Below are 57,671 nucleotides of genomic sequence, written 5' to 3' on the forward strand. Positions count from 1 at the left end.
AGCTAACTCCTGATCGTTATGGCGTTCACTACGCAAGTGATGAAAATTATTTTCCTGATGGTGATGCGAATGCAAAAGCAACACTCGGATTGCAAGGTATATTGGGAAATAACGATGTGAGGTATACTGGTAATACCTATGGTGGTAACCCAGGCAATAATAAATATTGGGATATTGCCCGATGTAATGATGCCATTGCCAATCTTCCTGGGAGTACAATGCTTACTCAAAAGAAAAATGAACTGCTTGGGCAATATTATGCGCTAAGAGCCATAACATATTTCGAATTGGTTAAAGTTTATGGAGGTGTTCCACTACCGTTAACACCGCAAGGAGCTGATTCTATTTATGACGAAGGTAGAAGACCAGCTAAAGAATGTTTTGCGGCGATATTAAGTGATTTAAATAACGCAATAATCCTTTTAGAAGGCTTTAATCCAGGTGACGCCGACGGAAGAGGTAAAATAACTAAACTGATTGCTACATGTTTAAAAGCAAAAGTGTTATTCTACTGGGCTAGCCCTCAATTTAATCCTACTAACGATGCTAAACATCCTTATCAAGCATCGAGATGGACTGATGCCTTAACTGCCAATAAGGAAGCTTATGATATGTGTGTTTCGGCGGGAAAAAAATTAATGCCAAATTATTTGGATATTTTCCGCGTAGAAAGTGGAAACACTGAGGCAATTCTGGTAAGAACCTATTCAAATACAGTACCTAATAGAGGGAATGGAACTGAACAGCGGGTTAGACCAGCCTCCGAAGGTGGAAGCACCGGCTTTCCAAATACTTATTTTATGCCTACTACAAAAATGTTGGATGCCTATCCAATGAGAGATGGAAAACCATTAAATACATCTACAGCTTTTCCATATGATGCAACGATGTTCTGGCAAAATAGAGATCCAAGATTTGAAGCTACTTTTGCGACAAATGGATCTGTATATCCATTGAGTGGAAATGCGAATAGAAAACAGTGGACTTACAACCTTGCCGTGGGGGAGAGCAGTGGAGTTGCTGTATATGTAAAGCGTTTTTCTACGCCAACTCTAACAGCAAGTGCTTCTGCTTACAATAGTTCTGTTGGTGGTGGAAGTGGTATGGATTGGATTGAGCTTAGATTCGCAGAGGTGATGTTGAATTATGCCGATTGTATGAATGAAACAGGAAATATCGCAGGCGCAAAAGATTTAGTGAAACAAATTCGCATGAGAGCAGGAGTAGTAGCGGGTGATTCTGATTACGGACTAGCATTAGCTGGAAGCACTGCTCAACTGCGTAACTTAATTCTTAACGAAAGACAAATTGAATTCGCTTTTGAAAATAAACGCAATTCAGATTTGAGAAGATCTCGCACCATGCACTTGTTAACTGGAAGTATGTCTAAATTGGAAATCCAATTGGTAAACCCTCCAGTAGGATCAGATCAAAAAGATAAAAAAGTATTAGAAGATCCAACAGTTCCTGGAGGTACAACATCATTCAGAGAAACGTTAAACATTAATGATAAAGCAACTTACACCAAGTATTTTAAAAATGTTGTCCTGACAAACACAACATATTTACCATACAACGTACCTGAATTTCATTACTTCTACACCTTCCATAATGATTTTGTGAGTTTTGGTAACAAAATTCTTCCAACAGTTGGATGGGCCGGTGGTACGTTTGACCCACTTGATTAGTATTTAAAGAATAAATGTTTCAGTTGATCTGATTAAAAATTAAAATAATGAAAACTAGATATATTAATAAGTTACTCATCGGGTTATGCTTGATTCTTTTCGCTTCATGTAAAAAAGAGTCGGCCAACATATTTAACATGTTCGAAGATGTTACAGTAACCTTCAACAATAGCGATCCTCGCTGTGTTACCGATTATAAAGTAATTAACGACAAAGAGGAGGTATGGATTGATTTCACCATTAACTCTGCTAAAGAAGATATGTATTCTTACGTATTTGAGGTTTCTGCAGGTACACAACAGTCTACCCGTTACACGATTGCAATTACCGATCCTACTAAACGCAGAAGTTTTTCAGCAATTATTAAACTTCCAAATACCACCGCCTTTCCAGCAGCCGCACTTCGTGATGGCAAACAAAGCTATCGTATTTGTGCGTTGAATGAAAAGGGGACATTCATTGGTGATGGATACAAAAAAGTAACAGTTGATGTAAATCCAAGTTTTATGATTTATGCCAACAGAGATATTTATTTACCAGATACCGTTGCGAAATCTTTACCAAGCTTTTTTTCACTTACCGATGCTACAGGTTTTAGTTACACAAATGCATCGGCTAATGCTGGGAAGATAGATTTTGGTATATATCGAAAGCCAGGTTCCAATTCAACAGTTCAGACGCCAACTTGGGTAGTTAATTTATATTCACCAAGTGTTGCTACTAATCCATTAACTGTTTATGATATTAGCGGCTTTAGTCCTAAAAGAACTACTAAATTTAGTCAGCCAGTTACCGGACAAGCCAATGCATTTCTTACTACGGCAATTTCTGGCTCTTCCATAGAGACTTTGGCTAAAGCAAGGGCCATTACTTTTAACGAAACTACTCAAACTGTTCCGGCTAATGGTTTGGCGGCAGGTAATGCTGTGTTTTTTCTAACTCCAGAAGGCAAGTATGGCATGTTGTATGTTAATGCAGCTACTTCCGATTTACAGAAAAGACCTTTTATTAACGTTAGTATAAAAATTCAAAGATAAATGCTTTTCTAGGCGGCTAACACCGCCATATATTTGGTTTGAAGAGAAAGGGAGCAGCGATTGCTTCCTTTTTTTATTTAATGCCATTAAATTAAGAGACAGGTTATGGAATTCTGATTATTGTTTCTGCTGCCCGTTTGCGTAAAAGAATTGATATTTAATGTTATCGAATAACACATAGATTCTTGTATGAGAGGCAATCAAAAATATATAAGCAGCATAATTTTTAAGATCAAATTTATAGGGGCATTTATTTTGCCCTTTTCTTTTGTAAATATTCTTTTACCAAAGCATGAAAATAAGCGTTGAAACGACGTTTTTATGTTTAAAATAGGTTAAAACCAAAAAATCAAATACTTTTTATTTAAATATTAAATTTATATATGAATTTAATATCTACCTTGTATATGCGTTATCGTAATCAATTTAATTTGTTACAAAGGTTTTTGTCAAATGATAATATGCTACAATAGCTGGAGAAAATTATACATAAAATAGTCATATTTTGCGTGCAATTTTGGATTATAATATACTTTCTAACCAAAATAATTATCGAGATCAAAATAAAGAATGAGCCAAATCACCGCATATTATTTTCATTTTTTTTCTGGAAAAGTTTTAGGACCTGCTTTATTTTATAGCTTCGGAAGAAATGATAATCAGCAAAAAAACTAACTCATTAGCCCTCTCCACATATAAGTTTAAAATTTAGCGCAATAAAATCTTTGATTAAGGATGTCCAAATCCTCAACCAAGGAATAAAATTAAAAACTAACCAAATAATAAGATGAACTTAAAATTTTTACGCAAAATTTCTTTGTCTTTGCTAATTATGCTGCTGGCAAGTACAATCCTTTTTGCTCAAGACCGAAAGATTACAGGTAAGGTTGTAGATCAGGCCGATGGGCAGGGAATTCCTGGAGTAAATGTAAGTCTAAAAGGTGTTCCGAGCAATGTAAGTACGAAGTCTGATGGTGTTTACACGATACAAGTGAAATCGAATAGTGATGTACTTGTTTTCTCTTACATTGGCTATACCAGACAGACTATTCCAGTAGGCACACAAACTACAATCAATGTAAAACTGGTTTCAGATAACCAAAATTTAGATGATGTAGTAGTGGTAGGTTATGGTACTCAGAAAAAAGTAACGTTAACAGGTGCCGTTTCTACCGTTAATATGAAGAGTATCGAAGATGTTCCCGCACTATCTTTAAGTGCTGCATTGCGTGGTTCGGCACCTGGTTTCTCTGTTTCTGGGGGCGCACAAAGACCAGGACAGAGTACTACCATAACTGTGCGTAACCCTGTTGTATACTCTAAAGATAGCCAGCAGGGCACCAATCCGATATTCGTAATTGATGATGTGATTAGAACCCAGGCCGACTTTGATTTATTGGATCAAAATGTGGTGGAGAGCGTTTCGATTTTGAAAGATGCAGAAGCAGCGATCTATGGCGTTTCAGGTGCTAATGGTGTTGTAATTGTTCGTACCAAAAAAGGTAGGGTAGGTGCTCCGCGCATCAATTTTAGCAGCTCAGTAGGTTTTAACGATGCAACAAAACTACCCAACATGATGTCGGGTATACAGTTGGGTAATTTTGTTAACGATTATTTGAATGCACAGGTTTACCAGCAAACATCTGCAGGAACCGTTGTAAACAACTTTATCAATGCTGATGGCTTTAAAGTGGTTAATAATGTAGCAGAAACTACCCGCCAGCCACTTTATTATACTCCGGATGAATTGGATTATTTCTCTGCAAACAATCATAACTGGTTGGCAGAAGCCTTTCAAACTTCTAATATTTACCGCCAGGCATTAAATATTAGTGGTGGTAGCGATAAGGTAACTTATTTTTTAGGTGGAGATTATATCACTCAAAACTCTAATTTTAAAGGTGTTAATTCCAGTAAATATGGATTAAGGGCAAGTATTGATGCTAAACTTTCGAAAAGGTTAAACGTTTCGGCTTCAATCAGTACAGATGTTTCATCATCGCGAAGCTATTATTACAAGCTTAATAGCACTTCCGAAAGTTTGGATAATGATGTGACAACTTTACAAAACGTTAATCCTTGGTCTGAATATTTTATCAACGGAAATCCTGTAATTTTAGGTACAAGTAATACTGGTGGTTTAGAAAATATCAACTTTTTCTTAATACAAAATTCAGATAATTTTACAAGCTCAAAATCTTATGTGATGAATATGCTGGGTAAGGTTACTTACGAAATTCCTGGTGTTAAGGGCCTAACTGCTACCGCTACAATAAATAAAAACATCAACAGTTCTAATGGCAAACAGTACGGAACCACATTTAACTATTATAAGTATTTAGGTACTGGTGCCAACAACCATATTCCAGGTGGAGTGCTCCAAGGCGTTTTCCCAATAAAGAATGGGGATAGGATTAGGCTTAATCCAGTATTTGCAGATAGCTACCAATTAAATGCAGGTTTGACTTATAATAGATCTTTTGGCAAGCACAATATATCAGCCATAGCACTAGTAGAGCAAAGAGAGCTTTCGTCAGAAGGAGTTGCTGCACAGGCCGAGGGAATTGTGGCAGGTGGACTACCTTATCAAAACTTTACTGTTGGAACACAAACTTCCAATCAATCCGGACAAGTGAGCGAAACAGGATTTCAGTCCTTAATTTCGCGTATCAATTACGATTATGATAACAAATACCTATTACAATTGGTATATCGTAGAGATGGTAGTTCAAGATTTGCTCCTGGTAAAAACTGGGGCGGTTTTCCAGCGGCATCTGCTGGATGGGTAGTTTCTCAAGAAAAATTCTTTAAAGAAAAATTTCCGGCCATAAACCTGTTCAAATTGCGGGCATCAGTTGGTTTAACGGGAACAGATGCAACCAAAGCTTATCAATACCTGGCATCATACAATTTAGGCACAGGAAGCAGTGGGGGTGCCGTGTTCAACGAAATCGACAGAAGTATTGCGATCAGGACTAACATTGCTATCCCAAATGGAGATGTAGTGTGGGACAGTTATTTAAAAACGAATTATGGTTTTGATATGGGGCTGCTTAAAAATAAATTATCCATCTCCGGAGAATATTTCTGGACACGTGGATACAATCTTTTATCTACACTAACATCTTCCGTACCTGCAACCATTGGGGCAGCAGTACCTACCGAAAATTTTGCTGAAGCCAATATGTTCGGTTATGAGATCAGTGTAGGCTATAAAGATCAGGTTGGAAAATTTAGTTATAGCTTTACACCATTTTACACCTGGTTCGACAATAAAAATATTAAATATGATGTTTCTAGCGCACAATTAGGTACCATCGAAGATAATACCGGCTATTCTAGCGATAGAGGGTATATCGGTTACAAATCACTTGGTATTATCAGAACACAGGCAGAAGCTGATGCAATCATTGCACAAAGAATTAATGGATCGGCAGTGCAAAATGATCCAAAAAAGGTTAAAATCCTAAACGATATTCTGCAGCCGGGTATGATCAATTATGAGGATGTAAACGGCGACGGAGTTATTGATACAAAAGACAGGCAATTTGTTACCAAAAGGCAGAATAACCATAATAACTTAGGACTAAACTTTAGTACTGGCTATAGTGGTTTAAGCTTAAATGTAGTAATGGGGATTTCGTGGGGTGGTTATACCAGTATTGGTGGATTAAAACCTAGCGGAACAAGTCCATCAGTATATGCCAACAGGGCATCATACTGGGCAGATCACTGGACACCCACAAATACGAACGCGGCTTATCCTAACCCATATTTTTCAAGCATTTATGAAAGCACTGATTTTTGGTTGGTGCCAGCAACCCAATTTGCCATTACAAATGCAAATTTAAGTTATGCCATCCCAACAAAATGGATAGAAAGAGTAGGTATATCAAGTTTAAGGGTATTTGCCCAAGCTACAAACCCAGTTCAGTTTATAAATCCATTCCCAGGGAATTATAGAGATTTCGCCAGTCCAGTAGGTACATACCCATCGCTTAAAACTTATTCATTCGGTTTAAACGTGGGCCTTTAATTTTAATTATCATGAAAAAGATTTATATCATAATTTTAGCAGCTTGTACTACATCATTGATGTTTAGCAGTTGTAAAAAAGTGCTCGAAAAACAGGATTTAGGTAGTTTTACTGCCGATCAGGTTTATAACGATTCTACCACAACAAAATTAAGCATCGATTATATCTATAGCCAAAATCAACCGGCCTGGTTTGGTAACGTTGGTGGCTTAAGTGCTTCAGTTAGTTCGCTTTCAGAAGAGCAATATGGAGATAATGTTTTTGTTAAAGGCACAGCTACCATCGAATCTGTTACCGATTTAGGCAATACGAATACAGCTGGAAACTATGTCAAGATCAGAACAATCAACATGTTTATTAGAGATGTTAATGCAGGTACCCTAGATCCAGCTGTTAAAAAAAGATTTATTGCACAGGCCTATTTTTGGAGGGCTTTCAGGTATTTTGAACTGGTAAAATTATATGGTGGCGTGCCCGTGGTGTTGGTGCCATTGGATGCGGTAGGCGAAGATGCTAAAAAAGCGGCACTTTTGCCTCGTAACACCACTTCCGAAACTTTTGCTCAAATTGTTAGGGATTTAGATTCTTGTATTAAATATATACCGGTAAAATGGCCGAAAAATGATGATTACGGCCGCATCACTAAAGGTGCTGCTCAAGCCTTTAAAGGGCGCGTATTATTAACTTTTGCCTCTCCTGAATTTAATCCAAGTAATGTTTCTTCAAGATGGCAAGATGCTTACGCGGCAAATACCCAGGCAATAGCAACGCTATCTACAAATGGTTTTGGCCTGTACGCTAAATTTGATGCAAGCATGTGGACCACCGAAGGAAGCAATGGGGGAAGTACCCCACGTAACCCGGAAGCCGTTTTAGCAACACTTTACAATACCGGAACCACAGATATTGGACAGAACAATAATAGTTATCCAAACGCAACTGTTCCAAAATATATAGGAAGTACAGGGGGATCAAACCTGCCTACCTGGGATATGGCTTTGGCCTTTCCGATGAAAGATGGAAAGGATATAGGCGCATCAAAATATACTTATAGTCTGGCTACGTTTTATAAAGACCGTGATCCTAGATTTGAACAGACGATTGCTTACAACGGATGTAACTGGCCCTTATCAGCCAATCCAAGCTACCGCCTTTGGACTTACTACTATAGTAAAAACAATGTGTTAACATCAACAGAAAGTTCAGCGAGTTCTAGCGGTTTATATTTAAGGAAAGCAATAGATCCTGCACTTACTTTAGCTACATTTTTAAATGCGGGTACAGATTGGCTGGAAATCCGATATGCTGAAGTATTACTTAACCAGGCAGAATGTGCTGCTGAAATTGGTAATATTGGTCAGAGCCAGGAAGCTTACGCCAATATTATCGCCATAAGAAAAAGAGCAGGGATTGAAGCAGGTGCAGATGGACTTTATGGATTAGCTGCAGGACTTAGTGCTACGCAATTGGTTACAGCGGTAATAAAAGAAAGACAGATCGAGCTTGCATTTGAGGGCAAACGTTTTTGGGATTTAAGACGCCGTAAGTTATTAGAAACGATATTAAATGGCAAAAGAAGATTAGGTATAACCATTGCGTTAAAAAACACAGGTACCAATACCGATTATATATTGAGCTCACGTGATGCATCTGCAAGTACCAATTTAGATGCCCTTTTCACTTCGAGCTTCACCGTTACCACTAAACAGTTAGATACCTATAATATTGCCTATCAGTCTGGGGTTTACTTTTTTGGCATTCCAACCGTATCACTAAACAACAATATCAATTTAAAGCAGAACAATACCTGGGGTGGTCCATTCGATCCGCTTCAATAGGTATTTCTAGATCTTCGGGGCGGTTTGCTCACCGCCCCGGTTTTTTATATTTGGTTTTGGAAAAAGGGGACATTAATTTGTTTCCTTTTTTTTATTCAAGAATGTTACATTTATATATGAATTTTATTGCTATCTTGTAACATGGCTGTGAGAATGAATTTAATTTGTTACAGGCATTTTTATCAATTGCTAAGATGGTACAATACCTAGCCAAAATTATACATTAAACAGCCGCATTTTGCGTGCAAATTTGAAAGATAATATACTTTCTAACCAAAATTATTTACAAGGATAGACAAAGAAATGAGCCACGATTTTAAATATTAAAGATTAGATTTTTTATGCTAATCAAAAATATTCTGTAACTTCTTTCTCTTCCCAATGAGCAACCACAAATGAAAAAGAACTTTTTAAATCTGTTGTGTACAACAGCGTTAATTCTCTCCGCAAATTATACATTTGCCCAATACCCAAATATTCCGGCCAACATCAAAAAATCTTCCGATTCGATGATGAAAGAAGCTTATCACCAATCGGATATTGCCTGGGAAAAAGCCAAGCCTATTATGGCAAAGGAAGCTGCTGAAGGTAAGCCATACATTCCATGGGCTGGCCGACCTACCGATTTACCGCAGTCTAAATTATTGGCTTTTCCAGGTGCTGAAGGTGGAGGTGCTTATAGTTTTGGTGGCCACGGCGGTAGAGTAATTGTAGTTAAAAATTTAAACGATGGTGGTCCGGGCTCTCTGCGTGATGCCTGTGAACAAGGTGGGGCAAGAATTGTTGTTTTCAATGTTGCCGGAATCATCAGATTGAAAACCCCATTGATCATCCGTGCCCCATACATTACCATTGCTGGCCAAACAGCGCCAGGCGATGGTATTTGTGTAGCTGGCGAATCGGTTTGGCTAAATACTCATGATGTGATTGTTCGTTTTATGCGTTTTAGAAGAGGTGAAACTTTTGTGGGCCGCCGCGATGATGCCATTGGTGGAAATCCGGTTGGAAACATCATGATCGATCACGTTTCGGCAAGTTGGGGATTAGACGAAAATATGTCGATGTACCGCCACATGTACAATGATAGTACTGGTAAAACCGAAGAAAAATTAGGAACGGTTAATATTACGATACAGAACTCTATTTTTTCTGAGGCTTTAGATTATTGGAATCATGCGTTTGGCAGCACTTTAGGTGGCGAAAACTGCGCCTTTGTGCGTAATCTTTGGGCTGATAACGGTGCCCGTAACCCATCAATAGGGTGGAATGGCATTTTTAACTTTGCTAATAATGTTGTATTCAACTGGAACAACCGTTCTACAGATGGAGGAGACTATACTGCGCAATATAATATCATCAATAACTATTATAAACCAGGTCCGGTTACGGAACTAAAAGACCCAATTAGCTACCGCATATTAAAACCAGAATCTGGCCGTAGTAAATTACCTTACGTTGTTTTTGGTAGGGCTTATGTTGCCGGAAATATTATTGATGGCAATGATAAAATAACAAAAAATAACTGGGATGGTGGTGTACAATTGGAAGATAAAAAAGGAAATTTAATGACACTGGAAGAAGCAGGTAAATATTTTCCGGCAATGAAAGCAAAAGATCCATTCCCGATGCCTAAAATCAGCATTATACCAACCCTACAAGCTAAAGCGTATGTATTGGCAAATGCAGGTGCTACCTTACCAAAAAGGGATCCGGTTGATACCCGGGTAATTAAACAGGTGGCTACCGGAAAAATTGAAGTTCATCCTGATGCTAAACCATCTGCATTTCAATTCGAACACCGCAGATTACCTGGCGATTCTTACAAACAGGGTATTATTACAGAAGTTTCTCAGGTTGGAGGTTATCCGGAATATAAAGGAACACCTTATAAAGATAGTGACGATGATGGCATGCCAGATGCATATGAACTGAAAAATGGCTTGAACCCTAAAGATGCATCTGATGCAGTAAAAATCACTAAAAGTGGTTATTCGAACATCGAAGTATATCTAAATAGTGTTGTTCCAGTTTCAAGCGTAAAACCTAACTAATATGCATTCCTGGAATTCAATTATTAGCATAATTGCTTTATGTGGTATTGGAAATGTTGCTTTTGCACAGTATCCGGTTATCCCTGAAGTTATGGAAAAGAAAGCTGATTCACTTTTAAAAAGCATTGAAGAAAAATCAGAATTACAGTTTTTAAAAGTAAAATACATAGTAGATGAAGACGCAAAACATGGTAAGCCTTATATTCCATGGGCAGCCAAACCAAGTGATTTGCCACAAGCTAAAACGGTAGCCTTTCCTGGTGCCGAAGGTGGTGGTGCCTATTCATTTGGTGGAAGAGGTGGAAAAATTTACGTGGTAACCAGTCTAAACGATTCAGGTGGTGGAACTTTACGTGAGGCTTGCGAGCAAGGCGGGGCGAGAATCATTGTTTTCAATGTTTCGGGCATTATCAAATTAAAATCACCCTTGATTATCCGCGCACCATATGTTACTATTGCAGGACAAAGTGCTCCTGGTGATGGAATCTGTGTAGCTGGCGAATCAGTTTGGATCAATACACACGATGTGGTAATCCGTTATATGCGTTTCCGTCGTGGCGCCACTGATGTTACGCGAAGAGATGATGCCATCGGCGGAAATCCTGTTGGAAATATCATCATTGACCACGTTTCGGCGAGCTGGGGCTTAGATGAAAACATGTCGATTTATCGCCATGTTTATGATAAAAAAGACGGTTCTAAACCAGAGAAATTACCAACGGTGAACGTTACCATTCAAAATTCGATTTTTTCTGAAGCCTTAGATACCTATAATCACGCATTTGGAAGCACCATTGGAGGTCTAAATTCAACCTTCATGCGTAATCTTTGGGCATCAAACATTAGTCGAAACCCATCAGTAGGTATGTATGGCGACTTTGGTTTTGCCAATAACGTGATCTTCAACTGGTGGAATAGAAGTGCTGATGGCGGCGACAATGCTTCATTTTATAGTTTCATTAACAACTATTATAAACCAGGGCCAATTACTCCTGCAGGCGAACCGATTTCTTATCGTATCTTAAAACCTGAATCGGGTAGAGATAAAAAGTTCAAAAACGAATTTGGCAAAGCTTATGTAACTGGAAACATTATTGAAGGAAATGAAAAAGTAACCAAAAATAACTGGGATGGCGGCGTTCAGCCTGAAAGCAAAAGAGATAAACAAAAGTTATTAGATTCGATAAAAGTAGATAAACCATTGCCTATGGCAAAAATTTCAATCATCGACACTAAAAAAGCTTATGATTATGTGTTGGCTAATGCAGGTGCATCTTTACCTGTTCGCGATGCTGTTGACCAACGTATTATTAAACAGGTTGCAACAGGTAAAATTGAACATGTGGAAGACGGTAAATTGCCTGCTAAACAAAGTTATGTAAAACGCCGTTTGCCTGCCGATTCATATAAAAAAGGCATTATTTCTGATATTGCTCAAGTGGGCGGATACCCAGAATACAAAGGAAAACCTCATGTAGATTCTGATAACGATGGTATTCCAGATACCTGGGAAACCAAAAATGGACTTAATCCTAAAGACGCGAAGGACGCCACAAAGATTTCGAAATCGGGTTATGCCAATATCGAAGTTTATTTGAATAGTTTGGTAGATATCAATAAAGTGAGACCTGCGAAAGGTTAAAGAAAAAAGACTAGAGCTGAAAGGCTGAGCATCTTCTATCCAAAATCGTCATCTCGACTGAAGCGCAGCGGAATGGAGAGATCTATCCAGATAGATTTCTCGACTGCGTTGGCACTTCGCTCGAAATGACGATCAAGCGGGAGAAATTCTCAATGCCTTTGTGGTCAAAAAAATAAAATATGCCCAAAACTAACCACATATTAAAAGCCATGCAATTGAAAGCCTTACCAATTTTGGTTATTGCGCTTTTCGTTGCGAACTTTTCTTTTGCGCAAAAAACAAAACCTGTTGAACCACCCAAACCTATTTTTAAAGGTAAGGATGGCAAAATGGCTTATACGCCTGATGCAGAAGGAAACCGCATTCCCGATTTTTCTTATGCGGGCTACATGGCTGGTGAAAAAGCTATTCCAAGCGCTACAATTAAAGTTATTGTCCCGGTTTCAAAAGGCGATGCTACTTTAAGAATTCAATCGGCTATCAATTACGTAGCTAAATTACCGATTGGAAAAGATGGCTTACGTGGTGCTGTTTTATTAGAGAAAGGCACTTATGAAGTAGCTGGAACATTGAGGTTATCAGCGTCTGGAGTAGTGCTTCGTGGAAGCGGAAGTGGCGAAAATGGCACAAAGATTTTTGCAACCGGCTTAGACCGGATTGGTGTAATCAGGATTTTGGGTCAAAAGAACAAGATTGAGGAACAAGCTATAGCCATCACTGATCCTTATGTGCCTGTTAATGCAAATAAAATTACCTTATCCAATGCCAGCGGATTAAAAGTTGGCGATCAGATCATGATTCATCGTCCATCAACCAAAGAATGGATCGAAACCCTGAAAACGGTTGAATTTGGTGGTGGCGAAAGTACTTTAGGCTGGAAACCTGGAACAAGAGACATCCATTGGGATAGAAAAATTATCGCAATAAACGGCAATACGATTACTTTCGATGCACCCATTACAACAGCTTTAGACTCCAAGTTTGGTGGTGCAACCCTTTCTAAATACAAATGGGAAGGTAGAATTACGCAATCAGGCATTGAAAATCTGAAAATCGAATCCGATTATCATAAAGAAAATAGTAAAGATGAGTATCACCGTTGGACAGCGATTTGTTTAGATAATGTGCAAGATGCGTGGGTTCGTCAGGTGGTTTTTGAACATTTTGCAGGCTCTGCAGTAAATGTTTTAGAAACCGCAAAAAGAATTACTGTTGAAGACTGTAAATCGCTTACCCCAGTTTCTGAAATTGGTGGTGAACGCCGATTTACGTTTTTAACTACAGGTCAACAGACACTTTTCCAAAGATTATATTCAGAATATGGCTACCACGATTTTGCGGTTGGTTTCTGTGCGCCTGGGCCAAATGTTTTTGTGCAATGCCAGTCGTATTTGCCTTTCAGTTTTAGTGGTGCAATTGATAGCTGGGCATCAGGCGTTTTGTTTGATATTGTAAACGTCGATGGACAAGCATTGAGTTATTTAAATCGCGGACAAGATGGCCAAGGTGCGGGCTGGAGTGCCGCAAATAGTGTTTTTTGGCAGTGCAGTGCCGCAAGAGTAGATAATTTTCAACCACCTACAGCTCAAAATTGGGCTTTTGGAACCTGGGCACAATTCTCAGGAAATGGTTATTGGGACATGTCGAACGAACAAATCCAACCTCGAAGTTTATATTATGCACAGTTAAAAGATAGATTAGGAAATGAAATTGATTCCAGAGCTTTCGTTCTTCCAGTAGAAACAGAAGCATCGAGCAGTCCACCTGTTGATGTCGCATTAAAACTGACTAAACTGGCATACAAACCTGCGCTAACAGTTTCAGAATATATTGATTCTGCATCTGAAAGAAATAAAATCCCAACAGATGCTGGCTCTGCAAAAAGTATTGATAAAATTGGCTTAGATAAAGTCATTCAACCTATACTTGCGGATGCCATGACAATCAAAAATGGCTGGTTAGTGCGTGGCAATGAAATTGTGGTGGGTAATCGTCAGGATGTGCCTTGGTGGAATGGAAGCGCTCGTCCTCATGGGTTAAAAAACACTAAATTCCATATTACACGTTTTGTTCCAGGTCGCTCAGGTAATGGCTTAACTGATGATTTAGATTCGATTACAGATGCGATGAAAAACGGGTCTGTAAAAGTGCTTGATCACAATTACGGCCTTTGGTATGATCGAAGAAGAGATGATCACGAGCGTATCCGCCGTATGGACGGCGATGTGTGGGCACCTTTTTACGAATTACCTTTTGCCCGTAGCGGACAAGATAAAGCTTGGGATGGTTTGAGCAAATACGACATCACCAAATACAATCTTTGGTACTGGGATAGGTTAAAGCAATTTGCAAACCTGGCCGACCAAAAAGGATTGGTTTTAATCCACGAAAATTATTTTCAGCACAACATTATCGAGGCTGGCGCACATTATGCCGATTTCCCTTGGCGTACCGCAAACAACATTAATAACACTGGTTTTCCTGAACCAGTACCTTATGCAGGCGATAAACGTATTTTCATGGCTGAGCAGTTTTACGATATCACTAACAAACATCGCAAAGCGATCCATAGGGCTTACATTAGAAAGTGTTTAGAAAACTTTGATGGTAATACAGGCGTAATTCAATTAATTGGCGCCGAATTTACAGGTCCATTACATTTTGTTCAGTTCTGGATCGACACCATAAAAGAGTGGGAGAAGGAGACAGGTAAACATCCCATAATCGGTTTAAGTGTAACTAAAGATGTGCAGGATGCCATTTTATCCGATCCTGAACGTGCCAACGTGATTAATTTAATTGATATCAGGTATTGGCATTATCAGGCCGATGGAACAACTTATGCGCCACAGGGTGGGTTAAGTTTGGCTCCTCGTCAGCATGCTCGTTTGTTAAAGCCTAAGAAAACATCTTTCGAAGAAGTTTATCATGCCGTGTCGGAATATAAAAACAAGTTCCCTGAAAAGGCTGTGATGTATTCGGGGGATAGTTTTGAGAGCTTCGGATGGGCAATTTTAATGGCAGGCGGTTCACTCTCCAACATCAATGAAATAGATCAGTCGGTTTTAAGTGCTGCTTCTTCAATGAAACCTTTTCTTCCAGCAGGTAAATCAGCTAAACAATATGGACTGGAAAATGCAGGCAAAGCTTATATTCTATATAATGCTTCAGCAGATGCGATTAATCTTGATTTAAGCAAGATCACAGGGAAATTCAATGTAAAAGTGCTGAATACTAGAACGGGGAAAATGCTTAAGGAAGAAAAAATTAACGCTGGTGCAATTGTAAAACTGGATAAAGTAGCATCAGGCGACGAGGTACTCATCATCAATAAAATTTAACATGAACATTAAATCTAAAATATTTCTGCTAACGGTTGTTTCTTGCCTGGCTTTTGGCTGTAAGAAAAAGCCTCATTTTGGCGATAAAAGCCTCTTGGTTTCTGAGAATGGAAGATATTTAACCACTGGTGATGGCAAACCATTCTTTTGGCTTGGCGATACAGGCTGGTTGTTATTTGGCAGATTGACAAGAGAAGAGGCAAATACTTACCTCGAAGACCGTAAACAAAAAGGCTTTAATGTAATCCAGGTGATGTTATTACATGATGTGCCATCCAGAAATATCTATATGGATTCTTCAGTCGTTCATGCTGATGTTTCAAAACCAATGCTTACGCCGGGCGATAACCCGAAAGATTCTTTGGCTTATGATTATTGGGACCATGTTGATTATATCATTGATAAGGCTGCCGAAAAAGGGTTGTATATGGGCTTAGTACCCGTTTGGGGAACAAACGTTAAGCAAAAAAAGGTTAACAAAACGCAGGCAAAAGCTTATGCTGAATTTCTGGCAAAACGCTATAAAGATAAATGGAATATCATCTGGTTAAATGGCGGCGATATTAAAGGTAGCGATGGAATGGATGTTTGGAAAACGATTGGCGAAACCTTAAGCGCAAACGATCCGAATCACTTAATTACTTTCCATCCAAGGGGCAGAACAGCCTCTTCGCAATGGTTCCAAAAGGCGAAATGGTGCGATTTTGATATGGTTCAATCCGGCCACCGTCGTTACGACCAGGATACTTCTAAAAACGAGAAATTACATTATGGAGAAGATAACTGGAAATACATCGAAGCTGATTATAAATTAAAACCAACAAAACCTACTATAGATGGTGAGCCTTCGTACGAAGATATTCCACAAGGCTTACACGATACCACTCAACCACGCTGGATAGATGCAGATGTACGAAGATATGGTTACTGGTCGGTTTTTGCGGGGGCTTTCGGTTATACTTATGGCCATAATTCGGTAATGCAGATGTACAAAAAAACGGATTTAAAACCAGCTTATGGTCCGAAAGACCAATGGATAACGGCGATAAATGCCCCAGGAGCAAAACAAATGCAATACCTGAAAGATTTACTGTTATCTCATTCTTATTTCGACCGGGTGCCTGATCAGACTTTGGTAGCTGGCAAAAATGGCGAAAAATACGAGCGGGTTATTGCAACAAGGGGTGAAGAGTTTGCGCTAGTTTATACTTATACCGGCAGAAATTTTAGCATACAGATGGGGAAAATTGATGGTGATGAAGTAAAAGCATCGTGGTTTGATCCAAGAACAGGTAAAACTACGCCGATTGGCGAATTTGAAAATAAAGGAATAAAAGAATTTAATCCACCAGGTGAGCCTGTAAATGGTAATGATTGGGTTTTGATTTTAGATGAAATATAGATAAGTCGTCATTCCCAACTTGATTGGGAATCGTAATGCCTTGGCTATTGTTTGGGTATTAAGATTCCCGCCTGTGCGGGAATGACGATCATTAAAGAATAAAAAACAGTGTATAAAACAAAATCCATATCATCATTTCGCTTAGCTATAATTGGCCTGATGCTTTGTGGATTAGCTTCATGCTCAAAACAGGCCTATCTGTTTACCTCCTTCCACGAGCCAGCAAATGAGGGATTAAGACTGCTATACAGTTACGATGCCTACCATTGGACTGATTTAAATAAAACATTCTTAAAACCTGAAGTTGGGACGCAGAAAGTTCTACGCGACCCATCCATAGTTCAAGGCCCAGATGGAACTTTTCATTTGGTTTGGACCTGCAGTTGGAAAGGTGACAAAGGTTTCGGTTACTCAAGTTCTAAAGATCTGATCAATTGGACTGAACAAAAGTTTATTCCGGTAATGGATAGCGAGCAAAAAACGGTGAATGTTTGGGCTCCCGAAATTTTTTACGATGATGAGAAAAAAGAATATGTAATTATCTGGGCTTCAACTATACCGTTTCGCTTTACTAAAGGAATAGAAGAAGAAGAAAATAACCACCGGATGTACAGCATTACCACCAAAGATTTTGTAAGTTTTTCAAAACCTAAATTGTTTTTAGACCCTGTTTTTAGCGTTATCGATGCAGTAATTGTGAAAAGAGCTACCAAAGATTATGTGTTGGTTTTGAAGGATAATACGCGTCCCAACAGGAATTTGAAAGTTGCTTTTGCTAAAGATGCTTTGGGGCCTTATGAAAATGTTTCAGAAACTTTTAGTCCCAAGTTAACCGAAGGACCAACAGTTGTAAAAGTAGGAAACGACTGGTTGATTTATTTTGATGCTTACGGGCAGAAAATTTATTCAGCTTACAAAACAGCTGATTTTAAAACCTTTAAGGATGTGACTGCAAAAGTTTCCATCCCCGAGGGACACAAACACGGAACGATAATAAAAGTGAAAAAGAAAGTGATTGAGAATTTATTGAAATAATAAATGTGTCGTCATTGCGAACTGACGCAAGGGAATGAGCTAGAGCGTGAAGCAATCTATTTAACAAAAAAGATTGCTTCGTTCCGATGAAAAATCGGAAACTCGCAATGACGTAATGAATTAAATAACATGAAAATATTTAAAATACTTTGTTTAAACCTAACGCTAGCATTTGCAACACAAAACTTGCAGGCTCAAGATACAGTGCGTTACACAGGCAAAACTTTGGTCAACGCAGATTACCACCATGGTCAGCTTTCGCCAGTGATGGGTGTGCACAGTATCCAAACTTTCCGGGCAAACAGAGAACACCCTGAACTGGCAGAAAACTTCGGCTGGACCTACAACCATGCGCCTATGTTGGCCTACTGGAACAACAAATTTTACATTGAATATTTAAGTGATAAAGTTGGAGAAAGTATTCCTCCGGGCCAAACATTAGTACAATCATCGAAAGATGGCTACACCTGGACTAAACCTGATGTAGTATTTCCAATTTACCGAATTCCGGATGGAACCACAAAGGAGGGAAGAACCGATGTAGCAAAAGATTTAGATGCTGTAATGCACCAAAGGATGGGTTTCTATGTTTCTACTAAAAATGTATTGCTGGTTCTGGGTTTTTATGCGATCAGTTTTGATGCAAAAGACGATCCCAACGACGGTCATGGCATTGGTAGAGCAGTAAGAGAAATTCAAGCTGACGGCAAGTACGGCCCAATTTATTTCGTCCATTACAATCCCGGATATTCAGAGAAAAACACTAAATATCCATTGTATACTAAAAGCAAAAGTAAAACTTTTATTGATGCCTGTAACGAGTTGTTAACAAATAAGTTGATGACGCAGCAATGGAATGAAGAAGCCGACCGGAAAGATCCTTTAATCACTTTACAGAAACAGTATAAAGCTTTTAGTTACTACCATCTACCTGATGGAAGAGTTGTTGGCTTATGGAAAAACGCCTTAACAGCAATCAGTAATGACAACGGCAAAAGCTGGCCAGAAAATGCTTCTCGTGCACCCGGTTTTGTAAACAGTAATGCAAAAATCTGGGGACAAAAAACTTCAGATGGTAATTATGCAACGGTTTATAATCCATCAGAATATAGGTGGCCGTTAGCCATTTCTACCAGTAAAAATGGTTTAGATTACACCAATCTGTTGTTGATAAATGGCGAAATCACACCAATGCGCTATGGTGGTAATTACAAATCTTATGGTCCGCAATATGTACGTGGCATTGAAGAAGGAAATGGAAAACCGGTGGATGGTAAATTGTGGGTAACCTACAGCATGAACAAGGAAGATATCTGGGTTTCTTCGGTTCCTGTGCCCGTAAATGATAAAGCTACCCAACATGTAAATGATAATTTTGAGAAGCTTCCAAAAGGCAAAGAACTCGAAATGTGGAATACTTACAGTCCGCTTTGGGCGCCAGTTAAAGTTGAAAATGGTGCTTTGGTTTTAAAGGATAAAGATCCATTTGATTATGCGAAGGCAGAGCGGATATTCCCGGCGGGTAGAAAAACAATTACCTCGTTTTCTGTTACACCAAAACAAAATAATTTCGGTTTGCTGGAAATCGAATTGCAAGATGCTAAAGGAATGGCAACCGTTCGATTGACTTTTGATACCGCTGGTACTTTAAGCGCAAAAGCTGGTGCCCGTTATAAAAATTTTATGAAGTATGAGGCAGGAAAAAGCTACGATATTAAATTAAAATTGGATGCTCATACCCGTTTTTACACCATCACGGTGAATGGAAAAGACGTTTTAACAAGTCTGGCTTTTCAACCGGTGGCCGAAGTTTCCAAAATTGTTTTCCGCACAGGTGATGTTCGCCGTTTTCCTGATGTGGATACACCTGCCGACCAGGAATATGATTTAAAAAATGCCGGAGAATCAGAGAAAAAGGAAGCTGTTTATACGATTAAATACTTAAAAACGGAGGGATTTTGATGAGAAAGTTTGGAGTTCGGGGTTTGGAGTTTGGGGTCTTCCCCTCAGTGCGTTTAAGTACATCGTCATTGCGAGGAGGCACGACGTGGCAATCTTTCTGCAGCGTCATTCCCAACTTGATTGGGAATCGTAATGCAATAGGCTTTAAGATTCCCGCCTGCGCGGGAATGACGACACTAATAATTCTCCTTTCACTATTCTCTTTCTCATCCAATGCCAAAATCCTCCTACCTCAAATTTTATCGAGTAATATGGTTTTGCAAAGAGATAAACCCATCAATATCTGGGGATTTGCTGCGCCCGATGAAAAAGTAGAAGTCACTTTTGCTGGACAGAAAAAACAAACCATTACCGATAAAAATGGAAACTGGCTAGTGGTTTTAGCGCCATTAAAAACGGCTACTAAACCCCAAAAAATGACCATTTCAGGTAGCAACAAAATTGAATTGACCAATATTTTGGTTGGCGAAGTTTGGGTGTGTTCTGGTCAATCGAATATGGAATACGCCATGCGTAAACTCGCTAAAATCCCGAAACCTAAAAATGAAAAATTAGGCTTTCCAGCTGATGAAGTGGCGAAAGCAAAAAATACACAAATCAGGATTTTCCTGGTCAATCGTAAACAGTTGAATAAACCAGATTCTCTTCATAAAAGTTGGGCAGTAGCACAAGATTCCGCTTTGCGTGCTTTCTCGGCCGTAGGTTATTTCTTTGCCAAAGAAGTTCAAGCGAAGTTGGGTATTCCTGTCGGGATGATCTCTTCCGCCATTCCTGGTAGTGCCATTGAGCCATGGATTTCGGAAGATGCTTTTGCTCAGGAAGATTACTTCAAAAATCAAAAAGTGGGTAATGATCCTGGTAAGTTTTATCTCACGATGATTGAACCACTTTCAAAATTCAAAATTCGTGGTTTTCTTTGGTATCAGGGCGAAACAAATTGCTTTTTGAATGAGAAAATTAGCTATTCGTATAAAATGAAAGTGTTGGTTAACAGCTGGAGAAAAGCCTGGGGAGAACAGGATTTGCCTTTCTATTATGTTCAAATTGCACCTTTCGATTATAGCAAACAAAAGAGCGACAAAGTGGTGCTTACTGCCGATACAGAACCTAATTTTTGGGAGGCACAACAACAGATTTTGCGTATGCCAAATACAGGAATGATTTCGACTTCCGATTTAAACGACAACGGAGGAGATTTGCATCCAACCTATAAATGGGAAGTAGGCAGAAGATTAGCGCTCTGGGCTTTGGCAAAAACGTACAACCAGAGAATAGTATTTTCAGGGCCGATTTATAAAAATGTAAGCTTTTCAAATGGCAAAGCCTTATTAAATTTCGACTATCTAAAATCAACCAGTTCATCTCCAATTACCGGATTTACAATTGCCGGTAGCAATGGCAAATTTGTAAATGCAGATGCGATTGTGAAAGACGGCAAGGTTGTGGTTTCTTCAAAAGAAATTACAGAACCAAAAACTGTACGCTATAACTGGACGGAAAACCCATCTGGCAATTTTTATGGTAATGCTTTGCCTGCTTTGCCTTTCCGTACCGATAATCCTTTAACCAATCAATTTAAAACCAATTAATGAAAACCAGATTTATACTTTTCCTTTGTTTGATAATGATGTTTGGCGCTGTAAAAGCACAGCAAACGGAAAAATTATATCTATCGGGAACTGGAAACGATCATACCATTAATTGGGATTTCTTCTGCACAGCTGGCACAAATTCTGGCAAATGGACAAGCATTCCTGTTCCATCAAACTGGGAACTGCAAGGTTTTGGAAAATATAATTATGGTTTCAACAAAGAGGAAAATAAAGGGAAAGAACAGGGGCTTTATAAATACACTTTTAAAATTCCTGCAAGGTGGAAAAACCGAAAAATCAATATTGTTTTCGAGGGTTCGATGACCGACACAGAAGTTAAAATCAACGGAAAACTTGCGGGCGAAATCCACCAAGGTTCTTTTTATGTATTCAGATACGATATTTCCAAACTGATAAAACTCAGTAGCGATAATTTACTGGAAGTAAAGGTATCTAAACACTCGGTCAATCAATCGGTTAATGAAGCAGAACGCAAAGCCGATTTCTGGATTTTTGGCGGTATTTTCAGACCTGTTTATCTGGAATCTTTACCGCAAACGCACATTGATAGAATTCAGGTTGATGCCAAAGCTGATGGAAATTTAAATGCTCAATTAGCTTACATAGGTGATGCCGATAAAGTAGAAGTTGAACTTTTCGGAAAAGACGAAAAACGATTCGGCGATAGATTTACAAGTCCGATTAAAAAAGGAACGAAAAAATTGATATTGAACCATCAGTTTGCTAAGCCTGAATTATGGTCTTCAGAGTTTCCAAATCTTTATAAGGTAACTTTTACTTTAATCAAAAACGGGAAGGAAATTCATCAGGTTTCGAAAAAGATCGGTTTTAGGACCGTTGAAGTAAAAGAACGCGATGGTGTTTATGTAAATGGTGTGAAAATGAAATTCAAAGGCGTAAACCGTCATTCCTTTTACCCATCATCAGGCAGAACTACCAGTAAAAAAATCAGCATTGCCGATGTGCTTTTGATGAAAGAAATGAACATGAATGCCGTTCGTATGTCGCATTATCCGCCTGATGGACATTTTTTAGATGTTTGTGATTCGCTCGGCTTATTTGTAATGGATGAATTGGCAGGCTGGCATGGAACTTACGATACGCCAACCGGAACAAAACTGATGAAAGAAATGATGCTGAATGATGAAAATCATCCATCGATTATATTTTGGGCCAATGGAAACGAGGGCGGGCATAACCGCGAACTCGACCATCTTTTCGTTGAAGAAGATATTCAAAAACGACCTTTAATCCATCCATGGGAAGTTTTTGGTGGGTTTGAAACTACGCACTACCGTGAATTTAATTACGGAATCGGCAATTACGACCATGGCCATAACATTTTAATGCCAACTGAATTTCTACATGGTATGTGGGATGGGGGGCATGGTGCAGGCATTGAAGATTATTGGAATGCCATGTGGAACAATCCGCTTTCTGCAGGTGGTTTCCTTTGGGATTTTGCCGACCAGGCCGTGGTGCGTACTGATAAAAACGGTGAATTAGACACTGATGGAAATCATGGCCCTGATGGGATTGTTGGGCCTTACCACGAAAAAGAGGGTAGTTTCTTTACCATTAAAGAAGTTTGGAGTCCTGTGTTTGTAGAAAAGAGAGAAATGACTCCTGGTTTCGATGGTTCATTTTTATTGGAAAACCGTTATGCTTTCACCAACCTTAATCAATGCGCTTTCGAGTGGAAACTGAAAAAGCTAAACGCAGGCGATGATGCTGAATTCAAAGCGGGGAAAGCCGACGCACCGAACATAAAACCTTTTGATAAAGGAAAATTACAAATCAATCTTCCAACAGATTGGAGAAATTTCGACGCACTTTATTTAACTGCAAAAGGACCAGATGGCAAAGAACTTTTTACCTGGAGTTTCCCAATTGCTTTGCCTGCAGCTGATACGGAGAAAATCGTGGTTAAAACAGGTTCAACAAAAGTAAATTTTAAGGAAGACGCCAAAGTTTATCAGGTTTCGGCAAATGGAATCGATTTAACTTTCAATAAAATAACCGGATTATTGCAACAGGCTAAAAACCCCAAAGGTGTAATTCCGTTTTCGAATGGTCCGATCTTGCAAGAAGGTGTAAATAACTTCAAAAATTTCACAATTAAAATGGATGGCGAAAACCTGGTTATCTCTTCCAAATTCGATAAAAAAGAAAGCTTTAACACTTTAAAATGGACTATTTATCCATCAGGCTGGTTAAAAATGGAAGTGAAATATTTTCCATCCGCTTACTTTATCACTTTTGTTGGACTAAATTTTTCTTATCCAGAAGCTGAAATTAAAGCAGTTGAATACAAAGGTAATGGACCATACCGCGTTTGGAAAAACAGAATGAAAGGCACCCAATTTGGCATCTGGAAAAAGGATTATAACAATTCTGCAACGGGCGAAACACCTTGGCAGTATCCAGAATTTAAAGGTTATTACTCCAATATGTATTGGTGCGAATTTATCGGTAAACAACAATCGTTTAAAGTGGTAACAGATAAAGAAGATGTTTTCCTAAGGTTATTTACGCCAAAGAAATCGAAAGATACGGAATGGGATAACATGAGTCCGACTTTCCCGAACGGAGATATTTCGTTTATGAATGGAATCTCAGCAATTGGTACAAAGACCCAAAAACCCGAAACAACCGGACCAATGGGTATGAAACATGTGTTTTACGATTTTGAAAAGGAGCCAGGCAGGGCATTGGACATGACTTTGTATTTTGATTTTTCAACCAGTACATCGTCATTGCGAGGAGGTACGACAGCCCGCCCCGACTTCTCGGGGAAGCAATCTCCTTAATGAAATGGAAAGATAATAACTTAACAAAAAGATTGCTTCAGCTGGCTCAATCCCAGCTTCGCAATGACGAATTTTTTGAGCGAATAAATAATAACAGAATCAATTAATCAGTGTAATCAACCGCAAAGCGTAAATGAACATTAAAATCTACATAGCGATCATCAGCATTTGGTTCCTATCCTTTTCAAAAGTGGTGGCGCAAGTTAATGTGCAAAATACCACCTGCGAGATGTTAACTAATCCGTTAGGGATTGATGTTCAAAAACCTCGTTTGGCCTGGCATATTATTTCAAAAGAAAGAAATGTAATGCAAACCGCTTATCAGGTTTTGTTTTCTTCTTCTTTGGAGAAATTAAATGCGAATAATGGCGATTTTTGGGATTCCGGAAAAGTGAATTCCGCTGAATCTATTCATGTAGCTTATGGCGGAAAAGCATTGGGTAGTCGCGTTAAAGTTTATTGGAAAGTGAAAGTCTGGACGACCGCTGGCCAAAGCGATTGGTCGGGCAACAACTACTTTTCAATGGGTTTGCTTTATTACAAAGATTGGCCAAAAGGTTGGATTGGTTTCGATAGGGCTTTCCCATGGGATAATATCAAAACTGATTCACGTTTATCTGCGCGATATTTCAGGAAGGAATTTCAGAGTTCGAAAACTGTAAAGTCAGCTACAGCATCTATCATTGGCTTAGGTTTATATGAGCTTTTTATCAATGGAAAAAAAGTCGGGGAAGATGTATTGTCTCCATCTCCAACAGATTACACCAAGAATGTAAAATATAACACTTACGATGTAACCAGCTACATTCAGAATGGAAAAAATGCGGTGGGTACAATTTTGGGAAATGGCCGTTTCTTCGCGATGCGCCAAAATGAAAAACCTTATAAAATTAAAACATTTGGTTATCCAAAAATGCTGATGAACATTAACATCGTTTACACTGACGGGACAACGGCGAACATTGATACCGATGACAGCTGGAAAGGTACAGCTGATGGACCAATCAGAACCAATAACGAGTACGATGGGGAAGAATATGATGCTACTAAAGATATGTTAGGCTGGAATAAGATTGGTTTTGATGATAGACATTGGGCAAAAGCTGAATTTGTTCAGGAACCAACAGGCGTTATTGAGGCGCAAATGAATGAGAATATGCGTGTGATGAATACGCTTAAACCTATTTCAATTACTAAACTTTCTGGTAGTCGGTATATTTTGGATATGGGGCAGAATATGGTGGGTTGGTTACAAATCAAGGTAAAAGGTTTGAAGGGGAAACAAATCAAAATGCGTTTTGCAGAATCATTACAAGAGAATGGTGAACTCTTTACTGCTAATCTTCGCAACGCAAAATGTACCGATCTATATACTTTAAAAGGAGGCGAACTAGAAACATGGGAACCTACATTTGCTTATAGGGGATTTAGGTATATCGAACTTACGGGTTACACTTATCAACCATCAGTTAATGATTTTGTAGGCAAAATGATTTACGATAACATTAAAACTGTTGGTACCTTCGAAACTTCCGATGCTTTGACCAATCAGCTCTTTAAAAATGCCTGGTGGGGTATTGCCGGAAATTATAAAGGCATTCCGATTGATTGTCCGCAACGAAACGAGCGTATGCCATGGTTGGGCGATAGAGGTGCTGTAGCTTATGGAGAAAGTTTCCTTTTTGATAACGGACGGTTTTACGCCAAATGGTTGCAAGATATCAGAAATTCGCAGAAAGAGGATGGAGCCATTCCAGATGTTGCACCAGCTTTTTGGCGTTACTACAGCGATAACATGACCTGGCCTGGAACGATGCTTTTGGTTACCGAAATGTTATACAAACAAACGGGTGATGTTTCTGCGGTTCGTGATAACTATCCGGCAATGAAAAAATGGCTTGCTTACATGCAAGATCGTTACATGAAAGATTACATCCTGACTAAAGATAGTTATGGTGATTGGTGTATGCCGCCGATTACCATCGAGTTTGGCCGTGGAAAAAGTGCTGACAAAAAGTATCCTTCAGAACTCATTTCAACAGCTTACTATTATCATTTTACGCAGTTGATGATTCAGTTCGGACAAACCATCGGCAATGAAGAAGATGTGAAAAATTACCAGGTTTTAGGAGACAAAATTAAAGATGCTTTCAACCAAAAATATTATAACCATAAAGGACATTATGCCTCGAATGCTTTAACAGATAACATCATTCCACTTTATTTCGGCATGGTACCAAAAGACAAAGTAGAGGATGTTTTTAAAAACATCACTTACACAGTTGAGGTGACTAATAAAGGGCATTTAAGCAATGGTTTGGTAGGAATTCAATGGTTAATGCGTTGCTTGAATGATTATGGCAGGCCAGATTTGGCTTACACCATTGCCACTCAAAAAACATATCCAAGTTGGGGTTATATGGTTGATAATGGTGCAACAACCATTTGGGAATTATGGAATGGCAGTACTGCCGACCCTAAAATGAATTCACAAAACCACGTAATGATGCTTGGCGATTTATTAATCTGGTATTACGAAAATCTTGCAGGAATTAAATCAGAAAATGCTGCTTTTAAAAAGATTATCATGAAGCCTGAAATGATTAATGATTTAAGCTCGATAAACGCAAGTTACAATTCAGTTTATGGAACAATCAAAAGCAATTACACAAAAACAACAAAACAGTTTAACTGGAATGTAACTGTACCGCCAAATACAACAGCTTTGGTTTACGTTCCGGCAACTAGTAAAAATGAGGTTTCTGAAAAATTGAAATCAATAAAAGATTTAAAATTTATAAAAATGGAGAATAACAGGGCGATTTATGAGGTCGGCTCAGGAGATTATTCTTTTGTGGTGGAGAAAAGATAATTATTACAGCCGTCATGCTGAACTTGTTTCAGCATCTTTCATGCTAGGCCGCCTTGATGTTAAGACCCTGACCTGTAGCGAAGCTGAAAGCTACGCAGTAAAATAAATCCGATAGCTATCTGATCAGGTAACGATTAAAAAAGAAAACACAATTATGAGAAAGATTTTAAAACCATTAATGTTACTCACTTTACTACTAACCACAGTAAATGTGTTCAGTCAAATAAAAGATGTTGTAGTACCGGAAGAAGTGCTAAGCAAAGCGAAGGAGTATGTTTCTGCATTAAATCTGACAGATGATACGAGAAAAACAGCTGTTGAAAATACAATAGCTATTCATTTAACTACCATTAGAGATTGGCATAACGAGCATCCATCATCAACCGTTCCTGATGGCATAAATCCAGTTACAGGTAATAAATTAAGCGATTTAGACAAACAGATCATCGCCGATTCTGCTATGCCATCAGCTGTTCATCAGGCTTTAATGGATGGTTTAAAGAAGAACCTTACACCAGAGCAGGTAGAAACCATTTTAGATAAATACACTATTGGCAAAGTTGATTTCACCATGAAAGGCTATAAAGCTATTGTTCCTGATTTAACTGCTGATGAAGAAGCGAAGATTTTAGCTTTTCTGAAGCAAGCCAGAGAACAAGCTGTAGATTATAAAAATATGAAACAGATTTCGGCCATCTTCGAGATTTATAAAACAAAATCAGAGCAAATGCTAAATAACAATGGCCGCAGTTGGAGAGCACTTTACAGTGCTTATACAAAAAGGATAAAAGAAGAGAAAGCAGCTAAACAGTAAGCAATTTTCAGCTAGGAGTTTTCAGTTTTAGGTAATAAAGCAAATCTGTGAAATCCAGTGATCTGTGTAATCACCCTCGAAGAGAAAAAAGAATTATGATATCAAAAAAAATATACATCACATTAGGACTTGTATTCGCAGCTGCAATCACTGCCAACGCTCAGGTAGAAAAATGGCAAAAAGGGGTTGTAAAACAAGAGTTTCTATACGATAAGGCACCATTCCCATCATGCCACTCTGCAACCATTGCCGAGACATCAACAGGTTTAGTAGCTTCATTTTTTGGCGGAACAAAAGAACGAAATCCCGATGTAGAAATTTACATCAGCCGTTTGGTAGATGGCAAATGGATGGCGCCGTTTTCGGTTGCTAATGGCATCCAGCCTGATGGTAAAAGGTTACCTACGTGGAATCCGGTTTTGTATCAGGTTCCAGGTGGAGATTTATTATTGTTTTACAAAATCGGACCAAAACCATCTGAGTGGTGGGGTTTAATGAAAACTTCCAAAGATGGCGGAAAAACCTGGTCTGAGGCTACAAAATTACCTGATGGCTACATCGGCCCTGTAAAAAATAAACCGGTTTTGTTAAGTGATGGAAATTTTTTTGCACCATCAAGCAAAGAAGGCGATGGTTGGAAGATCCACTTCGAGGTAACCAAAGACAATGGCAAAACCTGGAGAACAGTTGGCCCACTTCCCGAGAATGGCATTAAAGCTATTCAGCCAAGCATCCTACAACACGGAAATGGAGAATTGCAGATTTTGGCCAGAACCGCGAACCGCGCAATTGTAGAATCCTGGTCTACCGATAATGGAGAAACATGGTCGGCATTAACCAAAACCACCTTACCAAATAATAATTCAGGAACTGATGCAGTAACCATAAAAGATGGCCGCCATGTTTTGGTGTACAACCACGTTTTGCCTCCGGGCGATTTAGCCAAAGGACCAAGAACTCCTTTAAATGTTTCTGTTTCAAAGGATGGTAAAAAGTGGTCTGCTGCACTCATTTTAGAAGATTCACCGATTAGTCAATATTCTTATCCTGCAGTGATTCAAACTTCTGATGGCCTATTACATTTCATCTATACCTGGAGAAGGGAAAAAATCAAACATGTGGTGGTAGATCCTTCAAAGTTAAAGTTAAAGAAAATCAAAAATGGTGTTTGGCCGAAATTGAAAAGTTATACCGCGCCTGTTATTACCGAAACTAAAAGCGAAGAACCATGAGATTAGATAAGTCGTCGTTTAAGCAATTCCTCATTTCGACTGCCGTGAAGAACCAAAAAGTGCACATCGAAGCAAAATCTTTTACGCAGATTAAAAAGATTTCTCGGCTACGTTGCACTTCGCTCGAAATGACGAATAATGTGACAAAGTATTTCAGATTTAGGTATTGTTTTTCTGCATCATGCTGTCCCCCTTTAGAGGGGGCAGGGGGAGGAACTTTGAAAAGTTTTCTCTTCATTATAATTTCTCTATTTCTTTCAAGAGTTAGTTTCGCCCAAACTCAAAACACTGATAATCTCTATAAAAAGCCATTAGTTGATGTTTTAAAAGAAATTCAAAAGCGTTTTAAAGTGCAAATCAAATACTCCGAACCTCAGGTGAAAGACAAATGGGTAAACTATGCTGATTGGCGTTTTCGTGCTAATGTTGATGAGACACTTACAAATGTGCTTACGCCTTTGGATATGAAAGTAAACAAAGAAAAGTCTGGCGTTTACAAATTAAAGGAATACGAATATTACCGTTGGGAAGTTCAGAATGGCTGGGCCTATTTAGATACTTTAGCCACAAAATACCATGATAAAGCGAGTTGGGAAAAGCGCAAAGCGGAAATCAAACCCGAATTATATCAGGCTTTACTGTTATCGCCTTTACCCGCAAAACCAAACTCAAAACCAATTATCACAGCGAAAAGAGTTTTTGATGGTTATTCGGTTGAAAATATGGCGCTGGAAATTCTTCCCGGTGTTTGGATTAACGGCTCATTGTACAAACCTTTAAATGTGAAAGGCAAAATACCAGTGGTTTTATCTCCTGATGGGCACTGGGAAAAACAACGCTACAGAGCCGACTGCCAGATTCGATGTGCAATGATCGCCAAGATGGGGGCAATGGCCTTTAGTTACGATTTATTTGCCTGGGGCGAGTCGATGCTCCAATTTAAATATGAAGACCATCGCCGTAGTTTAGCACAAACCGTTCAAACTTTAGGTGGCATCAGGATTTTAGATTATTTCTCGTCTTTAAAAGAAACAGATACCAACAGAATCGGAATCAGTGGTGGTTCGGGGGCAGGAAGTCATTCGATATTAATGACGGCAATGGATGACCGAATTAAATTAAGTGCACCAGTGGTTGCGATGTCATCGTATTTTTATGGCGGCTGCCCATGCGAAAGCGGGATGCCTATCCATCAGTGTGGTGGTGGAACTGATAATGTAGAATTAGCTGCAATGGCTGCACCGCGGCCACAATTATTGGTGTCGGATGGTAGCGACTGGACGGCACATACACCCGAACACGATTTCCCTTATTTACAAAAAATGTATGCTTATTATGGTCAGAAAGGCAAAATTGAAAATGTACATCTTCCTGAAGAAAAGCACGATTTTGGCGTCAATAAACGCATTGCGTTATACGATTTCCTAATCAAAAACTTCAAGTTAAATGCCTCTTCAGTTAAAGATAAAACCGGTAAATATGATGAAAGTAAAGTAACCATCGAAAAGGAAAATGCCCTATATGTTTTCGGAGATAAGGGCGAAAAGCTACCGAAAAATGCGGTGATCGGGTTTGAGAATTTAGAAAAGTTATTTCCTTTAAGACAATGAAATAATGTTTTATTCTTGCCGTCATTCCCACGCAGGTGGGAATCTTAAAGCATAAGCAACCCTTATCATTAAGATTCTCAGTCAAGCTGAGAATGACGACTGGTCATAGTTATTGTTTTAACCCGCTGACAAAAAATCATTAGCCCAATAAATTAAATATGCAACATCAAAACAGAAGAACTTTTATCGCAAATGTAGCTTTATTAACAGGTGCTTTGATGATTCCGAATCAGTTGCTTTTCGCGGCAGCTAAAAAGAACAGGTATAAAATTGCTGTGATTGATTTGATGATTTTGAAACGTCAGAAAATTAGTGCGCTGCCATTAACCAAAGAAATTGGTGCTGATGGATTAGAAATTGATATGGGTGGCTTGGGCGCCCGCGAAACTTTCGATAATAAACTCGCTGACCCGAAAGTACGTCAGGAATATTTAGATAAAGCAAAGGAACTCAATCTAGAAATTTGCTCATTGGCAATGACTGGATTTTATGCGCAATCTTTCGCCAAGCGACCAACTTATCAAAAGATGATTCAGGATTGTTTAGACACGGCAAAAGCGATGAATGTTAAAGTGGTTTTTTTACCATTAGGTGTTCAGGGCGATTTGGTTAAAAACCCTGAATTGCGCGAGCTTATTGTGGAAAGGTTAAAAGTTGCTGGAAAAATGGCATCCAAAGCTGGAATTACAATTGGAATTGAATCATCATTAGATGCAAAGGGCGAATTACAATTATTAAAAGATATTGATTGCAAACATGTGAAAAGTTATTTCAATTTCTCCAACGCCATAAAGAATGGGAGAGATTTACATGAAGAATTGAGAATTCTAGGAAAGAAAAACATTATTCAAATTCATGCTACAAACGAAGATGGTGTTTGGTTACAAAACGATCCGAAAATTGATCTCAATAAAGTAAAAAAAACACTAGATGATTTGGATTGGAGCGGTTGGTTAGTGGTAGAAAGAAGTAGAGATGCAAGCCAGCCAACAAATGTAAAATATAATTTCAGTGCCAATACTAGCTACCTCAAGTCAGTTTTTCAAAACAATAAGTCGTCATCCGATAGCTATCGGATGCGAGGCAGAGCCTGTCCCGACTTTTCGGGGAAGCAATCTTATTAGGAGAATTATGAAATTGCGATAAAGAAAAAGATGCAAAGCACACATAGAAAAAAATACTTGATGCCTTGGTTCGTGTCCTCACGAACCAAACAATTTAAACCATTTTTCATTCTGGTAATTCTCTTGTCGTTGTTGCACTTTAAAGCCGACGCGGTGGATATCTATGTCTCCGTAAACGGTGCCGATACTAATATAGGAACACAAGAAAAGCCCTTGGCAACACTTCATTCAGCGGTGAGGAAAGCAAGAGAGTTAAGGCGATTAAATGATGCTTCGATTAAAGGTGGCATCCGGATTATTATGGGTAAAGGCGTTTACCAACTTCACGAACCTATTGTCATCCGCCCAGAAGATTCTGGCACGAAAGATAGCCCTACTGAAATTATTGCCACTGAAAAAGTTGTTTTAAGCGGAGGTGTGAAAATCAACGGCTGGAAAAAACTTGCCGGAACAGTTCCCGGATTGCCTAAAGCCGCTACCGGGAAAATTTGGGTAGCAGATGTACCTAATTTCGACGGAAATGGCTTACTATTCCGTCAACTTTGGGTTAATGGAAATAAAGCTGTTCGTGCAAAAAACTATAATGGCGATGCAATGGGTAGGATTTTGTCGTGGAATAGCGAAAAACAAACCTGTATAATCCCACTACAAAAAAATATCAGCCTAACTAATGTTAAAGGCATGGAAATGTTGATCCATCAATGGTGGGCAATTGCGAATCTCCGTGTAAAATCGGTTAAAATGATTGGCAATACAGCTGAACTTTCTTTCATGCAGCCAGAAAGTAGGATCCAATCGGAACATCCCTGGCCTGCTCCGTGGATTTCTGAAAAGACTGGGAATTCAGCCTTTTACCTTACAAATGCCATTCAATTTTTGAATGAACCAGGTGAATGGTTCGAAGACGTACAAAACCACAAGATTTATTATTGGCCAAGGGCAGCAGAAAATATGTTGAAGGCCGAAGTGATTGCGCCAGCCTTAGAAAATCTGCTAAAAATTGAAGGAACAATCGATAATCCGGTTACTTTTATAAATTTCAAAGGAATTTCTTTTGAGCATTCTACCTGGTTGAGACCTTCAAAACAAGGTCATGTGCCGCACCAGGCGGGTATGTACATGCTCGACGCCTACAAACTCGAAAAGGCAGGAACCCCTGATAAACCTAGCTTGGAAAATCAGGCTTGGGTTGGTCGCCCGGCCTCTGCTGTAGAAGTTAATTATGCAAACAATACCGCTTTCAAATCTTGTCGTTTCATACATCTCGCCTCTACAGGTTTAGATTACAAAAAAGGGACTTCAGATAATGAAATCAAGGGCAATTTGTTTAAAGATATTGGTGGTTCGGCCATTTTAATCGGAACTTTTTCTGATGAGGCGACCGAAGTACATCTACCTTATAATCCGACAGATAAAAGAGAAATTTCAGCTAACAACACAATCGAAAATAACCTGGTTACTGATGTGACCAATGAAGATTGGGGTGCTGTGGGTATTGGCGCAGGTTACGTGCGTGGAATAAAAATTTTGCATAACGAAATCTGCGATGTGTCTTATTCGGGCATCAGCATGGGGTGGGGTTGGACGAAAACACAAAATGCGATGGAAAAAAATACCATCAGCGCTAATAAAATCCATCATTACGGTAAACACATGTACGATGTAGCGGGGATTTATACTTTGTCTGCACAGCCAGAATCGTTTATCACCGAAAATGTTGTTGATAGTATTTACAAGGCACCTTTTGCCCATCTTCCAGAACATTGGTTTTATCTTTATACAGACGAGGGTTCTTCTTATTTCACTATAAAAAACAACTGGACGCCAACTGAAAAATATCTTCAAAACGCTAACGGACCGGATAATTTATGGGAAAACAACGGACCTAAAGTTGCTGAAAATATTAAACAAAATGCAGGTTTAGAAAAGCCTTTTCAATATTTATTAAAGCAAAAAGCGAATTATTCTAATAGAGGAATCAATCAGGCAGAAGATAAACCGGTGGTTTTTGAGTTGATTTTTAAAAATGATAACCTGCCATCAAATAAAGTTTTGGATGGTTTTGCCAAGGAAAATAACCTTCTTGCAAGTTCAATTTACAAATGGAATAACAGATTGGTTATCTATACTTCAAATTTAAAAGTAGAGAGTTTGCAGCAGACTTTGAAACGCTTAAATGCAACAGAGATTAAGCTTTACGATAATCTTTTTTACGATTTCAACAGAAAAAAAAACTGTGGCGATAAACCCGTTGCAGAATGGGACAACATCATTTTATCGGTCAATCTGGTTAAAGATGAAAAAATGCAAAAGGAATATCTGGACTACCATAAAACGCAATTTGAAAAATGGCCTGAAATTTCAAAAGGGTTCTGTAATGCAGAATTTCAACGTTTGGCAATTTTTAAAAACGATCGACAGCTCATGCTGATCATCAGTATTCCAAAAGGAAAAAAAATAGATGACTTAAATCCTAAAACCACTTTAAATAACCCGAAAGTGGATGAATGGAATGCCCTAATGAAGAAATACCAGGAAGGAATTGAAGGCACCAAACCTGATGAGGTTTGGGTATTCTTTAAACCGATAGAATAAATAAACTAGAGGTTTGTCATTCTGAGCGCAGCGAAGAATCTGCAGGCGATGAAATACTGCCATAAATTACCAGCCGAACTAAAATTAGTGGGCTGGGTTTGTAGCGGTGCTATTAGTTTAAAGATTCTTCCTTCGTCAGAATGACAATATGTAAAAAACAATAACGCTTAAAAAAAAATATCATGTTAAGATTAGGGATTTTAGGTTTAGGAGAGGGCAGAAGTACAATTTCTGCATCATTATCAAGTAGAAAGTTTAAGCTCATCCAAATTTGTGATGCCAATAAAAAACTTTGCGAAGAACGTGCTTTGGAGTTTGATTTTAAAAACTGGACAACCAATTACGAGGATATGTTAACCAGCGATAAAATCGATATGATTGCGATTTATACGCCAGATCATCTGCATTTCGAACACATTAAACTTGCGCTTGAGCACGGAAAACATGTGGTTTGTACAAAACCATTTATCGATGATTTAACTCAAGCAAATGAGCTGCTGGAGTTAGCAAAGAAATCAAGAAAAAAGATTTTTGTGGGGCAAAGTTCTCGTTTTTTCGAGCCTGCAAAGCGTCAAAAGAAAGATTTTGATGAGGGTTTGATAGGAGAGTTAATCACCATAGAAAGTCATTACCACGCCGATCATCGCTGGTTTTTAGAGAAAGGTTGGTCGCTAAAGCAATCGTTTAAATGGCTATACGGTGGATTAAGCCATCCTGTTGATTTTGTCAGGTGGTATATGCCTGATATTGAAGAAGTAATGGGCTATGGCATGTTGAGCAGTAATGGCTTAAAAGCTGGACTAAAAAATCAGGATACGATGCACTTTATCTTCAAAGCAAAAGATGGCCGGATTGCAAGGGTTAGTGGTGCTTATACTGGCCCTACGCAACCTGCAAATCGCGATAGTGGCATGAGCTGTATTCTCCGTGGAACAGAAGGGGCGAGTCAGGCCGATTACCATGAATTGCGTTATTCGGTCACCACAAAAACTGGAGAAGAAAAGATTATTACCTGGGGCGATTCTACTTTAAAACATTATTTCCGTTTCGAAGGGCAAAGCCATCACGCAGGAGAATACCAAAACTACCTGGATTATTTTGCTGATAGTATCAATAATAATTTTACGGCCTACCCAGATTTAAAAGAAGGCATTGGAACTGTTGCCTTGTTACAGGCGATGGATAAGTCATTAGAAACAGGTTTGCCTGTAAAAGTTGATGAGATTTTGAAAGCAAATCATATTACAAGAGAATCGATAGGATTGTGAAAAAAAGATCGTCATTGCGAGGCACGAAGCAATCTATTTGGCATGAAAGATTGCTTCGTCGTACCTCCTCGCAATGACGAAAAAAATAAAAGTAGCTCCGTGGACTCTGTGTTTCCGTGGCAATAAATAAAAAACTAACCAATTAAACCCAATGGGAAACATTGTAGAACGATTAACCAGTTTAGATTACTTCATCGTAATCGCTTACCTCATTGTCCTGATTATCATTGGTTATCGGGCCAGTTTCTCCAAAAAGAAGAACGATGATGAAACCTTATTTCTGGCCAATAAATCTTTAAACTGGAGCAGCATCGGTTTCAATATGTGGGGAACAAATGTAGGTCCGTCAATGTTGTTGGCCTTTGCAAGCATTGGTTACAGCACCGGTATAGTTGCGGTCAACTTCGATTGGTATGCCTTTATATTTTTATTCTTACTTGCCATTGTTTTTGCGCCAAAATACCTTGCTGCTAAGGTGAGTACCATGCCTGAGTTTATGGGTAACCGTTATGGCGATTCGACCCAAAATATCCTTGCCTGGTATGCTTTAGTTAAAATTTTAATCTCGTGGTTATCTTTGGGCTTATTTGCAGGAGGCTTTTTAGTCCGTCAGATTTTAGGCATCCCGATGTGGCAATCGGTTACCGTATTGGTCGCTTTTGCTGGATTGTTCACCTTTTTCGGTGGATTAAAAGCCATCGCCAAAGTGAATGTTTTTCAGATGATTTTACTCATTGCCGTTTCGCTTTCATTAATGCTTTTAGGTTTAAACAAAGTTGGCGGAATTTCTGCATTATATGAAAAAACGCCACATCACTTTTGGAATCTGGTACAACCAGCCAGCGATCCCAAATACCCATGGTATGCCATATTATTGGGTTATCCCGTTGCTGCTGTCGCCTTTTTCTGTACCGACCAATCGATGGTTCAATCCGTTTTGGGCGCTAAGAATTTAAAGCAAGGGCAATTAGGTGTGAGCTTTATTGGATGGCTAAAAATTCTTTCATTACCATTATTTATTGGAACCGGAATACTCTGTTATGTGCTGTTTCCAAACTTAAAAGACCCGAACGAAGCTTACATGACCATGGTAACCAATTTATTTCCTCCAGGCATGAATGGTTTGGTAATCGTAGTGCTGATTGCTGTTTTGGTGGGTACTATCGGTTCATCCTTAAATTCGTTAAGTACCGTTTTTACGATGGATATTTACGTAAAAAAAATCAATCCACAAGCAAGTAACAAGCAGATTATCCGCATTGGCCGATGGGCAGTTGTGGCAGGTTGTATTTTTGCAGTTGTAGTGGTTTTAGCTATCGATAACATTAAAGGATTAAATCTATTCGATGTTTTTCAGTCGGTTTTGGGTTTTATTGCACCGCCATTATCGGTTGTATTTTTACTAACCGTTTTCTGGAAAAGAACCACTAGAAAAGCGGTAAATTTTACACTTTCAATCGGATCCATTCTAAGTTTGGGCATTGGGGTAACTTATTTATGGATTTTACCATCAGATAAATATATCTGGCCACATTATCTGATGGTGTCGTTTTTCATTTTTGCCGGATTACTGATCATCGCGATACTGATTTCCTTACTTGACAGATCACCAAGCATTTACACAGTTAACGAAGAGCATGAGGCCAATATAGAAAAGCCTGATAGAACAGTTTGGATTTCGTGGATTGCGCTTGCTATTGTAATGGTTGCACTTTACATTTTCTTTAATGGGCATTAAATCGTGTAATCGTCATTCCCAACTTGATTGGGAATCCTAATGCAATAGTTCATTAAGATTCCCGCCTGCGCGGGAATGACGTCGCAAATTAACGTACGTCGATTATATATAAGCTAATAATATGAAAAACTTAAAAAAAATAATTCTGCTGGTAATTTTCACTTGTTTGATAGCACCAGCTTTTGCCCAAAAAGCCTCATGGATATGGTATCCCGGCGATTTCGATATCTACATGAGCAATGTAATGCAGAACCGCAGAACAGAAAGAGGTTCGTTCTTTCCGGTGTTTTGGAAAATGGATAGCCACTATGTTTTGGTTGATTTTCATAAGGAATTCAATTTGGCTCAAGCTGAAGAAGTAAGGCTATTTGTAGAAGGAACTTACAATGTGAAAATTGATGGTCAGGCTATTTCCGGCTTTCCAAAAAGCATCCAGATCCCTGCCGGAAAGCATAAATTGAGTTTAAAAGTATATAATCAGGCAAACGTACCAGCAATTTTTGTTCAGGGTAAAACTATAGTTTCTGATGAAACCTGGCTAACTACTTTCGAAGATAAAGAATGGATTGATGCAAGTGGAAAAACTTCCGATAAATCAGGAACCACCTTTGTTTCGGCAGGCTCCTGGAATTTAACCGATCCGACTAAATTGCCATCACAATTTAAATTACCCGTAGTAGCACAATCGAAGGTTAAAACCGAAAAAATAAATAAGGGTGCGGTTTCTGATTTCGGAAAAGAAACTTTCGGGTTTATTAAAGTACATGGTTTAAAAGGAAAAGGAAGACTGAGCATTTATTATGGCGAATCGAAAGAAGAAGCCTTATCAACTGATAAATGTGAAACTCTGGATTATCTTGATATCGACCTGGCCCAGAAAAAAGATTCTATCATGCCACTTTCGAAAGCATTTCGATACGTGAACCGGCAAACAACTGGAAATGTAACAGTCGATTCTATTTCCATGTTATATGAGTATTCACCAGTAACAGAACGCGGAAGTTTTAAATCTTCGGATGTGGAGCTAAATAAAATCTATGATGTAGCCAAATATACCTTTCATTTAAATACCCGCGAGTTTTTCATTGATGGGATAAAACGCGATCGGTGGGTATGGAGTGGCGATGCTTATCAAAGTTATCTGATGAATTATTATTCGTTTTTTGATGCACCAACAGTTAAAAGAACTTTGTTGGCGCAGCGTGGCAAAGATCCAGTAACAGCCCACATCAATACCATTATGGATTATTCTTTCTACTGGTTTTTAGGGATTTACGATTATTATAAATTCACGGGCGATCAAAAATTTGTTCAGGATATTTATCCACGAATGCAATCGCTTATGACCTACATCGACGGAAGAAAGAATAAAAACGGTCTGTTGGAATGGATGCCGGGCGATTGGATTTTTATCGATTGGGCAGATAAACTAAGTAAAGACGGAGAAGTGAGTTTCGAACAGCTTTTATACGCACGAAGTTTAGAAACGATGGCTCTATGCGCCAAATTGGCCAATGATACAGCAGGAATTGCAAAATACGATAAACAGGCAAAAGAACTGAAAAGCAAAATTTTTGAACTTTACTGGAACCAGAACAAAAGCGCGTTGGTACACAGTCGCGTTGATGATAAACAAACAGACAATGTAACCCGTTATGCCAATATGTTTGGGATTTTCTTTGATTATTTTACACCTGAACAAAAACTGGCTGTTAAAAAAAATGTATTGCTCAACGATCAGATCGCTAAAATCACCACGCCTTATATGCGTTTTTATGAATTGGAAGCATTATGTGCCATGGGCGAACAAGCTTATGTACTAAAGGAAATGAAAAATTATTGGGGTGGGATGTTAAAATTGGGTGCAACTTCTTTTTGGGAAGAATACAATCCTGATAAAAAAGGAGCAGAACATTTAGCCATGTACGGCAGGCCATTTGGAAAAAGCCTTTGCCATGCCTGGGGTGCCAGTCCGATTTATTTGCTAGGGAAGTATTATTTAGGTGTTCAACCAACATCACCCGGTTACGAAAATTACATTATCGAGCCAAATTTAGGTGGTTTGGAATGGATGGAAGGAAAAGTACCAACAGCTAACGGAGATATTTCGGTGTTTTGCAGCAAGAAAGAAATCAAAGTTTCTTCACCAACAGGAGAAGGTAAGCTAAAGATAAAAAGTAAAACACAACCAGTTGTAAAAGATGCGGAAGTGAAAGAGGTTTCCAAAGGAATTTATGAAGTTACAATCGAAAAAGGAAAGGATTATATGGTGAAGTATTCGGGGTAGTTTCGTCATCCGATAGCTATCGGATGCGAGAAGGCTTTTTCTGCCGAGAGCCTGTCCCGACCTTTCGGGGAAGCAATCTTAAACTATGGGTTTTTTGTTAATAGCAGCACAGTCATAACCGACCTAAACCCGATTGAAGTGGATGCTGATTCTTCATCAGCAGAAACAAAAAGCGGGACTGGAATAACCAAAGAACTGCTGCAACTGCTTTCCAAAAAGCAAAAAGTTTACTTGGGTAAACCTATCAGGTTTTTGAAACCTGATAGGTTGAAGACGGGTCTAAACGCCAATCCGCTGTTCTATCTTTTTAACGCATTTGTATGCCTCAGCGAGGATCACATCATTTGCAATCGTCTGATCTACATTTAAAGCATTTAACATCGAAATGGTTAAACAGGCGATAATACCGTTGTTGCTTTCTATACCTATAGGCACTGAAATATCGGTTACACCCGAAACTGAATCACTATTTTTAAAATAAGAGCCAGTTTGCTGGATATCTGTTAAAGAACTTAAGAAATCCTCTTGCTGTGCTTTGGCATATTTCTTAAAAATGACATTGTTTTTTAAGGTTGTTGTACGCTCAGCCTCGGGCATATAAGCCAATAAAACCTTACCCGAGGCGGTTAAAGGCAATGGAAACAAGTTACCCTCTTCAATAGAAAGCGCAATTGGCCCGGGACTTTTGGCATGAATAATCACCATTACCTGGTTCATGTATAAAATACTCAAATGGCACGACTGACGAATGCTATTGGCCAGTTCTTCCAGTGGAAACTGCGCAGCCTTACGCAGCTCATCAATAGGTGAGTGCCGGTGTGAAAGGTAAAAAAGCTTTAGCGAGAGCCTGTATTTACCCGAAACCTCATCGCGTAAAATATAGCCGCGACTTTCTAAACTCATCAACATCCTATAAATTTCGTTAGGCGTTTTCTCAATACCAATCGCAATTTCAGTTTGAGACAATGGGATAGATTGTGCTGATAAATACTCCAATATATCAAGTCCTTTATCCAAAGCAGGGGCCTGGTACTTCGATTCTTTTTCGTTCATGCGGGTTTAAATTTGGCTGTAGCGTATTTTTTACAATTTCAAACATACAAAATGCTTTCTTATTTATACAAGGGAAGATTTCGCATAATTTAAATACGAATATATGTTTTCATATTTAAAAAAAACATTTATATTTGAATTAGAGATAGCAATTTAAAGTTAAGAAATTTAAATTGCTTAATTCAACAGAATTGAGCAATTATTTTTGAAGAAATTATATCACTGATAACCATTTATAAACCTAACCAAACACCGAAATGGTGTACAACAGTTGATGAGTAAACTCGTAATTTTTTCTTGGCTTTATCTGTTAAGCATTCCGCTTTTTGCGCAAGATATTAAAGTTGCTCAATTAGATTGTGAATACCGGAATAATCCGATCGGAATTGATGTGTTTTCGCCAAGTTTAAGCTGGAAATTGCAATCATCAAAGCATAATGTGATGCAGGCTGCCTACCAGGTTTTAGTTTCGCGCAGTCAAAGTAATTTGGATAAAAATATTGGCGAGGTATGGGATACTAAAAAAGTGAATTCAGGTCAATCGATTCAGATACCTTACAAAGGAATTAAGCTATTATCAACCAAAACTTACTATTGGAAAGTCCGCGTTTGGGATAATTTTGGAAATCAATCTGCCTGGAGCACTTCAGCCTTTTGGCAAATGGGATTACGCCCTGCTGATGATTGGAAAGGAGCAAAATGGATTGCTTACGAGAAACTAGCCGATTCAAATGTAAATAGCTTACCAACTGACGGTAAAAAAGATAAACACAATAGCAACAACGTTCTGCCCATGTTCCGTAAGGGTTTTACGGTGACCAAGCCAATAAAAAAGGCAACTGCATTTATTTCTGGTTTAGGTCATTTCGAAATGAGTTTAAACGGATCGAAAGTTGGCAACGATTTCCTGGCTCCCGGCTGGACAAAATACGATAAAGAGGCTTTGTACATTACATATGATTTAACCAGGCAGCTTAAGAAAGGTGAAAATGCAATTGGTGTGATGCTGGGCAACGGTTTTTATTATGTTCCACCAGTTAAAGAGCGCTATAGAAAATTAAAAGTGGCTTTTGGTTACCCAAAAATGATCTGCAGATTACTGATTGAATATAGCGATGGTACTGCAGCCAATATCGTAAGTAACCAGGGCTGGAAAACTGCACCATCGCCCATTACTTTTTCGAGTATTTATGGTGGTGAGGATTATAATGCTAATCTCGAGCAAAAAGGCTGGGATTTGGCTGGTTTTAACGATTTGAAATGGAAATCTGCTTTATTGGTTGATGGACCAAAACTGAATGCACAGAAAGAAGAACCAATAAAGATTTTTGAAAATTTCACGGCACAAAATGTTACTTCGGTAGCCAATAATGAATGGGTTTACGATATGGGCCAGAACGCTTCTGCCATTATCGAATTAAAAGTTCGAGGTAAAAAAGGCGATACTGTTCGCATCACACCAGCTGAACTATTAAAAGCCGATGGTTCGGTAACACAAAAAAACATTGGTGGACCATCTTATTTTACCTACATATTAAAAGGGGAGGGTTTAGAAACCTGGCGACCAAAATTCTTTTATACCGGATTTAGGTATCTTCAAGTTAAAGGAGGAGTTCCAATTGATAAAGATAACACTTCAGGCAAAGTAGTAATCGAAGATTTAAAATCCTTACATATTAGGAATGCAGCTCAGCAAGTGGGTAAATTTTCTTCTTCTAACGAATTGTTTAATAAAACTTTCAGTTTGATCGATTGGGCCATTAAAAGTAACATGGTGAGTGTGTTTACCGACTGTCCGCACCGCGAAAAATTGGGCTGGTTAGAAGAGCTTCATTTAATGGGAAGTTCTGTACGGTACAATTATAATGCTGCACCCTTGTTTAAAAAAGCCTTGCAGGATATGAAAAACTCGCAATTGGTTAGTGGCTTGATCCCTGAAATTGCTCCTGAATATGTAAAGTTCGAATGGGGTGGCGATATGTTCCGCGATTCACCGGAGTGGGGCAGCAGTGGGATTTTGATGCCGTGGTATTTATATCAATGGTATGGCGATAAACAGGCGATGATTGATTATTACCCGATGATGCAGCGGTACATTAGTTATCTTGGTACTAAAGCCAAAGGTAACATCTTGTCGCAGGGCTTAGGCGATTGGTACGATTTAGGGCCAAACCCTCCTGGCGTTTCTCAACTAACCCCAATGGGCGTAACCGGAACAGCAATTTATTACTATGATTTAAATATCCTCGAAAAAATAGCCACACTTTTAGGTAAAAAAGCGGATGCGCTGGCCTATGCAAAACTTGCCGTCGAAGTCAGAAATGTTTTCAATAATAAATTTTTCGATGCAAAAACCAAACAGTATGCAACAGGTTCGCAGGCAGCAAATGCGATGGCTGTTTATATGAAACTGGTTGAAGAAAAAGATAAAAATGCCGTGATCGAGAATTTGGTTAAAGACATCAGAGATCGTAAAAACAGTTTAACAGCTGGTGATATTGGCTACCGTTATATGTTACGTGTTTTAGAAGATGCCGGAAAATCGGATGTGATTTTCGACATGAACAGCCGTTCTGATGTGCCTGGTTATGGTATGCAGCTTGCCAAAGGTGCTACAGCCTTAACAGAATCGTGGGCGGCCTTGCCAACAGTATCTAACAATCATTTTATGCTGGGACACTTAATGGAATGGCTATACAGTGGTATTGGTGGTATCCGTCAGGAAGAAAATTCGATTGCCTTTAACCATATTAAAATCGAGCCAGAAGTGGTGGGTGATTTAAATTTTGCTGATGTGAATTACGATTCTCCTTATGGTAAAATATCAACCAAATGGACAAAAACAGCTAAAAATTTCACTTTGGAAGTCAACATTCCGGTAAATACAAAAGCTACAGTTTATTTTCCGGTTTTACCGAAATATAATATCTCAGAAGAATACAATTCATCAGTTGACGATGCAGGAGTAGAAAATGGCAAAAGCAAGGTGGCTATAGGATCAGGTTATTATAAATTTAATCTTGATTACAAATGAAAAAGATAATCATCACACTTTTTCTTTTTGTTAGTGCATTAAAATTGAATGCTCAAACCGCTAATCCTGTTTCAACAGAAACCATGGAAAAGATTTATCAGGAAGTAAAAACACCTTATAAATATGGTCTGGTAATGGTTCCTGAAGATAAAGACCATAAAATGGATTGCCCAACTATATTTAGGAAGGATAAAGATTGGTACATGACCTATTTAATTTTTAGCGGTCGCGGTTACGAAACCTGGTTGGCGAAAAGTAAAGATTTATTGCATTGGGAAAATCAAGGCAAACTGATGTCGTTTGGCAACGAAGGCAATTGGGACGATAACCAAAAAGCAGGTTATAATGCATTACTAGATACCAAATGGGGTGGGAATTATGGTGTAAATCAATTCGATGGCAAATATTGGATGTCGTATTTCGGTGGTAAGGAAAAAGGTTATGAAGTGGAGCCTTTGTCAATTGGAATGGCCTATACAAGCAAAAATCCATCAGTAGTTCAAGAGTGGAGTCGGTTAGATAAACCTGTTTTAGCTTCTGGCGATGCTGACGTGCGCTGGTGGGAAAACCGCAACAAACTTTTTAAAAGCACAGTAATTGAAGATAAACAAAAACTTACTGGCCATGCATTCGTGATGTACTATAATGCTGTTGGCGATTCGTTGGTGAATAATAAAAAAACACGCTGGTACGAGCGAATTGGTATGGCAGTTTCTGACGATATGGTTCATTGGCAGCGTTTCAATAAAAACCCCGTGGTTCATCATCCAATCGGCATTACAGGAGATGCTGTAATCCAAAAGATTAACGGAACCTGGGTAATGTTTTACTTCGGGGCGTTTTGGCAAGATAGAAAAGGCTCCTTTAACCGTTTTGCAGTCTCAAATGATCTGGTAAACTGGACCGACTGGACAGGCGATAACCTGATTGAATCATCAGAAAAATATGATGAATTGTATGCACATAAATCTTTCGTTTTGAAGTATAAGGGCACAGTATATCATTTTTACTGCGCCGTAAACAAGCAAGATCAACGCGGAATTGCCGTTGCTACATCGAAAGATTTAGGTAAAAGCACATTAAATTTTGTAAGCGAAATGAAAAACTAAAATGATGAGTTCTCAATTTAAATATAGATTTTTTGGTTTGACGCTTTTAATGGTGATGTCTTTTGGCGTTATTTCGACTGAAGCGAAGTCACGAACTTTCGAAAAAACAAACTCATCTGCGAAGTCAGATTGCTTCGGCTCGTACATTCCCAGCCTCGCAATGAAGATCATATTTCCGTCATTGCGAGGAGGCGCGACGAAGCAATCTATTTTACATGAAAGATTGCTTCTCCCGATGAAAAATCGGGCTCGCAATGACGATGACATTAGATCAAGAACAAGCTTTAACAAAAACTGGAAATTCTTCTTAGGTGATGAATCGAATGCTAAATCTCCAACATATAACGATCTTAAATGGAGAAAACTCACCTTACCACACGATTGGAGCATCGAAGGTAAATTTGATGAGAAAAATCCTGCCAAACCAGAGGGCGGTGGTTTACCCACAGGCATCGGCTGGTATAGAAAGGGATTTATAGCGCCAGCCAATTTTAAAAACAGATTGATTACCATCGAATTTGATGGCGTTTACAAGAACAGCAAAGTTTGGGTTAATGGAAAATATTTGGGCAAAAGGCCGTATGGTTATTCCTCATTTTCTTACGAAATAAGCAAGTTTTTGAAAACCGGGAAAAACATCATTGCGGTTAAAGTTGATAATTCTGCTCAGCCAGATTCTCGATGGTATTCAGGTTCGGGGATTTACAGAAACGTTTGGTTAACCTCAACAGCGAAAGTTGCGGTTTCCAATTGGGGAACTTTTATAACTACTAACAATTCAGGGAAACTTGATGTGCAAACGCAGATTCAGAACAAAACTTTGAAATCACAATCTGTTCTTGTAATCAATTCAGTTTATAGCTCAGCAGGAAAATTGCTTATCAAAAGTAAACCTCAAACTCTTAAAGTTGACACTTCGGGAACAGCGGTAAACGGAACGCTGGATATTAAAAACCCAACACTTTGGTCTGTTGAAAATCCTTACCAATATAAATTAGTTACTCAAATTCTTCAAAGCGGAAAAGTAATTGATACTTACGAAACCAAATTTGGCATTCGTTCTTTCAATTTCGACGCACAAAAAGGCTTCTCTTTAAATGGGAAACCAATGAAAATTTTGGGCGTCTGCCTGCACCACGATTTAGGAGCTTTAGGGGCTGCAATAAATGTTCGGGCAATGGAACGCCAACTGGAAATGATGAAAGCAATGGGGGCGAATGCCATCCGTACGGCACACAATCCACCTGCCCCTGAATTTTTAGATTTATGCGACAAAATGGGCTTCCTTGTAATGGATGAGGCTTTTGATATGTGGGTGAAAAAGAAAACCAAAAATGATTACCATTTAAACTTTCCGCAATGGCATAAAAGTGATTTGGAAGATATGATTAAACGCGATCGTAACCATCCATCGATTATTCTCTGGAGCATCGGTAACGAAATCCGTGAGCAGTTTGATAGCACAGGTATGGCGATTACAAAAGAGCTTGTAGGTATTGTTAAAAATCTGGATAAAACACGTCCGGTAATTTCGGCGTTAACCGAAACAAAAGCTGAAAAGAATTTTATCTATCAAGCCAATGCGCTAGATATTTATGGATTAAACTACAACCACAAACTTTACAAAGATTTCCCTAAAAATTATCCGGGCGTTAAATTTTTAGCAACAGAAACTACTTCTGCTTTGGAAACCAGGGGTTTTTACGATACTGCCGATACCATCCGCCGTTGGCCAAAAGATGGAAAAACAAAATTTACCGAAGGTAACAGTGAATGGTCGGCATCTGCTTATGATAATGTTTCGGCATACTGGGGCTCTACACATGAAGAAACCTGGGCAGCAGCTAAGAAATATGATCACGTATCTGGCTTATTTGTTTGGACAGGCTTTGATTACCTCGGCGAACCGCTACCATATCCCTGGCCAGCCAGAAGTTCGTACTTCGGAATCGTTGATTTGGCAGGTTTCCCGAAAGATTCATACTACATGTATCAAAGCGAATGGACCAACAAACCTGTACTGCATATTTTGCCACATTGGAACTGGAAACAGGGAAAATCTGTTGACGTTTGGACTTATTACAACAATGCCGATGAAGTAGAACTTTACCTGAACGGGAAATCATTAGGTAAAAGGTCAAAACAAGGTGATGAACTGCATGTATTGTGGAACGTGAATTTTGAACCAGGAACTTTAAAGGCTTTATCGCGTAAAAACGGGAAAGAGGTTTTAATACGTGAAGTGAAAACAGCAGGAGATCCGGCGAAAATAGAACTAATAGCCGATAGAAAGAACATAAAAGCTGATGGTAAGGATTTATCTTTTGTTACTGTCCGCATTTTAGATGCTGCAGGAAATGTAGTGCCAAACGCCGATAATTTAGTCGATTTTAAAATAGATGGTGTTGGTTTTATTGCAGGTGTTGATAATGGGTTTCAGGCAAGTGTTGAGCCTTTTAAAGCCAATTACCGTAAAGCATTTCATGGTTTATGTTTAGCCATACTACAGTCAACAGAAAAAACAGGAACAATTAAACTAACGGCAACATCTGCTGGTTTGGTTTCTTCATCGATTATAATTAATACTGGGAAATAAAGGGGAGAGAGGCCATGGTTCGTGTCCTCACGAAACACAATATAATATTTGGCCTGGTGGATAATAAAAAAATGGTCGGTGGAGACACCAACCATTAGAGAAAATAGAAGAATCTATCGGTTGGTGTCTCACCGACCGAAATAATTAAATAAAATAATAACATGGTTGGTGGAGACACCAACCATTAGATAAAAATAAAGTGGAGAATACGATTAACTTAAAAGGAATAACCTGGAACCATAGTCGTGGGCTTTTGCCCATGGTGGCAACGGCACAGCGGTTTTCTGAATTGCATCCGAATGTTCACATCACTTGGGAGAAAAGAAGTTTGCAGCAATTTGCCGATTTTTCGATCCAGGAATTAGCTGAACGGTTCGATTTATTGGTTATTGATCATCCTTGGGCGGGTTTTGCAGCTAAAACAAAATCTATTGTGCCTTTAGATTTTTACCTCTCTGATGAATATTTAAAAGATCAGGAAGAAAATTCTGTTGGCCAATCTTACGAAAGTTACACTTATGATGATCACTTATGGGCCTTGCCTATAGATGCAGCAACACCGGTTGCCGCTTCAAGGCCAGATTTACTTGCCGAAAAAGGATTGCAACTGCCTAAATCTTTCGACGATTTATTGTCACTTGCCAATAGCGGTTTAGTAGCCTTTGCGGGCATTCCGATTGACGTTTTAATGAATTTTTATACGCTTTGCTGCTCATTTGGCGAAGATCCCTGCCAAAATGATGAAGAAGTGGTTTCCGCAGAAACAGGTGTTAAAGTTTTGAAAATGTACCGTGAGCTGGCTTCAAAAATGGATAAGGCAAATTTTGACAGAAACCCGATTCAGGTGTATGAGGCAATGACTTTAAGTGACGAAATTGTTTATTGTCCTTTTGCTTACGGTTATTCGAACTATTCGCGTAATGGTTATGCCCGCAAAAACTTGCATTTTCACGATATGATTAGTTTAGATGGAAAAACCAACCTTCGAAGCACTTTAGGTGGAACCGGTTTGGCCATTTCTGCTAAATGCGATGAATTGGAGATGGCTGCTAAATATGTAGAATTTGTAGGTTCACCAGCTTGTCAAGCTACTTTGTTTTTTGAAAGTGGTGGTCAACCTGGGTATTTAGCTGCCTGGAAAAACGAAGAAGTAAACCGCCAGAGTCAGAATTATTTTTTAAACACTTTACCAGCTTTACAAAGGGCATTCCTTCGTCCGCGGTACCATGGTTCCATGTATTTTCAAGATCATGCAGGTGATGTTGTTCGCGATTATTTAATGAAAGGCGGAGATGAAATTCAGGTTTTAACAGCCATAAATGTATTATATCAGAAATCTAAAAGCTTAGTATTATCATGAACAAGCCGCTAGAAGGACTTTTGGTTTTAGAGTTTTGCCAGTTTTTGGCAGGACCGTCGGCTGGTTTAAAACTGGCTGATTTAGGCGCACGTGTAATCAAAATTGAGCGACCAAAAACAGGAGACGCTTGTAGACAACTATCCATTAAAAATCTTTTTGTAGATGAAGATAGCTTGCTTTTTCATACGATAAACCGCAATAAAGAAAGCTACGCTGCAGATTTAAAGAATCCTGATGATTTAGAAAGACTGAAAAAACTAATCCGCGAAGCCGATGTAATGACGCATAATTTCCGTCCAGGTGTAATGGAAAAAATTGGGTTGGATTACGAGACGGTACAAAATATTAATCCCAAAATTGTTTATGGTGTGGTAACGGGCTATGGGAATGAAGGACCATGGAAAAATAAACCTGGTCAGGACTTATTGGTTCAATCAGTCTCAGGTCTTACTTTTTTATCGGGTGTTGATGTCGATGGACCTGTTCCATTTGGTCTTTCCGTTTCTGACATTATGTGTGGAAACCATTTAGCGCAAGGAATAATGGCTGCTTTGATCAAAAGGACAAAAACAAACAAAAGCGTTCTGGTTGAAGTAAGTTTATTAGAATCGGTTTTGGATGTGCAATTTGAGGTATTAACCACTTACCTAAACGATGGTGGAAAATTACCCGATAGAAGCGGGGCAAAGGGAAGCGCGCACGCCTACTTAAGTGCACCTTATGGCATGTACGAAACTGCCGATGGTTATATCGCAATGGCAATGGGTAATCTCCCAAATATCTGTGCAATAATTAATTGCGATATCACTGATTTGTATGTTGAGGCGGGTTCAGCCTTTGAAAATCGTGATAAATTGATTATCCGTTTGGCTGACACTTTTAAAAAGGAAAATACCAAAACCTGGGTCGAACTGTTAGAAAATCACGGAATCTGGTGCGCTGAAGTATTGAATTATCAAACGGCAACAGCTTTGAGTACTTACAAAAACCTTGATATAGAGCAGCAATTGGATTTAGGTGGGAGCAAAATAATCAAGACAACCGTTAGTCCGATTAGGTTAGATAACGAAAAATTATTTGCAGCGAAAGCAGCACCAAAACTTGGGGAAAATACGTCAGAGATTAATAAAGAGTTTGAATTAACGTAGTTGTCACGTTGAGCCTGTCGAAACGTAGCAGAAAAAGTTCTTCGACAAGCTCAGAATGACAAACGAAAAATAAAATGAATTAAAAATCGGTCGTCATTTCGACTGAAGCGAAGCGGAATGGAGAAATCTTTGAACATAGTTTAAAAGGTCTCTCCGCTACGGTCGAGATGACGACCGCCCTATACTCAAAACGACGACTGATATTAAATAAATAAAATTATGAGACCGCTTGAAGATTATTTAGTTATCGATTTCAGCCAGTTTCTTTCTGGCCCATCGGCAGGCTTGCGTTTGGCAGACATGGGTGCACGTGTAATCAAAATTGAGCGTTTAGGTGTTGGCGATATCTGCCGTACGCTGTATACCTCGAACCTGATTATGAATGGCGAATCGTCGGTTTTTCATGCTATCAATAGAAATAAAGAGAGCTTTGAAGTTGATTTAAAAAGCGAAGAAGATTGCGAAATGGTCCGCGAACTGCTAAAAAAGGCAGATGTAATGATCCATAACTTCCGTCCAGGTGTAATGGAGCGCTTAGGTTTCGATTATCAATCGGTTACCGCCTTAAATCCTTCAATTATTTATGGAGAAATTTCTGGCTATGGAACAGACACGGAATGGAAAAATAAACCTGGCCAGGATTTGTTATTACAATCCGTTACTGGATTAACTTCTCTAACTGGAAATGCAGATAGTGGCCCTGTAGCCATGGGCTTATCCATTATAGATATGTTGGCTGGGGCACATTTAGCGCAAGGACTTTTAGCCTGTTTGTACCGTAAAGCCATAAAAAATGAGGGTGGATTTGTACAGGTAAGCATGATGGAATCGGCCTACGATTTTCAGTTCGAAACCATTACCACCTTTATGAATGATGGAGGAAGCTTACCCGAACGTTCAAAAAAGAACAATGCCAATGCATATTTAGGTGCTCCTTATGGTATTTATCAAACAGAAAACGGATATTTAGCCTTGGCGATGGGATCAATTCCACAATTGGGAAATTTACTTGGTTGCGAGAAATTGGAAGATTACGTGGACGTAAGCGAAGCATTCGATAAACGGAATGAGATTAAGGCAATTTTAGCCGAACATCTTTTATCTGCAAGCACCGAAAACTGGCTTTCAATACTGGAACCAGCTGATATCTGGTGTGCCGATGTTTTGAACTGGAATGCATTAATGGCTCACGATGGTTTTAAGGTTTTGAACATGATACAGGAAGTAGAAATGATGGATGGTTACAAATATAAGACTACCAGATGCCCAATCCGTATTGATGGCGAGTTGCTTACCTCGTCAAAAGGTTCGCCTAAATTGGGACAGGATAACGAGAAAATTATCAAAGAATTTATAACACAGCATACAACTGCAAATGCATAACCAGGTAGACACTTTCAGAATAGCCGTTCGTAAATTTGCTCCTTTTGAGTCTGCCATGCAGAAATTTTGGGATCAATATTGCATATTTTCGGGTTGTAAGCTGAAATTGGAGATGGTGGTGATGGATCTACACGAGCTTTACGACAGTACAATTACCAAGAAAGGTTTAGTCAATGGCGACTTTGATATAGCACATATCAGCACCGATTGGGTTTTGGAAGGCTATAACGATCAGGATTTCGAAGTTTTAAATCCCTACATCAATAAAAATAAACCAGATGATTTTCCGAGAGGATGGAGCAAGTCACTTTTAGGTTTACAACGTTTCGGCTGGGAAATAGTGGGTTTACCATTTCACGATGGCCCTGAATGTTTCGTTTACAGGAAAGATCTGTTCGAAAACGAAACTGAAAAAGCCAATTATTTTGCTCAATTCGGTAAAACTTTAGAAGTACCCAAAACCTGGGAAGATTTTCATCAGATCGCCAGGTTCTTCAATCGCCCGCTGAATAATCTTTACGGAAGTATCTTTGCATGTTATCCTGATGGGCATAATACCGTGTTTGATTTTTGCCTGCAATTATGGACCAGAGGTGGCAACTTGGTTGACAAACATGACCATATTCAGGTTAATACACGGGCTGCAATTGATGGGCTTAATTTCTATCGCACAATTGTTAACGATAAAACTGCTATTCATCCAAAATCAGCAGCGTTTGAATCTGTAGGTGCCGGAATGGCCTTTTCACAGGGTGAAGCTGCGATGATGATCAATTGGTTTGGTTTTGCAGCTATATGCGAAGTGGATCCAAATTCTAAAGTTAAAGGCAAAATCGATGTAGAATTATTGCCCTCCGCGATTGACAAAAAATCTGCTTCTTTAAATGTTTATTGGCTTTACACCATTGCTAAGGGTAGTAAAAACAAAGATATCGCATACGATTTTCTTCGTTTTGCCTTGGCCAAAGAGCAGGATAAACAACTCACTTTAGCGGGCGGAATTGGTTGCCGGATTTCAACTTGGAAAGATGAAGAAATCAATAAAGTAATTCCTTATTACCACAAATTAGAACAACTGCATGAGGTAGCCAATATGTTACCTCAGAAAACAAATTGGGCTGCAATAGCGGCCATAATCGATCAGATGGTTTTGCAGGCTATTAATACAAATCAATCTACTGAAGAATTGATTCAGCTTGCACAAGATCAGATTAACGAAATTGACAAATGAGTATTGATATAAAATATAAGCCAGAACTACCTGAAACAAAGCAACCCATCATTATTATTGGTGCAGGTGGAATTGTATCTGATGCACATCTTCCTGCCTATAAAATTGCCGGATTTGAAGTGCACGGTATTGTAAACAGAACTAAAGAAAGGGCACAAAAACTGGCAGATGCTTTCGGTATTCCGAATGTTTACAATTCGGTTGCTGAGGCGGTAAAACTGGCTCCAGCAAACGCCGTTTACGATTTAACCATCATGCCCGAACAGTACATTGAAACGCTAAAACAGCTACCCAATGGAAGTGCGGTGTTGATCCAAAAACCGATGGGTGATGATTTTGCCCAGGCAAAAGAAATCCTCGAATTATGTAGCGCGAAAAACTTAAAAGCAGCCATAAACTTTCAATTGCGTTTTGCACCATTTGTAAGTGCGGCAAAATACCTGATCGATAAAGGATTAATTGGCGAATTATATGATATGGAAGTTCGCGTAACCGTTAAAACACCTTGGGAAATTTTTCCTCATGTGATTATTCACCCACGTTTAGAAATCCAGTACCACAGCATTCACTATGTGGATTTAATCCGTTCGTTTTTAGGTAATCCGGAAAGTATTCTAGCCAAAACATTAAAACATCCGGCAAAGAATTTATCCTCATCACGTTCTACCATTTTATTTGATTACGGCGATACCATGCATGCCGTAATTAACACCAATCATGATCACGATTTCGGTCCGAATCACCAGGAAAGTTATATTAAATGGGAGGGAACAAAAGGTGCAATAGTAGCTAAAATTGGCTTGTTAATGGATTATCCCCATGGTGTACCTGATGTTTTTGAATATTGCCTGGTTGAAGATGGAAAATCTCCGGAATGGCAAACAGTTAAGCTTGAGGGCTCTTGGTTTCCAGAGGCTTTTATTGGAACTATGGCCAATTTGATGCGGTATAACGAAGGTTCAACGGATGTTTTGCAAACCAGTGTTGAAGATGTAATTCAAACCATGGCAGTTGTAGAAAGTGCTTATCAATCGAGTGATACTGGAGGAGTAAAAGTTAAGGAATAATTAAATCGTCATTGCGAGAAGGCACGACGAAGCAATCTGTTTGCAAGAAAGATTGCTTCGCTTTGATGAAAAATCAAAAGCTCGCAATGACGGAATAAAATAAAATTATGTATTTCAAATCAACATTTTTTGAAGATTATCAATTACAGGATAAACGTGTAACACTAGGCCGCACGATAACGGAAACCGATTTTGTAGTTCATGCAGGTCATACCGGTGATTTCTTTCCACACCACATGGATGCAGAATGGTGTGCTACACAGCCATTTAAGCAAAGAATTGCACACGGAACAATGGTCTTTAGTATTGGGATCGGTTTAACTGCATCAGAAATCAATCCTGAGGCCATGAGTAAAGGATATGATAAACTGCGTTTTGTAAAACCTGTTTTCATTGGCGATACCATTCATTCAGCAATCACAATTGCTGAAAAAGGAGATAGCAAAAGACCAGCCTATGGCACTGTAACTGAACATGTAGAAATCATTAACCAGCATGGGGAAGTTGTATTAGTTTGCGATCATCTTTTGGTGGTGAAGAAAAAAGTTCATTAGTTCAATGGTCAATAGTTCATTTGTTTGGGTGCATATAGCGATAGTTTTAATAACAGCATTACAATGAACGATTTACACCTATGAACTAATAATAATATACAAAGGAATAATTAATCAATAACAACGAACTAAACACACTAATGAACCAATGACTAATGAACCAATAACCACACAGCCAGAAATTGTAACTGAGGGCGATTCGTCATCAGGAAAAAAGTATTTATTACCGTTTATACTCGTAATAAGCTTGTTTTTCCTTTGGGGAATGGCGCATAACCTCGATTCGATTCTGATTCCACACCTAAAAAAAGCCTGTAATCTAAATAACAGACAATCGACTTTAATCGATACCTCTGTTTTCCTCGCTTATTTTTTAATGGCTATTCCTGCCGGAATGGTTTTGAAAAAATGGGGATATAAAGCGACTATGATTTCAGGCTTGCTAGCTTTTGCTTTCGGTGCATTTCTATTTGTACCAGCTGCTAATAACCTGTCGTACATTACATTTTTGATTGCGCTTTTTATCATTGGTTGTGGTTTAACCATGCTCGAAACTTCAGCAAATCCTTATGCCGCTGTATTGGGCGATCCTGCAAAAGCAACGAGTAGATTAAATCTTGCTGCATCTTTTAATGGGTTGGCAGCAATGGTTGCACCAATGATAGGTGGATTGTTTATTCTTTCAGGCAAATCACACACTAAAGAAGAATTGGCCGCCATGACAGATGCAACTAGAAACAGTTATTTCTTGGAAGAGGCAGCATCAGTTAAAACGCCATACATCACCTTAGGGATTGTTTTATTGGTAATAGCAGTAGTATTTTACTTTATTCACCTTCCTGAAATTAAAACAAAAAGTATAGATGGCGAAGCTAAAGGAAGTTTTTTTGGCGCATTAAGGCATAAACATCTAAAATGGGCGGTTGTTGCCCAGTTTTTCTATGTTGGTGCACAGGTTTGCGTAACCAGTTTTTTCATTAGGATGGCACAACAGGGCGGTGGTTTTGACGAAAAAACAGCTGCATCATATTTGGTTGTTTATGGATTTTTATTTACCGCTGGCCGTTTCGCAGGAACGGCGCTCTTACAGTTTATATCGTCAAATAAATTGCTTGTGATTTATGCAATTATATCAATAATCTTGTGTTTGGTTGCCATTTTAGGTAAAGGTTCTTATGTAGTTTATGCTTTAGGTGCTATTGGATTCTTTATGTCAATTATGTTTCCAACCATTTTTGCCCTAGGAATTGATGGAATCGGTGATGATACAAAACCAGGTTCTTCCTGGCTCATCATGTCTATTGTTGGTGGTGCAATTTTACCATTTGGAATGGGCAGTTTAATCGATGTGTATGGAGATAATATCCAGATCGGCTACAGCATTCCATTAGTCTGTTTTTTAGTTATTCTTTATTTCGGCTTAAGAGGTTATAAAATCGCACACAAATAAATATATTTCGTCATCCGATAGCTATCGGATGCGAGAGCTTGCTCCGATTTTTCGGAGAGGAACGACAGCCTGTCCCGACTTTTCGGGGTGGCAAGCTGTTAAGAAAAATTGCTTCAGGTGTTAAAACCAATTCTTACAATGGTAATAAGGTAAAATAATGAAATTAAGGTTTAGCAAAATTCTAATATTCACTTTGTTGGCAAGCTGTAGCTTTTCGGTAACTGTTTTTGCGCAACAAAATGAAAACGCAAAACCTTGGGTATTTTGGTATTGGGTAAAAGGAGGAGTCTCAAAAGAGGGCATCACTGCCGACTTAGAGGCAATGAAATCAAATAGTATTGCAGGTGCATACTTAATGAGCATTCAAGGACCAGATAAAACGCCAGTTTATTCGCCACCTGCAGTTCAGCTAACACCTGAATGGTGGAAAATGGTTGAGTTTGCGATGGCTGAAGCCAAACGCTTAAACCTGAAATTGGGAATGCATGTGAGTGATGGTTTCGCATTGGCTGGTGGCCCATGGATTACACCAGCGCTTTCCAAGCAAAAGGTAGTATGGTCAAAGATAAACATCAGTAATTCAAACACTAAAATCACTTTACCTCAACCTGAATCAAAAGAAAATTATTATAAAGATATAGCGGTTTACGCTTATCCATCGCCAGTTGGCGAAAACATTTCAACAAGAACGGTTATCCCAAAAATTACAGCGAGCAACGGTACTGATGCAACAGGCTTGGTCCAACTTGGGAATAAGAAAAATTTTGGTTCAAATGAGCCTTGTTATATTCAGTACGAATTTGCGAAACCCTTTACTTGCAGAACGGTAACCATTAAAATCAGTGGAAACAATTATCAGGCGCAGCGTTTAGCCATTGGGGTAAGTGATGACGGAAAAAATTTCCGACCCATAGGTAGGTTAGAAGCGCCCCGTCACGGCTGGCAAGATACAGATGAAGATATAACACATTCCATTGCACCTACAACGGCTAAGTTTTTCAGGTTTATTTACGATAAAAAAGGCTCAGAACCGGGTTCAGAAGATCTAGATGCAGCCAAATGGAAACCTTCTTTAAAACTCTTGAACCTCGAATTATCATCCGAAGCACAAATCAATCAGTTTGAAGGTAAAAACGGTTCTATTTGGCGGGTGAGTAAAAGAAGCACAGAAGCACAAATTGCTAATAACTTCTGTGTTCCCCTGAATAAAATCATAAACCTAACGGATAAATTAAATCCAGACGGAACTTTAAATTGGTCGGTACCAAAAGGCAATTGGACAATCTTAAGGCTTGGCCATACTTCTACAGGACATACCAATGCAACTGGTGGTGGTGGAAAAGGATTAGAATGTGATAAATTTAATCCAGAAGCGGTAAAACTACAATTCGAGAATTGGTATGGCGAAGCTTTAAAACACGGTGGACCAGAAATAGCGAAAAAAGTATTAAGTGTTTTCCACGTAGATAGCTGGGAGTGTGGGAGTCAGAACTGGTCGCCAGTATTCAAGGCTGAGTTTTTAAAGCGTAGAGGTTACGATTTAACGCCTTATTTACCCATCATGACCGGATTACCAGTAGAAAATGCGTGGGTATCCGAAAACTTCCTCTATGATGTAAGAAAAACGATTTCTGAATTGGTTGTTGATCAGTTTTATAAAACGCTGGCGAAATTGGCAAAAGAGCGGGGCG

General features: G+C 38.9%; 33 protein-coding genes (2 of these 33 only partly in view). 32 read left to right on the forward strand and 1 reads right to left on the reverse strand.

All coding sequences use genetic code 11. The features are described from left to right. From EZ456_RS06230 to EZ456_RS06330, 21 genes are all read left to right on the forward strand, one after another. Positions 1 to 1,688, forward strand: the 3' portion of a protein-coding gene (locus tag EZ456_RS06230) for a RagB/SusD family nutrient uptake outer membrane protein (RefSeq protein WP_131528386.1). The gene continues 205 nt to the left of window position 1, outside the view; the window shows 1,688 of its 1,893 coding nt (coding positions 206-1,893); its start codon lies beyond the left edge, outside the window; its stop codon occupies positions 1,686 to 1,688. Between the two features lie 47 nt (positions 1,689 to 1,735). Next, on the forward strand, positions 1,736 to 2,725 hold the full coding sequence (locus EZ456_RS06235) for a hypothetical protein (RefSeq protein ID WP_131528389.1): 990 nt from the start codon (positions 1,736 to 1,738) through the stop codon (positions 2,723 to 2,725). 787 nt (positions 2,726 to 3,512) lie between these two features. Then, positions 3,513 to 6,761, forward strand: a complete 3,249-nt coding sequence (locus tag EZ456_RS06240) for a SusC/RagA family TonB-linked outer membrane protein (RefSeq protein ID WP_131528391.1) — start codon at positions 3,513 to 3,515, stop codon at positions 6,759 to 6,761. Positions 6,762 to 6,772: 11 nt separating this feature from the next. Further along, the gene (locus EZ456_RS06245) at positions 6,773 to 8,599 is read left to right on the forward strand and encodes a RagB/SusD family nutrient uptake outer membrane protein (protein ID WP_131528393.1); all 1,827 of its coding nucleotides are present in this window, start codon (positions 6,773 to 6,775) and stop codon (positions 8,597 to 8,599) included. Between the two features lie 395 nt (positions 8,600 to 8,994). Continuing rightward, on the forward strand, positions 8,995 to 10,650 hold the full coding sequence (locus EZ456_RS06250; protein ID WP_131528396.1) for a pectate lyase family protein: 1,656 nt from the start codon (positions 8,995 to 8,997) through the stop codon (positions 10,648 to 10,650). Between the two features lies 1 nt (position 10,651). Continuing rightward, entirely contained in the window at positions 10,652 to 12,292 is a 1,641-nt protein-coding gene (locus tag EZ456_RS06255; RefSeq protein WP_131528399.1) for a pectate lyase family protein, read from the forward strand. Between the two features lie 179 nt (positions 12,293 to 12,471). Then, on the forward strand, positions 12,472 to 15,633 hold the full coding sequence (locus EZ456_RS06260; protein WP_131528402.1) for a DUF6298 domain-containing protein: 3,162 nt from the start codon (positions 12,472 to 12,474) through the stop codon (positions 15,631 to 15,633). A gap of 1 nt (position 15,634) precedes the next feature. Next, entirely contained in the window at positions 15,635 to 17,035 is a 1,401-nt protein-coding gene (locus EZ456_RS06265) for a glycoside hydrolase family 140 protein (RefSeq protein ID WP_131528404.1), read from the forward strand. Positions 17,036 to 17,143: 108 nt separating this feature from the next. Then, positions 17,144 to 18,070, forward strand: a complete 927-nt coding sequence (locus tag EZ456_RS06270) for a glycoside hydrolase family 43 protein (RefSeq protein ID WP_225876480.1) — start codon at positions 17,144 to 17,146, stop codon at positions 18,068 to 18,070. Between the two features lie 129 nt (positions 18,071 to 18,199). Continuing rightward, the gene (locus EZ456_RS06275; RefSeq protein ID WP_131528405.1) at positions 18,200 to 20,032 is read left to right on the forward strand and encodes a sialidase/neuraminidase family protein; all 1,833 of its coding nucleotides are present in this window, start codon (positions 18,200 to 18,202) and stop codon (positions 20,030 to 20,032) included. A 167-nt stretch (positions 20,033 to 20,199) separates the two neighbouring features. Continuing rightward, the gene (locus EZ456_RS06280) at positions 20,200 to 21,621 is read left to right on the forward strand and encodes a sialate O-acetylesterase (protein ID WP_225876481.1); all 1,422 of its coding nucleotides are present in this window, start codon (positions 20,200 to 20,202) and stop codon (positions 21,619 to 21,621) included. Next, positions 21,621 to 24,455, forward strand: coding sequence for a glycoside hydrolase family 2 protein (locus tag EZ456_RS06285; protein ID WP_131528406.1), 2,835 nt, complete (start codon positions 21,621 to 21,623; stop codon positions 24,453 to 24,455). Before EZ456_RS06280 ends, EZ456_RS06285 begins: the two co-directional genes overlap by 1 nt. 133 nt (positions 24,456 to 24,588) lie before the next feature. After that, the gene (locus EZ456_RS06290) at positions 24,589 to 27,327 is read left to right on the forward strand and encodes an alpha-L-rhamnosidase (RefSeq protein WP_225876482.1); all 2,739 of its coding nucleotides are present in this window, start codon (positions 24,589 to 24,591) and stop codon (positions 27,325 to 27,327) included. A 154-nt stretch (positions 27,328 to 27,481) separates the two neighbouring features. Next, positions 27,482 to 28,141, forward strand: a complete 660-nt coding sequence (locus EZ456_RS06295; RefSeq protein ID WP_131528407.1) for a DUF3826 domain-containing protein — start codon at positions 27,482 to 27,484, stop codon at positions 28,139 to 28,141. A gap of 95 nt (positions 28,142 to 28,236) precedes the next feature. Then, on the forward strand, positions 28,237 to 29,373 hold the full coding sequence (locus EZ456_RS06300; protein WP_131528408.1) for a sialidase family protein: 1,137 nt from the start codon (positions 28,237 to 28,239) through the stop codon (positions 29,371 to 29,373). Next, entirely contained in the window at positions 29,370 to 30,983 is a 1,614-nt protein-coding gene (locus EZ456_RS06305) for an acetylxylan esterase (protein ID WP_225876483.1), read from the forward strand. Before EZ456_RS06300 ends, EZ456_RS06305 begins: the two co-directional genes overlap by 4 nt. A gap of 158 nt (positions 30,984 to 31,141) precedes the next feature. Further along, on the forward strand, positions 31,142 to 32,107 hold the full coding sequence (locus tag EZ456_RS06310; RefSeq protein WP_131528409.1) for a sugar phosphate isomerase/epimerase family protein: 966 nt from the start codon (positions 31,142 to 31,144) through the stop codon (positions 32,105 to 32,107). 30 nt (positions 32,108 to 32,137) lie between these two features. Further along, on the forward strand, positions 32,138 to 34,702 hold the full coding sequence (locus EZ456_RS06315) for an L-rhamnose mutarotase (RefSeq protein ID WP_225876484.1): 2,565 nt from the start codon (positions 32,138 to 32,140) through the stop codon (positions 34,700 to 34,702). A gap of 182 nt (positions 34,703 to 34,884) precedes the next feature. After that, positions 34,885 to 35,970 carry a Gfo/Idh/MocA family protein gene (locus EZ456_RS06320; protein ID WP_131528410.1) on the forward strand — a complete coding sequence of 362 codons (1,086 nt, stop codon included), beginning with the start codon at positions 34,885 to 34,887 and terminating at the stop codon, positions 35,968 to 35,970. 151 nt (positions 35,971 to 36,121) lie between these two features. Beyond that, complete coding sequence (locus tag EZ456_RS06325) at positions 36,122 to 37,708, forward strand: SLC5 family protein (RefSeq protein WP_131528411.1); 1,587 nt, start codon at positions 36,122 to 36,124, stop codon at positions 37,706 to 37,708. Positions 37,709 to 37,829: 121 nt separating this feature from the next. Then, positions 37,830 to 39,995, forward strand: a complete 2,166-nt coding sequence (locus tag EZ456_RS06330) for an alpha-L-rhamnosidase-related protein (protein WP_131528412.1) — start codon at positions 37,830 to 37,832, stop codon at positions 39,993 to 39,995. 279 nt (positions 39,996 to 40,274) lie between these two features. Here EZ456_RS06330 and EZ456_RS06335 read toward each other — a convergent pair whose 3' ends face one another. Further along, positions 40,275 to 41,048: an IclR family transcriptional regulator gene (locus tag EZ456_RS06335; protein WP_131528413.1), complete on the reverse strand. Its 774-nt coding sequence runs from the start codon at positions 41,046 to 41,048 to the stop codon at positions 40,275 to 40,277. A gap of 274 nt (positions 41,049 to 41,322) precedes the next feature. On the opposite strand from EZ456_RS06335, the gene EZ456_RS06340 reads away from it, so the two are divergent. The 11 genes from EZ456_RS06340 to EZ456_RS06390 form a co-directional block, all read left to right on the forward strand. Continuing rightward, a complete protein-coding gene (locus tag EZ456_RS06340; protein WP_131528415.1) occupies positions 41,323 to 44,082 on the forward strand; it encodes a family 78 glycoside hydrolase catalytic domain in 2,760 nt (919 codons plus the stop codon). After that, positions 44,079 to 45,191: a glycoside hydrolase family protein gene (locus EZ456_RS06345; RefSeq protein ID WP_131528417.1), complete on the forward strand. Its 1,113-nt coding sequence runs from the start codon at positions 44,079 to 44,081 to the stop codon at positions 45,189 to 45,191. Before EZ456_RS06340 ends, EZ456_RS06345 begins: the two co-directional genes overlap by 4 nt. A gap of 235 nt (positions 45,192 to 45,426) precedes the next feature. Further along, positions 45,427 to 47,787, forward strand: a complete 2,361-nt coding sequence (gene galB / locus EZ456_RS06350) for a beta-galactosidase GalB (RefSeq protein WP_131528419.1) — start codon at positions 45,427 to 45,429, stop codon at positions 47,785 to 47,787. A 199-nt stretch (positions 47,788 to 47,986) separates the two neighbouring features. Continuing rightward, on the forward strand, positions 47,987 to 49,147 hold the full coding sequence (locus tag EZ456_RS06355) for an ABC transporter substrate-binding protein (RefSeq protein ID WP_131528421.1): 1,161 nt from the start codon (positions 47,987 to 47,989) through the stop codon (positions 49,145 to 49,147). Continuing rightward, positions 49,144 to 50,295 carry a CaiB/BaiF CoA transferase family protein gene (locus EZ456_RS06360; RefSeq protein ID WP_131528423.1) on the forward strand — a complete coding sequence of 384 codons (1,152 nt, stop codon included), beginning with the start codon at positions 49,144 to 49,146 and terminating at the stop codon, positions 50,293 to 50,295. The genes EZ456_RS06355 and EZ456_RS06360 overlap by 4 nt, the downstream gene beginning before the upstream one ends. A 219-nt stretch (positions 50,296 to 50,514) precedes the next feature. Beyond that, a complete protein-coding gene (locus EZ456_RS06365) occupies positions 50,515 to 51,678 on the forward strand; it encodes a CaiB/BaiF CoA transferase family protein (RefSeq protein ID WP_131528425.1) in 1,164 nt (387 codons plus the stop codon). Next, the gene (locus EZ456_RS06370; RefSeq protein WP_131528427.1) at positions 51,671 to 52,909 is read left to right on the forward strand and encodes an extracellular solute-binding protein; all 1,239 of its coding nucleotides are present in this window, start codon (positions 51,671 to 51,673) and stop codon (positions 52,907 to 52,909) included. Before EZ456_RS06365 ends, EZ456_RS06370 begins: the two co-directional genes overlap by 8 nt. Next, positions 52,906 to 53,976: a Gfo/Idh/MocA family protein gene (locus EZ456_RS06375; RefSeq protein WP_131528429.1), complete on the forward strand. Its 1,071-nt coding sequence runs from the start codon at positions 52,906 to 52,908 to the stop codon at positions 53,974 to 53,976. Before EZ456_RS06370 ends, EZ456_RS06375 begins: the two co-directional genes overlap by 4 nt. 107 nt (positions 53,977 to 54,083) lie before the next feature. After that, entirely contained in the window at positions 54,084 to 54,530 is a 447-nt protein-coding gene (locus EZ456_RS06380) for a MaoC/PaaZ C-terminal domain-containing protein (RefSeq protein ID WP_131528431.1), read from the forward strand. A 148-nt stretch (positions 54,531 to 54,678) separates the two neighbouring features. Then, a complete protein-coding gene (gene fucP, locus EZ456_RS06385) occupies positions 54,679 to 55,980 on the forward strand; it encodes an L-fucose:H+ symporter permease (protein WP_131528433.1) in 1,302 nt (433 codons plus the stop codon). Positions 55,981 to 56,137: 157 nt separating this feature from the next. Then, positions 56,138 to 57,671, forward strand: the start of a protein-coding gene (locus EZ456_RS06390; RefSeq protein WP_131528435.1) for a glycosyl hydrolase. The gene runs 1,886 nt beyond the window's last position; 1,534 of the gene's 3,420 nt are visible here — the first part of the coding sequence; the start codon lies at positions 56,138 to 56,140; its stop codon lies beyond the right edge, outside the window.

This window comes from Pedobacter psychrodurus, from assembly GCF_004331735.1.
In the GTDB taxonomy this organism is placed as follows: domain Bacteria; phylum Bacteroidota; class Bacteroidia; order Sphingobacteriales; family Sphingobacteriaceae; genus Pedobacter; species Pedobacter psychrodurus.

Bases quoted from the DNA above. Each gene is read 5' to 3' on its own strand.
- EZ456_RS06325 (WP_131528411.1), top strand. From the start codon at position 36,122: ATGGGAAACATTGTAGAACGATTAACCAGTTTAGATTACTTCATCGTA.
- galB (WP_131528419.1), top strand. From the start codon at position 45,427: ATGAAAAATCGGGCTCGCAATGACGATGACATTAGATCAAGAACAAGC.
- EZ456_RS06265 (WP_131528404.1), top strand. From the start codon at position 15,635: ATGAACATTAAATCTAAAATATTTCTGCTAACGGTTGTTTCTTGCCTG.
- EZ456_RS06280 (WP_225876481.1), top strand. From the start codon at position 20,200: ATGACGACACTAATAATTCTCCTTTCACTATTCTCTTTCTCATCCAAT.
- EZ456_RS06375 (WP_131528429.1), top strand. From the start codon at position 52,906: ATGAGTATTGATATAAAATATAAGCCAGAACTACCTGAAACAAAGCAA.
- EZ456_RS06315 (WP_225876484.1), top strand. From the start codon at position 32,138: ATGCAAAGCACACATAGAAAAAAATACTTGATGCCTTGGTTCGTGTCC.
- EZ456_RS06380 (WP_131528431.1), top strand. From the start codon at position 54,084: ATGTATTTCAAATCAACATTTTTTGAAGATTATCAATTACAGGATAAA.
- EZ456_RS06370 (WP_131528427.1), top strand. From the start codon at position 51,671: ATGCATAACCAGGTAGACACTTTCAGAATAGCCGTTCGTAAATTTGCT.
- EZ456_RS06275 (WP_131528405.1), top strand. From the start codon at position 18,200: ATGAAAATATTTAAAATACTTTGTTTAAACCTAACGCTAGCATTTGCA.
- EZ456_RS06320 (WP_131528410.1), top strand. From the start codon at position 34,885: ATGTTAAGATTAGGGATTTTAGGTTTAGGAGAGGGCAGAAGTACAATT.
- EZ456_RS06290 (WP_225876482.1), top strand. From the start codon at position 24,589: ATGAACATTAAAATCTACATAGCGATCATCAGCATTTGGTTCCTATCC.
- EZ456_RS06305 (WP_225876483.1), top strand. From the start codon at position 29,370: ATGAGATTAGATAAGTCGTCGTTTAAGCAATTCCTCATTTCGACTGCC.
- EZ456_RS06365 (WP_131528425.1), top strand. From the start codon at position 50,515: ATGAGACCGCTTGAAGATTATTTAGTTATCGATTTCAGCCAGTTTCTT.
- fucP (WP_131528433.1), top strand. From the start codon at position 54,679: ATGACTAATGAACCAATAACCACACAGCCAGAAATTGTAACTGAGGGC.
- EZ456_RS06310 (WP_131528409.1), top strand. From the start codon at position 31,142: ATGCAACATCAAAACAGAAGAACTTTTATCGCAAATGTAGCTTTATTA.
- EZ456_RS06295 (WP_131528407.1), top strand. From the start codon at position 27,482: ATGAGAAAGATTTTAAAACCATTAATGTTACTCACTTTACTACTAACC.
- EZ456_RS06300 (WP_131528408.1), top strand. From the start codon at position 28,237: ATGATATCAAAAAAAATATACATCACATTAGGACTTGTATTCGCAGCT.
- EZ456_RS06260 (WP_131528402.1), top strand. From the start codon at position 12,472: ATGCCCAAAACTAACCACATATTAAAAGCCATGCAATTGAAAGCCTTA.
- EZ456_RS06245 (WP_131528393.1), top strand. From the start codon at position 6,773: ATGAAAAAGATTTATATCATAATTTTAGCAGCTTGTACTACATCATTG.
- EZ456_RS06255 (WP_131528399.1), top strand. From the start codon at position 10,652: ATGCATTCCTGGAATTCAATTATTAGCATAATTGCTTTATGTGGTATT.
- EZ456_RS06235 (WP_131528389.1), top strand. From the start codon at position 1,736: ATGAAAACTAGATATATTAATAAGTTACTCATCGGGTTATGCTTGATT.
- EZ456_RS06345 (WP_131528417.1), top strand. From the start codon at position 44,079: ATGAAAAAGATAATCATCACACTTTTTCTTTTTGTTAGTGCATTAAAA.
- EZ456_RS06240 (WP_131528391.1), top strand. From the start codon at position 3,513: ATGAACTTAAAATTTTTACGCAAAATTTCTTTGTCTTTGCTAATTATG.
- EZ456_RS06340 (WP_131528415.1), top strand. From the start codon at position 41,323: ATGAGTAAACTCGTAATTTTTTCTTGGCTTTATCTGTTAAGCATTCCG.
- EZ456_RS06285 (WP_131528406.1), top strand. From the start codon at position 21,621: ATGAAAACCAGATTTATACTTTTCCTTTGTTTGATAATGATGTTTGGC.
- EZ456_RS06335 (WP_131528413.1), bottom strand. From the start codon at position 41,048: ATGAACGAAAAAGAATCGAAGTACCAGGCCCCTGCTTTGGATAAAGGA.
- EZ456_RS06250 (WP_131528396.1), top strand. From the start codon at position 8,995: ATGAAAAAGAACTTTTTAAATCTGTTGTGTACAACAGCGTTAATTCTC.
- EZ456_RS06360 (WP_131528423.1), top strand. From the start codon at position 49,144: ATGAACAAGCCGCTAGAAGGACTTTTGGTTTTAGAGTTTTGCCAGTTT.
- EZ456_RS06330 (WP_131528412.1), top strand. From the start codon at position 37,830: ATGAAAAACTTAAAAAAAATAATTCTGCTGGTAATTTTCACTTGTTTG.